At 61.0% G+C, this 57671-nt stretch carries 46 protein-coding genes and 1 tRNA gene (1 of these 47 running past the window's edge); 32 read left to right on the top strand and 15 right to left on the bottom strand.

Annotation, left to right across the window (positions count from 1 at the left end):
* Positions 1-1795, top strand: partial view of a polyphosphate kinase 1 gene (ppk1, locus tag BMZ36_RS11695; RefSeq protein ID WP_091196660.1) — the 3' portion only. 299 nt of this gene lie to the left of the window's left edge; 1795 of the gene's 2094 nt are visible here — the last part of the coding sequence; its start codon lies beyond the left edge, outside the window; its stop codon occupies positions 1793-1795.
* Positions 1792-2256: a SixA phosphatase family protein gene (locus BMZ36_RS11690; protein WP_245747911.1), complete on the top strand. Its 465-nt coding sequence runs from the start codon at positions 1792-1794 to the stop codon at positions 2254-2256. The genes ppk1 and BMZ36_RS11690 overlap by 4 nt, the downstream gene beginning before the upstream one ends.
* 388 nt (positions 2257-2644) lie before the next feature.
* Here the strand turns inward: BMZ36_RS11690 and BMZ36_RS11685 are convergent, their stop codons facing one another.
* From BMZ36_RS11685 to hemC, 4 genes are read right to left on the bottom strand one after another with little or no spacing between them, the layout of a single operon-like run.
* Positions 2645-3838: a heme biosynthesis HemY N-terminal domain-containing protein gene (locus tag BMZ36_RS11685; RefSeq protein WP_091196653.1), complete on the bottom strand. Its 1194-nt coding sequence runs from the start codon at positions 3836-3838 to the stop codon at positions 2645-2647.
* A complete protein-coding gene (locus BMZ36_RS11680; RefSeq protein ID WP_091196649.1) occupies positions 3835-4884 on the bottom strand; it encodes a uroporphyrinogen-III C-methyltransferase in 1050 nt (349 codons plus the stop codon). The genes BMZ36_RS11685 and BMZ36_RS11680 overlap by 4 nt, the downstream gene beginning before the upstream one ends.
* On the bottom strand, positions 4874-5677 hold the full coding sequence (locus tag BMZ36_RS11675) for a uroporphyrinogen-III synthase (protein WP_091196646.1): 804 nt from the start codon (positions 5675-5677) through the stop codon (positions 4874-4876). The genes BMZ36_RS11680 and BMZ36_RS11675 overlap by 11 nt, the downstream gene beginning before the upstream one ends.
* Positions 5674-6603 carry a hydroxymethylbilane synthase gene (gene hemC / locus BMZ36_RS11670; RefSeq protein WP_091196643.1) on the bottom strand — a complete coding sequence of 310 codons (930 nt, stop codon included), beginning with the start codon at positions 6601-6603 and terminating at the stop codon, positions 5674-5676. Before hemC ends, BMZ36_RS11675 begins: the two co-directional genes overlap by 4 nt.
* Before the next feature lie 190 nt (positions 6604-6793).
* On the opposite strand from hemC, the gene BMZ36_RS11665 reads away from it, so the two are divergent.
* Entirely contained in the window at positions 6794-7285 is a 492-nt protein-coding gene (locus tag BMZ36_RS11665) for a hypothetical protein (RefSeq protein ID WP_091196640.1), read from the top strand.
* Positions 7286-7319: 34 nt separating this feature from the next.
* Here BMZ36_RS11665 and BMZ36_RS11660 read toward each other — a convergent pair whose 3' ends face one another.
* Together BMZ36_RS11660 and BMZ36_RS11655 are read right to left on the bottom strand one after the other, a co-directional pair.
* Positions 7320-7934: a trimeric intracellular cation channel family protein gene (locus BMZ36_RS11660; protein WP_091196636.1), complete on the bottom strand. Its 615-nt coding sequence runs from the start codon at positions 7932-7934 to the stop codon at positions 7320-7322.
* 279 nt (positions 7935-8213) lie between these two features.
* Entirely contained in the window at positions 8214-9068 is an 855-nt protein-coding gene (locus BMZ36_RS11655) for an alpha/beta fold hydrolase (protein ID WP_091196633.1), read from the bottom strand.
* Between the two features lie 255 nt (positions 9069-9323).
* On the opposite strand from BMZ36_RS11655, the gene BMZ36_RS11650 reads away from it, so the two are divergent.
* Positions 9324-9797, top strand: coding sequence for a 2TM domain-containing protein (locus tag BMZ36_RS11650; protein ID WP_091196630.1), 474 nt, complete (start codon positions 9324-9326; stop codon positions 9795-9797).
* 162 nt (positions 9798-9959) lie between these two features.
* Here the strand turns inward: BMZ36_RS11650 and polA are convergent, their stop codons facing one another.
* Positions 9960-12722: a DNA polymerase I gene (polA, locus tag BMZ36_RS11645; RefSeq protein ID WP_091196625.1), complete on the bottom strand. Its 2763-nt coding sequence runs from the start codon at positions 12720-12722 to the stop codon at positions 9960-9962.
* Between the two features lie 43 nt (positions 12723-12765).
* On the opposite strand from polA, the gene BMZ36_RS11640 reads away from it, so the two are divergent.
* The 11 genes from BMZ36_RS11640 to pelG all read left to right on the top strand — a co-directional run bounded on the left by BMZ36_RS11640 (position 12766) and on the right by pelG (position 28919).
* Positions 12766-13500, top strand: coding sequence for an LOG family protein (locus BMZ36_RS11640; protein WP_091196621.1), 735 nt, complete (start codon positions 12766-12768; stop codon positions 13498-13500).
* Positions 13501-13526: 26 nt separating this feature from the next.
* A complete protein-coding gene (locus BMZ36_RS11635) occupies positions 13527-13844 on the top strand; it encodes a DUF2782 domain-containing protein (RefSeq protein ID WP_091196618.1) in 318 nt (105 codons plus the stop codon).
* 86 nt (positions 13845-13930) lie between these two features.
* Positions 13931-14854, top strand: coding sequence for a homoserine kinase (locus tag BMZ36_RS11630; protein ID WP_091196614.1), 924 nt, complete (start codon positions 13931-13933; stop codon positions 14852-14854).
* The gene (locus BMZ36_RS11625; RefSeq protein WP_091196611.1) at positions 14851-16248 is read left to right on the top strand and encodes an FAD-binding oxidoreductase; all 1398 of its coding nucleotides are present in this window, start codon (positions 14851-14853) and stop codon (positions 16246-16248) included. Before BMZ36_RS11630 ends, BMZ36_RS11625 begins: the two co-directional genes overlap by 4 nt.
* A 293-nt stretch (positions 16249-16541) precedes the next feature.
* Complete coding sequence (locus tag BMZ36_RS11620; protein WP_143086048.1) at positions 16542-19358, top strand: bifunctional glycoside hydrolase/polysaccharide deacetylase family protein; 2817 nt, start codon at positions 16542-16544, stop codon at positions 19356-19358.
* Positions 19321-23007: a tetratricopeptide repeat protein gene (locus BMZ36_RS11615; RefSeq protein ID WP_177187871.1), complete on the top strand. Its 3687-nt coding sequence runs from the start codon at positions 19321-19323 to the stop codon at positions 23005-23007. Before BMZ36_RS11620 ends, BMZ36_RS11615 begins: the two co-directional genes overlap by 38 nt.
* A 33-nt stretch (positions 23008-23040) precedes the next feature.
* Positions 23041-23598 carry a hypothetical protein gene (locus BMZ36_RS11610; protein ID WP_091196600.1) on the top strand — a complete coding sequence of 186 codons (558 nt, stop codon included), beginning with the start codon at positions 23041-23043 and terminating at the stop codon, positions 23596-23598.
* On the top strand, positions 23582-24907 hold the full coding sequence (locus BMZ36_RS11605) for a PelD GGDEF domain-containing protein (RefSeq protein ID WP_091196597.1): 1326 nt from the start codon (positions 23582-23584) through the stop codon (positions 24905-24907). The genes BMZ36_RS11610 and BMZ36_RS11605 overlap by 17 nt, the downstream gene beginning before the upstream one ends.
* Positions 24908-25034: 127 nt before the next feature.
* A complete protein-coding gene (locus tag BMZ36_RS11600) occupies positions 25035-26042 on the top strand; it encodes a tetratricopeptide repeat protein (RefSeq protein ID WP_143086047.1) in 1008 nt (335 codons plus the stop codon).
* Complete coding sequence (gene pelF / locus BMZ36_RS11595) at positions 26017-27549, top strand: GT4 family glycosyltransferase PelF (protein ID WP_091196588.1); 1533 nt, start codon at positions 26017-26019, stop codon at positions 27547-27549. Before BMZ36_RS11600 ends, pelF begins: the two co-directional genes overlap by 26 nt.
* Entirely contained in the window at positions 27549-28919 is a 1371-nt protein-coding gene (gene pelG, locus BMZ36_RS11590) for an exopolysaccharide Pel transporter PelG (protein ID WP_091196582.1), read from the top strand. Before pelF ends, pelG begins: the two co-directional genes overlap by 1 nt.
* Positions 28920-28977: 58 nt before the next feature.
* On the opposite strand, the gene ubiT is transcribed toward pelG, so the two are convergent.
* The 3 genes from ubiT to ubiU form a co-directional block, all read right to left on the bottom strand.
* Positions 28978-29409: a ubiquinone anaerobic biosynthesis accessory factor UbiT gene (ubiT, locus tag BMZ36_RS11585; RefSeq protein WP_091196579.1), complete on the bottom strand. Its 432-nt coding sequence runs from the start codon at positions 29407-29409 to the stop codon at positions 28978-28980.
* Entirely contained in the window at positions 29406-30284 is an 879-nt protein-coding gene (locus BMZ36_RS11580; RefSeq protein ID WP_091196575.1) for a U32 family peptidase, read from the bottom strand. Before BMZ36_RS11580 ends, ubiT begins: the two co-directional genes overlap by 4 nt.
* 119 nt (positions 30285-30403) lie before the next feature.
* Positions 30404-31405 (bottom strand): ubiquinone anaerobic biosynthesis protein UbiU, encoded by a 1002-nt coding sequence (gene ubiU, locus BMZ36_RS11575; RefSeq protein ID WP_091196570.1) that lies wholly within the window; start codon positions 31403-31405, stop codon positions 30404-30406.
* A gap of 190 nt (positions 31406-31595) precedes the next feature.
* Here ubiU and BMZ36_RS11570 point away from each other — a divergent pair, with 190 nt between their 5' ends.
* Both BMZ36_RS11570 and BMZ36_RS11565 read left to right on the top strand, forming a co-directional pair.
* On the top strand, positions 31596-32867 hold the full coding sequence (locus BMZ36_RS11570; protein ID WP_091196567.1) for an O-acetylhomoserine aminocarboxypropyltransferase/cysteine synthase family protein: 1272 nt from the start codon (positions 31596-31598) through the stop codon (positions 32865-32867).
* A gap of 90 nt (positions 32868-32957) precedes the next feature.
* Positions 32958-33353 (top strand): hypothetical protein, encoded by a 396-nt coding sequence (locus BMZ36_RS11565; protein WP_143086046.1) that lies wholly within the window; start codon positions 32958-32960, stop codon positions 33351-33353.
* Positions 33354-33419: 66 nt separating this feature from the next.
* Here BMZ36_RS11565 and BMZ36_RS11560 read toward each other — a convergent pair whose 3' ends face one another.
* From BMZ36_RS11560 to argS, 3 genes are read right to left on the bottom strand one after another with little or no spacing between them, the layout of a single operon-like run.
* On the bottom strand, positions 33420-34079 hold the full coding sequence (locus tag BMZ36_RS11560) for a thiol:disulfide interchange protein DsbA/DsbL (protein ID WP_091196560.1): 660 nt from the start codon (positions 34077-34079) through the stop codon (positions 33420-33422).
* Between the two features lie 39 nt (positions 34080-34118).
* Positions 34119-34748 carry an SPOR domain-containing protein gene (locus tag BMZ36_RS11555; RefSeq protein WP_091196557.1) on the bottom strand — a complete coding sequence of 210 codons (630 nt, stop codon included), beginning with the start codon at positions 34746-34748 and terminating at the stop codon, positions 34119-34121.
* Between the two features lie 3 nt (positions 34749-34751).
* Positions 34752-36509, bottom strand: a complete 1758-nt coding sequence (argS, locus tag BMZ36_RS11550) for an arginine--tRNA ligase (protein WP_218142720.1) — start codon at positions 36507-36509, stop codon at positions 34752-34754.
* Positions 36510-36661: 152 nt separating this feature from the next.
* Between argS and argH the strand changes: the two genes are divergently transcribed.
* From argH to BMZ36_RS11510, 8 genes are all read left to right on the top strand, one after another.
* Positions 36662-38047 carry an argininosuccinate lyase gene (gene argH, locus BMZ36_RS11545; protein ID WP_091196554.1) on the top strand — a complete coding sequence of 462 codons (1386 nt, stop codon included), beginning with the start codon at positions 36662-36664 and terminating at the stop codon, positions 38045-38047.
* Positions 38048-38297: 250 nt separating this feature from the next.
* The gene (locus BMZ36_RS11540; RefSeq protein ID WP_091196550.1) at positions 38298-39572 is read left to right on the top strand and encodes a hydroxymethylglutaryl-CoA reductase; all 1275 of its coding nucleotides are present in this window, start codon (positions 38298-38300) and stop codon (positions 39570-39572) included.
* Positions 39569-40498 carry a UbiA family prenyltransferase gene (locus BMZ36_RS11535; protein WP_091196546.1) on the top strand — a complete coding sequence of 310 codons (930 nt, stop codon included), beginning with the start codon at positions 39569-39571 and terminating at the stop codon, positions 40496-40498. Before BMZ36_RS11540 ends, BMZ36_RS11535 begins: the two co-directional genes overlap by 4 nt.
* Before the next feature lie 32 nt (positions 40499-40530).
* Positions 40531-43188: a PEP/pyruvate-binding domain-containing protein gene (locus BMZ36_RS11530; protein WP_218142719.1), complete on the top strand. Its 2658-nt coding sequence runs from the start codon at positions 40531-40533 to the stop codon at positions 43186-43188.
* Complete coding sequence (locus BMZ36_RS11525) at positions 43185-44288, top strand: BtaA family protein (RefSeq protein ID WP_091196543.1); 1104 nt, start codon at positions 43185-43187, stop codon at positions 44286-44288. The genes BMZ36_RS11530 and BMZ36_RS11525 overlap by 4 nt, the downstream gene beginning before the upstream one ends.
* Positions 44285-45646: a diacylglycerol/polyprenol kinase family protein gene (locus BMZ36_RS11520; RefSeq protein WP_143086045.1), complete on the top strand. Its 1362-nt coding sequence runs from the start codon at positions 44285-44287 to the stop codon at positions 45644-45646. Before BMZ36_RS11525 ends, BMZ36_RS11520 begins: the two co-directional genes overlap by 4 nt.
* The gene (locus BMZ36_RS11515; protein WP_091196536.1) at positions 45643-46626 is read left to right on the top strand and encodes a GNAT family N-acetyltransferase; all 984 of its coding nucleotides are present in this window, start codon (positions 45643-45645) and stop codon (positions 46624-46626) included. The genes BMZ36_RS11520 and BMZ36_RS11515 overlap by 4 nt, the downstream gene beginning before the upstream one ends.
* A complete protein-coding gene (locus tag BMZ36_RS11510; protein ID WP_091196530.1) occupies positions 46623-48200 on the top strand; it encodes an AMP-binding protein in 1578 nt (525 codons plus the stop codon). The genes BMZ36_RS11515 and BMZ36_RS11510 overlap by 4 nt, the downstream gene beginning before the upstream one ends.
* A 72-nt stretch (positions 48201-48272) precedes the next feature.
* On the opposite strand, the gene BMZ36_RS11505 is transcribed toward BMZ36_RS11510, so the two are convergent.
* Positions 48273-48349 (bottom strand) — tRNA-Pro (locus BMZ36_RS11505).
* 47 nt (positions 48350-48396) lie between these two features.
* Positions 48397-49386, bottom strand: coding sequence for an octaprenyl diphosphate synthase (gene ispB, locus BMZ36_RS11500; RefSeq protein ID WP_091196527.1), 990 nt, complete (start codon positions 49384-49386; stop codon positions 48397-48399).
* A gap of 204 nt (positions 49387-49590) precedes the next feature.
* On the opposite strand from ispB, the gene rplU reads away from it, so the two are divergent.
* The 7 genes from rplU to BMZ36_RS11465 all read left to right on the top strand — a co-directional run bounded on the left by rplU (position 49591) and on the right by BMZ36_RS11465 (position 57643).
* The gene (rplU, locus tag BMZ36_RS11495; RefSeq protein WP_091196524.1) at positions 49591-49902 is read left to right on the top strand and encodes a 50S ribosomal protein L21; all 312 of its coding nucleotides are present in this window, start codon (positions 49591-49593) and stop codon (positions 49900-49902) included.
* Between the two features lie 18 nt (positions 49903-49920).
* Positions 49921-50202 (top strand): 50S ribosomal protein L27, encoded by a 282-nt coding sequence (gene rpmA / locus BMZ36_RS11490; protein WP_091196520.1) that lies wholly within the window; start codon positions 49921-49923, stop codon positions 50200-50202.
* A gap of 199 nt (positions 50203-50401) precedes the next feature.
* Positions 50402-51565, top strand: a complete 1164-nt coding sequence (obgE, locus tag BMZ36_RS11485) for a GTPase ObgE (protein WP_091196515.1) — start codon at positions 50402-50404, stop codon at positions 51563-51565.
* A gap of 74 nt (positions 51566-51639) precedes the next feature.
* Entirely contained in the window at positions 51640-52893 is a 1254-nt protein-coding gene (locus tag BMZ36_RS11480; protein ID WP_091196511.1) for a hypothetical protein, read from the top strand.
* Between the two features lie 14 nt (positions 52894-52907).
* Entirely contained in the window at positions 52908-53570 is a 663-nt protein-coding gene (locus BMZ36_RS11475; protein WP_091196506.1) for a hypothetical protein, read from the top strand.
* Positions 53571-53636: 66 nt separating this feature from the next.
* Positions 53637-56468 (top strand): AAA family ATPase, encoded by a 2832-nt coding sequence (locus BMZ36_RS11470; protein ID WP_091196503.1) that lies wholly within the window; start codon positions 53637-53639, stop codon positions 56466-56468.
* A complete protein-coding gene (locus BMZ36_RS11465; RefSeq protein WP_091196500.1) occupies positions 56465-57643 on the top strand; it encodes a THUMP domain-containing class I SAM-dependent RNA methyltransferase in 1179 nt (392 codons plus the stop codon). The genes BMZ36_RS11470 and BMZ36_RS11465 overlap by 4 nt, the downstream gene beginning before the upstream one ends.
* Positions 57644-57671 lie beyond the last annotated feature (28 nt).

Genomic DNA, 57671 nt, shown 5'->3' with positions numbered 1-57671 from the left:
GCTGCGCGAAGTCATGTTTCCAGCGCTGCAGGCTGCGCGGATCCATTTCTTTCGGCGTTCGACCTGGGATGTCGCCCAGCGTGAATGGGTGCGCGATTACTTCTTCCGCGAGCTGAAGCCGATCCTCACGCCGATCGGGCTCGATCCGGCGCATCCGTTCCCGCGCGTGCTCAACAAATCACTGAATTTCATCGTTGAACTCGAAGGCAAGGATGCCTTCGGCCGCAGTTCCGGAATCGCCATTGTCCAGGCTCCGCGCGTGTTGCCGCGATTCGTCAAGCTGCCAATCGAAGTAAGTGGTGTCGAGAACGGATTTGTCTTCCTGTCCTCGATCCTGCACGCGCATGTCGACGAATTGTTCGCCGGCATGACGGTGCTGGGGTGCTACCAGTTCCGTGTTACACGCGATTCCGATGTTTCGGTGGACGACGAGGAGGTGAAGGATCTGCGTGCGGCGCTGGAAGGCGAACTGTCCCAGCGGCCGTTTGGCGATGCGGTGCGCCTGGAGGTCGCGGACAATTGCCCGGTGCATTTGCAGGAATTCCTGCAGACGCAGTTCGGGCTGTCCGATATGGATGTCTACCGCGTCAACGGCCCCGTGAACCTTGTTCGCCTGATGCAGGCACCGGACCAGATCGACCGCCCCGATCTGAAGTTCGAGCCCTTCCTGCCCGGCTTTCCGTCGGAACTCAAGGACAAATCGAACATCTTCACGGCCATCCGCAAGAGCGACATTCTGCTGCACCATCCCTACCAGTGCTTCACGCCGGTGATCGACCTGCTGCAGCAGGCCGCGGTCGATCCCGATGTCGTGGCGATCAAGATGACGGTCTACCGCACCGGCGCGGAATCGGTGCTGATGGAAGCCCTGCTGGCCGCGGCGCGCAACGGCAAGCAGGTGACGGTGGTTGTCGAACTGATGGCGCGTTTCGACGAAGAGGCGAATATCGGCTGGGCTTCGAAGCTGGAGCGGGCCGGTGCGCACGTGGTTTATGGCGTCTACGGCTACAAGACCCATGCCAAGATGCTGCTGATCGTGCGGCGCGAAAACGGCATCTTGCGGCGCTACGCCCATTTGGGAACCGGCAATTACCACCCGCGCACGGCGCGGCTCTACACTGATTTTGGCCTGATGACCACGGACGAGGACATTACCGACGACGTGAGCGACGTCTTCATGCAACTCACGGGGCTCGGGCAAGCGGGCCAGCATCGCGTTTTGCTGCAATCGCCGTTCACCATGCTTTCCAGTCTGCTGCGCATGGTCGATCGCGAAATCGCCCATGCCCGCGCGGGGCGCAAGGCGGTGATCATCGCCAAGATGAACGCCTTGCTCGAAGAATCCGTCGTTTCCAAGCTGTACGAAGCCTCGCAGGCCGGTGTGACGATCCACCTGATCGTGCGCGGCGTATGCGCGCTGCGTCCCGGCATTCCCGGCATTTCGGACAACATCCAGGTGCGCTCGATCATCGGCCGCTTCCTGGAGCACCACCGCGTTTTCTACTTCTACAACGATGGCGCGGAAGACGTGTATCTGTCCTCTGCCGACTGGATGGAGCGCAACCTGCACCGCCGTATCGAGATTGCCTTTCCGGTCAAGAGCCCGAAGCTCAAGCGCCGCGTGTTGCGCGAAGGCTTGCAGTCCTACCTGATCGACAACGTGCAGGCGTGGGAAATGCTTTCCGACGGACGTTACCGGCGCAAACGCCCGCGCGGCGGCAAGGAACGTTGCGCGCAGGATCTGCTGTTCGCCGATCTTGTCACCAAATCCCGCCGGCAGGATAAAGAAAAATGATGGACCTGATTCTCTGGCGCCATGCCGAAGCCGAATACGATGCCCCTTCCGACCTCAAGCGTCGTCTGACGTCCAGGGGGCACAAGCAGGCAGAGAAAATGGCGCAATGGCTTTCTGCCCGCCTCGACGGCAAGAAGCCGCGGCTTTTTGCCAGCGGTGCTTTGCGGGCGCAGGAAACGCTGGCAGCGCTGTCGCACGATTTTGTCGTCGATCCGCGCCTCAATCCGGGCACGCGCCCGGAGCGCTATCTGGAAGTTTGCGGCTGGCCGGGCGACGGAGAAGGCTCGGTGATCATCGCCGGGCACCAGCCGGAGATCGGTCGGCTCGCGGGCCTGCTACTTTCGGGGCGGGAACAGGACTGGTCGGTCAAGAAAGGCGCGATCTGGTGGTTCCAGCGCCGGGAACGCGCGGGTTACGTTGAATGCAATCTGCGGGTGATGATGACCCCGGACATGCTGTGAACGGCATCATCCACCAATAAAAACCGGCGTTCTGCCGCCATACCATCCACTTATCTTATGCGCCTGCGGCGCAGGGTTTAGGGCCGGTTCCGCCCGGCAGGCGGGAAAGGGATTTGTCTCGCCAAATCCCCTTCAGCCCCAGGTGAGTGCTGCATGCAGCGCTGGTCAAGAAAAATGCCGTTCACTTGGCTGAAGTGAACGGCATTAGCGTTTGTGCCGGTTTTTTTGCTTCCGTTCAGGTTGTTACAGGAAGCTCTGAACAAGCCGGCGAGAAGGCGCAGGGCAAGGAGCCCGGAGCGCAGAAACCGCAATGTATGTGCAAATACATGAGGATTTCGAGCCCCGCGCGACGCCGCCTGCGCCTTCGCAGCAATTGTTCAGAGTTTCCTCAGCGTGCCAGTGCCAGATCCAGACTTGCCCGGTAATGGTGGTTGGCCTCTTCCGTGCGCTCCAGCATCTCGCAGAGTTGGCCCAGTTCGGCATGCGCGGCCGCCGTTGGCTGGACGGCGATGCTGGCCTCCAGATAGTTCTGGGCCTTGCCCCACAGCGATTTGGTGCGGCAGAGACGGCCCAGCGTCAGCAGCAGCCGGTGGTCGTCGCTGTGCAGGGTCAGCCAGTTCTCGGCATGGGCAAGCTGTTCTTTCAGCGACCCGTTGTCGAGTTTCAGCGTGCCATAGCATTCGGCCAGCTCGCTGGACCAGTTCTTTTCCAGCGCGGCTTCGATGGCCTTGCGGGCCAATTCCGGTTCGCCGATGTTGACGTAGCTGTCCACGAGCGCGTGCACGAGCTGCGGTTGGCTGCGGTCTTCTTCGGGCAGGCGGCGCCACCATTCCTTGAGTTCTTCGGCGGAAAGTGTTTGCTGGCGCAGCTTTTGCAGGCATGCATGCAGGTGCAGGCGGTGAAGCTGTTCGTGGTCGAGAGCCTCGGCGCGCGCCAGTTGGTCGAGCAGCTTGAGCACGGCGTCCGGGTTGCCCTCGCGTTGGCGTAGTCGCAATTCCAGACGCAGGGCGGCGGTGAGCTTGGGTGAGATAGCGCGTGCTTCTTCCAGCGCCTTGCCGGCTTCGGGGAAGCGGCGTTCGTCGAGCAGCAGTTCGGCCTTGGTCATGGCCGTGGCGAGGTGTGTCGGGCCGAAACGCTGGAGCAGGGCTTCGAAGCGGCGGTCGCGGCGCTCGAAATCGCGCATCAGGTGGGCTGCGCGCGCGGCCAGGATGGCATTGACCGCGAAGGCGTCATTGTTGTCGCTGGCGGCCATGGCTTCTTCGGCCAGTCGCTCGGCGCGCTGGTAGCGGCCCTCGAAAAAGGCCAGGCGCGCTTCGCGTTCGGCGCGCAGCGCGGTCTCGGCGCGCTTGCGGTTGCGGAAGGCGCTTACGCGCAACGGCAGCGTGGTGATTTCCGCCACGATCCGCAACAGGCCATAGAGCAAAGCCACGAAGACGACCAGCGCGATGATGGCGACGTTGAGCGAGAGCTCGATGCGCCACGGCGGAACGAAAAGCAGCGCATAGCCGGTGTTGACTTGGGCGAACAGGGTCAGGCCGACGGCCAGCGCAAAGAGACCGATGATCCAGAACAGCGTTTTCACGGCTTGACCCTTTCCGCGGTGGCGCGGGCGTTGCGTGCGGCGGCGAGGCTGCCGCCCAGATCCGGCAACTTGAGCGCCAGCGGCGCAGCGATCAGCTCCTGGATTTGCCCGATTTTATTGGCGGTTTGCGGTGCGCGCTTGTCGAAATACTGGTTCAGGTAATCGTTGACCGCGCGCAGATCGGCACGGTAGGTGGTTTCGTCTCGCAGCAGCAGGGCGGTGCGTGCATCCATCAGGCGCAGCTTGATGTTTTCGCGCAGGAAGAATGCCTGTTCCGGTGAAAGCAGCATGGCATCGGGCTTGTCCATTCGGCGAATCTGAATCAGCTGTTTCATGGCGTGCCAGACCTCGGAGCCGAAGCGCGTAAGCCGGTCAGTCTTGACTTGCTGGGCGGGAAGCGGCGCTGCCGGTTCGCGGAAGCCGTCGATGGCGAGCGGCAGCTTGTCGAGCGAGGTAGCGAGCGAATCGAGCTTGACGGTAATGCCAGCGAGATCGGAAGGCGGCAGGGCCTTGAGTGTATCCAGGTCTTTGCTCACAGCCTGACGCACGCTGAGGAGTTCCGGGCGGTTGAGCTGGCCCAGTTTCTGGTCGATGCCGGCCAGGGTGACCAACGCGGAGGCGACGTTGCCGGTCAGTTGCAACTGCTGGCTGGCGAAGGTCAGCGTCTGTTCGATCTCGGCCAGCGTACGGCCGGAATCGCTGCGGGTCAGCGCGTCGTACATCGTGGCGAGCGCGGCCTGCTGGCTGCGGGCATCGGCCTGACGCGCCTCGATGACCGCGAGGCGGGCATCCAGTTGCTGCTGGTGCTGCGTGGCGCTGCCCTGCAGGGATTGCAGTTCCTGCTGCGATTTATTGCCCTGCGACAGGACCTGGCTGACTTCCTGGCGCAGGCTCTCGGCCACGTAATACTGGTAGGCGCCGAAGCCCGAAGCGACCAGCAGGGCCGCCACGGACATGGCCAGAGGCGGCGATATGGTCAGCTTGCGCTTGGGTTGCGGGGCCGGCTTGAGCGCGGCGGAGAGCGAATCTTGCGGGTTATCCGACATTTTGCTGTTCTTCGCGGTGATTGCCCGGCCCGGAGTCCGGAGCGAAATAGTGGGAAACAGAAGCCATTATCCCGGCATCGCCGGCGGCTGTCAGTCGTACCGAGCTTGCGCCCAGTCCGCGCAGCGTTTCGACGATGCGCGTGTGCGGCGCAAAGTACAGTTGTGATTGTAGCTGCTGCCGCGTCTTGTCTCCAGCCAGGCGGAAAAGGTGTTGCGCGGCTTCCGAACTGCTGACGACGATTCCGTCGCACCCCGCTGCGAGCTCGGCGACCAGCCGGGTTTCGTCGAAGATGGGCGGCAGGCGCCGGTAGGCGCCGATGCAATCGACACTGGCGCCTCGTGTCCTGAGCGTTTGCGGCAATTCCTCGCGCCCGCTTTCGCCGCGGAACAGCACGACCCGCTTGCCGGCCAAGTCCTGCAGCGCAGGCTCGGTCAGCAGCCCGGCGCTGTCGAACTGGCCGGTTGGCTGGATGACGGCAGGAATACCCAACTCCCGCGCCCGTGCCGCACTGCCCGGCCCCATGACCGCGACGGGAAGGCCGGCGGGCCAGGGGCAGGGCAAGTGTTCGAAAACCTTTTCCAGCGCCGAGGGGCTGACGAAAACCGCCAGATCGTAGTTGTCCAGGTTCTGCAGCGCCTGTTGCAGGGGGGCCGTATCCAGCGGAGGGGCGATTTCCAGCAAGGGGAGCAGCACGGGAATGGCCCCGACCTGTTCCAGCAGGCTGCGCAAACCAGCCGACTGGTTCCGGGGACGGGTGATCCAGATGCGGTGGCCGGCCAGTGCGGAGCTCATGCGCCGGTCTGTTCGAGGATTGCCGCCGCACCGTCTGCCAGAAGGCGTTCGGCCAGTTGCAGGCCGAGCGGCCCGGATTCGGCGACAGGGCCGCGAACGGCGGCGCGCACCATGCGGCTGCCGTCGGGCAGGGCGACGAAAGCGGTAAGCGCGAGTTGTCCCGCATCCGCCTCGCAGAAGGCGCCCAGCGGCAACTGGCACGAGCCGTTGAGCCGGCGCGAGAGCGCGCGTTCGGCGTTGACGCAGGCGGCAGTCAGCGGATGGTCGAGCGGGGCGAGCAGCGCCATGAGGTCGGCGCGGTCGGCGCGGATCTCCAGCGCCAGCGCGCCTTGCCCCGGCGCGGGCAGGCTCTCGGCCGGGGACAGATATTCGCGGATGCGGTTTTCCAGCCCGAGACGCTTGAGCCCCGCCGCCGCGAGCACGATGCCGTGATACTCGCCTGCATCCAGCTTGCCCAGCCGGGTACCAACATTGCCGCGCAATGGACGGATCACGAGATGCGGAAAACGCGCCCGGATCTGGCTTTCGCGGCGCAGGCTGGAGGTGCCGACGATGCTGCCCGGCGGCAGGTCGGCAAGTTTTTCGAAACGGTTGGAAACGAAGGCGTCACGCGGGTCTTCGCGCTCGCAGACGGCTGCCAGCGTCAGGCCCGAAGCAAGCGCCATCGGTACATCTTTCATGGAATGCACGGCCAGATCGGCGCGGCCATCGAGCAGTGCCTGCTCCAGTTCCTTGACGAACAAACCCTTGCCGCCGATCTTGTTGAGCGTGACATCGAGAATCCGGTCGCCCTGCGTAGTCAGCCCCAGCAACTCGACGCACAGGCCGGGATAGAGCGCCTGCAAGCGTTGCCGGACATGGTGCGCCTGCCAAAGGGCCAGCGGGCTTTCGCGGGTGGCGATCGTGATGCGGTCGGGAAGTTTCAAAAGACGGGCTCCGGTAGAGGGCTGGAGCCTATTTAATCAGCAACGGCAGGGTTTATCAAAGGCAGCATTGGCACCCGTCCGTCTTTTATCCAGCGTAAAGCGGTGAAGGGTTTGTTGCCGCGCATAGACTTGGCTATGGTGATTACACGTATTCGGCCATGGGGCCGCAATCACCTGGCAGGAGAAAATCATGCAGCGAACGAATTGGCGTAATGGGAAATTCCTGGCTCTGCTGGTGGCCGGCCTTTTTGCCGCAGGGGCCGCTCAGGCCGATAAGCCGTCGTGGGCGGGAGAAAAACCGGGTAAGGGCGCAGAAAAGCACAAGGGTAAGGAGGGGGCTCGCGACAAGGAGTATCGCAGCGGTGGTCGCGCCCATTTTGAAGACCGTCACCGTCTGGTCGTCCGTGAATATTATGCGGATCGTTACCGTGCCGGCCGCTGCCCGCCGGGATTGGCCAAGAAGAACAACGGCTGCCTGCCGCCCGGCCAAGCCAAGAAATGGGTTGTGGGCCGCCCGTTGCCGGCGGACGTCGTCTATTACAGCGTTCCGGCCGCGCTGGTCGTGAAGCTGGGGCCGCCGCCGGCGGGCCACCGCTATGTGCGCGTCGCGGCGGATATTCTGCTGATCGCGGTCGGAACCAGCATGGTCGTGGATGCCGTCCAGGACTTGAGCGGCATGTAGTTTTCAATGAAGGGGTGGGCGATCCGCCCCTTTTCTATTCCGATTCCGCTTGAGTCGAAAGCCAGACCGGCATTTCCAGGTGCCGGTAAATGGCCGTCGCGCGCAGGCCGAAAGCGCAAGTCATCGCCAGCAGTCCGCTCAGGAAATTGTTCATGAAGTGCCCGGTGACCACGTAGACCGTGCAGCCCAGCAGGATCGGCGTGGCGTAAAGCTCGCGCGACATCAGCAGCGAAGGCCGCCCGGCCAGCGTATCGCGCATGATGCCGCCGCCGATGCTGGTCAAGAGCCCCATCAGCACCGCGACCGGCTCGCTGAAATGCAGGCTGAGCAATTTTTCCGCCGCCGTGATGCCGAAGAGCGCCGCGCCCAAGCCATCGAGATACAGCAGCCACTGGTAGGTATGCTGCAAGCGCTTGACGAGGAAAAAAGCCAGCAGCGCCGCGCCGATGGCCGACCAGGCGTAGGTGAAATCGCGAACCCAGTAGATCGGAATACCCAGCAGCGTATCGCGGATTGTCCCCCCGCCGATGGCGGTGACCACGCCGAGCACCACCGCGCCGAATACGTCGACGCCCTGCTGGCGCACGGCCAGCACGCCGGTGATGGCAAAAACGGCAATGCCGAGGTTTTCCACGAGATAGAGCGTCATGCTTTGGGCCGGTTGATGCGAATCAGGCTATTTTAGCAGGCGGGGGCGATGGGGCCCCATTGTAGTGCGGGTTAGCCGCAGGCGTAACCCGCAAAAGCCATGGGCTCGATGACGGGGGAAGAAAGGCCGGCAGCGGTTCATGACGCGCCATTCCGCGCGGGTTCCCGCCGGGAACCTCGCCCTACGGAAACCCGAACTACTTGGCTGGGAATTCCGCACACAGCGCCGCGGGCCATGCGAAAAGACACCGCCCAGTTGGTAGAAGCGAACGCGTAGCGTTTAGTACGATGCGCCGCGAATAAAGCGAGCGATGCCCGCTGTCACTTCTGCTTCTTGTTCGAAGAAACCATGCGGCGAGCGCCCCATGCAAGCACTGAGTGTCGGACGGCGACTGGTTGCGCCCGGCCCGCCGGTGACAGTGACGATCTGCAGCCGTTTGCTGCGGGTTCGTGCGGCGACATCGCTCATCAGGCTTGCGGGGGAGCGCAGGCATTGATCGGCGGCGTGCCCCACCATCAGCAGGGGGATTTCGATGGACTCCAGCGGCAGATCAAAAACCGTTTGCGCTACCCAGTCTTTTTGCCCGCGACTGCCCACGGTCAGGACAGACGTCAAAATAACACCATCGGGGGCATTCTTTCCGGACAGTCTTGCCGCGGCATTGGCTGCGGAAATGGAGCCCCGGCTGGTTCCGATTACCCAGACGGGCTTGTTTGTCCGGGCGCGGAGATCGGCAATGATCTTGCCCAAATCCTCGGCATGTTGCGGGGCATTGCGAAACCCGGCCAATCCATCTCCATCGGAGTAATCCGAAGGCGCATCAACCAAGGCGGTGAGCAGGTTTTCGGCATTGAACAGCGGGGCCGAGCGCACCAGCGAGTTACCCTCCAGCGCCTGCGGACAGCCATTCGCATCCAGGTCGAGTACGCCGCCGCCCCCTGCAAGCAACACGACACTGGCCTCGACCTTTTGCGGGGCGGAAAGCGTATAGCGGGTAGTGGAGTTGCCGTGGGTGTTGATCGTCATCACTTCCCCGCATGCTCGCGGAGTGGCGCTGGATTGGGCCATGACGGTTGTGGCGGTGAATACGAGCAAGTGGGCGGCAAGTGCCAAAGAAATGTTTTTGTTGATCACACAATGTACCTCATTCCGATTACCCCCACTTTCGCGAGCAGCCCAATCAACGCCATGCGAGCGATTACGCTACGCGCCTACACCCCTCAGATTTTAGACGCCATTCCGCGCGGATTCCCGTCAGGAACCACGCCCTACGAAATCCGAACTACTTGGCTTTTGCGGCAGCCATGACGTGTTGTTGTCGCCCCTCTGTCGTGGTGAAATGGTCTACTCCCTGTCAAATTGAGTGCTCCGCAGCACAGGAGCTTGAAAATGTCGGTTCAGAAATTGCGTCTCAAACATGGTTGGTCCCAGCAGCAACTTGCAGAAATCAGCGGTCTTAGTGTGCGCACGATTCAGCGCATCGAGGCTGGGCAACCGGCCAGTACAGAATCTCTCAAGTCTCTGGCTGCAGTTTTCCAAGTCGACTTTTTAACCCTTGATCCGGAGCATGCCATGAACACGAACACCAACTCACTTTGTGAGCAGCAGGAAACCGAAGCTTTTGACTTCGTTCGCAGATTGCGCCGCTTTTACATGCATCTTTTTCGCTACATCGTTGTTACGCTGGCTTTACTGGCCATCAACCTGATCCTGACCCCGCACAAAATGTGGGTATTCTGGGTAATGGGAGGCTGGGGGCTCGGCGTTTTGCTGCATGCAAGCCGTGTTTTCAGACCCGACTGGTTTCTTGGCGCGGAGTGGGAACGGCGGCAGGTGGAAAAGCGGCTGGGCCGGCCGCTTTGATGCGGAAGCCCGTAGGGTCGTAGGTGCGTAGCGTAATCGCACACATGGTGTTGATTGCGCACACGTCATTGATCGGGCGAATACGCGAAGCAATCCGCCCCGCGATGGCTCAAGCAGCCAATAATGGCGAAATGTCGCTTCGCTCCGATTCCGCCATACGGCTCAATGCGCCTCATCCCAATTCATTCCCACCCCCACTTCTGCAAGCAACGGTACGGCTAGGTTGGCGATACCGGCCATGCGCTTGGGCAGTTCGGCGCGCACCAGTGCGACTTCGCTGTCCGGTACTTCGAGCACCAGTTCATCGTGCACTTGCAGAACCAGCCTGGATTGCAGCTTTTCGCTTTCCAGCCAGCGTGCGACGTCGATCATCGCCAGCTTGATCAGGTCGGCGGCGGTGCCTTGCATCGGCGCGTTGATCGCGGCACGTTCGGCTCCGGCGCGGCGCATCGGGTTGGGGGAGTTGATTTCCGGCAGCCACAGGCGACGGCCGTAGACGGTTTCGACGTAGCCGTGCGACTTGGCTTCGGCGCGGGTGCGCTCCATGTAGGCGGCGACGCCGGGGAAGCGGCCGAAGTAGCGGTCGATGTAGGTCTGGGCCGCGCTACGCTCGATTTCGAGCTGGCTCGCGAGGCCGAACGCGCTCATGCCGTAGATCAGGCCAAAGTTGATGGTCTTGGCGTAGCGGCGCTGTTCGTGGCTGACTTCGTCCGGCGTGCAGCCGAATACTTCGGCGGCGGTGGCGCGGTGGATGTCGAGGCCTTCGGCAAAGGCTTTAAGCAGTGCGGCATCGCCGGAAAGATGCGCCATGATGCGCAGTTCGATCTGCGAATAGTCGGCAGAGACGATCTTGCAGCCTTCCGGGGCGATGAAGGCTTCGCGGATGCGGCGCCCTTCTTCGGTGCGCGCCGGGATGTTCTGCAGGTTGGGCTCGCTGGAAGCCAGTCGCCCCGTGACCGCTACGGCTTGGCTGAAGCTCGTGTGCACGCGCCCGGTGGCCGGGTTGATCATCAGTGGCAGCTTGTCGGTGTAGGTGGATTTCAGTTTCGACAGCGAGCGGTGTTCGAGCAGCACCTTGGGCAGCGGGAAATCGCGCGCCAGCTCCTGCAACACTTCTTCGTCGGTCGAGGGTGCGCCTTTCGGGGTTTTCTTGATGACCGGCAGCTTGAGCTGGTCGAAGAAGATTTCGCCGATCTGCTTCGGGCTGGCGAGATTGAACGGCTGGCCGGCTAATTCATAGGCTTGGCGTTCCAGTGCGATCAGGCGCAGGCCCAGTTCGTGGCTCTGGCGTGCAAGCTTGTGCGGATCGAGCAGGATGCCGGTGCGCTCCATGCGGAACAGCACTTCGCGCGCGGGCAGTTCGATGTCGCGGTAGAGTTTTTCCAGCGCCGGTTCGGTGGCGAGTTTGGCTCCGAGCGATTGCGCCAGCCGGAAGGTGATGTCGGCATCCTCGGCCGCGTAGGCGGTGGCATCGGGAACGGCGACCTCGTCGAAACCGATGGCCTTGGCGCCCTTGCCGCAGATGTCCTCGTAGTGGATCGTCGTTTCGCCGAGTTCGCGCGCGGCGAGGTCGTCCATGTTGTGCTTTTCGTGGCTCGCGAGCACGTAGGACATCAGCATGGTGTCGTCGACAATGCCGGCGAGCGCGATGCCATGGTTGGCGAACACGTGCTGGTCGTATTTCAGGTTCTGGCCGAGTTTTTTGTGAGTGGCAGATTCCAGCCACGGTTTGAGCTTGGCGAGCGCCCCATCGAACGGGAGTTGCTCCGGCGCATCCGGGCCGCGGTGTGCGAGCGGCAGGTAGGCCGCCACGCCCGGTTCGCACGAGAACGACAGGCCGACGATGCGCGCGGCGAACGGGTCGAGGCTGGTGGTTTCGGTATCGACCGCAACGATGGGTGCGGCGAGCAATTTCACCAGCCAGTCATCGAGCCGGGCTTCGGTCAGGATGCACTCGTAGTGGCGCTCCACCTTGGCAGGCGTTGTGGCTTCTATGGTTGCGGGCACTGGCTGTTCGGCGAACAGGTCGGTAGCGAACAGGTCCGTTGTGGCAGGCTTGCTTTGCAGGTGAGCTTCGGCCTCTTTGGTCCAGGTCTTGAAGGCGTAGCGGTTGAACAGGCTGTGCAGCGTGGCCCAGTCGGTGGCTTGCGGCTTGAGGCTTTCGACGCCGTGCGGCAGCTCGGCTTGCAGGTCGACATCGCATTTGATCGTGACGAGCGTTTTGGCCATCGGCAGCCAGGCGAGCGTATCGCGCAGGTTCTGGCCAACCACCCCCTTGATGCCGTCGGCGTTGGCGACCAACTGATCGAGCGAGCCGTATTCGCCTAACCATTTTGCGGCGGTTTTTGGCCCGCACTTGGGCACGCCGGGCACGTTGTCCGAGGTATCGCCCACGAGCGCCAGATAATCGACGATTTGATCCGGGCGTACGCCGAATTTTTCCAGTACGCCGGCTTCGTCGAGCACTTCGCCGGACATCGAATTTTCGATGCGGACATGGGCGTTGACGAGCTGCGCCATGTCCTTGTCGCCGGTCGACATGATGGTTTCGATGCCGTGTTGCGTGCCCCAAGCGGCGAGCGTGCCGATCACATCGTCGGCTTCCACGCCATCGACCATCAGGATCGGGATGCCGAAGGCGCGCACGGCGGTGTGGATCGGTTCGATCTGCACGCGCAACTCGTCGGGCATCGGCGGGCGCTGCGCCTTGTATTCGGGATAAAGCTCGTCGCGGAAGGTTTTACCTTTGGCGTCGAATACGCAAGCGATATAATCCGCCGGCGTTTTTTCGCGCAGTTTCTTGAGCATGTTGACGAAGCCGTACAGGGCATTGCTCGGCGTGCCGTCGGGTGCCGAAAGCGACTGGATCGCATGGAAGGCGCGGTAGAGGTAGGAAGAACCATCAATCAGCAACAAAGTGGGCACGGAAAGCCTCTATACTAAAAACAGGTCAAAAAACGGATATGTCATGAGCCTCAAGGACAAGCTGCCCGAAAGCATTGAAACCGCCAAGCCCAACGATACGACCGGAATTCTGGCGCGCGAAGCGTGGCGTGTATTCGGCATCATGGCCGAATTCGTCGAAGCAACCGAGCGTTTGCAGTCGATCCGGCCCGCGGTGTCGATTTTCGGCTCTGCGCGAACACCGAAAGACCACGCCTATTATAAGCTCACCGAGGAAATTGCCCGCCTGCTTTCGGATTCCGGTTTCGCGGTGATCTCGGGCGGTGGCCCCGGCATCATGGAAGCGGCGAACAAGGGCGCCTATCACGGCAAGTCGCCGTCGGTGGGTCTGAACATCCAGTTGCCGCACGAACAGCATGGCAACCCGTATCAGGATATCTCGCAGACGTTCCGCCATTTCTTTGCGCGCAAGGTCATGTTCGTGCGCCATGCCAGTGCCTACGTGGTCATGCCGGGCGGGTTCGGCACGCTCGACGAGTTGTCCGAAGCGCTGACGCTGATCCAGACCGGCAAGTCGCGCAAGATTCCGATCATTCTCGTCGGCCAGCCTTTCTGGGGCGGGCTGGTGGACTGGTTCCACCAGACGCTGGTCGGCGAAGGCATGATCAGCCCGGAAGACATGAACCTCTTGCAGGTGATCGACGAGCCCAAACTGATCGTCGATGCGATTTTCAAATTCTACGAACGGCGCGGTTTCGAACCTTCCGCTGCCGAACGCGAAATGCAGTTCAGCCTCTGACCGCCGGGTCAGGAAAGGAAACCATCATGCGCCGCTTCTTGCTGCTTGCCCTTTTTCCCGTCATGGTTCTGGCCGCTCCGGCCCCCGTGCCCGCTCCGGCCGAACCGCCGCTCGTGCCGCAACCCGGTGCGACCGATGAACCGGAAGTCCGGATCGTCGAAAGCAAGGATGGTACCGTCACCGAATACCGCCGCCACGGCAAGCTGTACATGATGAAGGTGACGCCGAAAGGAGGCGTGCCCTATTACCTGATCGACAACGAAGGCAAGGGGCGCTTCGACCGTGCGGATCTGCCGGCCAACGGACGGATTGCCGTTCCGCACTGGGTGCTGTTCGAGTTCTGATTTTTGTTGTTTGACCGCTTCCGTGTGCGGTTTTCCGGCACGGGGGCGGTTTTTGCTTTTTACCTCATCTGAAGCCTGTATCTGCAATGTCTGTTTTTACTGTCGTGACGCCCGACGATCTGGCGCCTTTTCTTCAACTCCGCGCGGTTGGCGATCTCCTCGAACTCAAGGGCATTTCCGCCGGTGTCACCAACACCAATTACTTCGTGACGACGACGCAGGGACGCTATGTGCTGACCCTGTTCGAAACGCTGCGCGCGGATGAATTGCCGTTCTACGTCGATCTCATGAGCCACCTGGCGCATCGTGGTGTAGCCGTTGCGCGACCGATCGGGGCGGTTGAAACCCTGTGCGGCAAACCGGCGCTGCTGGCCGAAAGGCTGAGCGGCACCGTGGTCGAACAGCCTTCGCCGCAGCAATGCCATGCGGTGGGCGTCATGCTGGCGCGCATGCATCTGGCAGCCGCCGATTATCCGGCGCGCATGCCCAACCCCCGCGGCCCTGCGTGGTGGACGCGCACCGTCCGGGCGTTGCTGCCCCAAGTGTCGGCGGAAGAGGCCGAAATGCTGCGTGCGGAGGTGGCGTTGCAGCAGGCACACCGCTTCGACGACCTGCCCGCCGGGGTTGTCCATGCCGACCTGTTCCGCGACAACGTGCTGATGGACGGCGAGCGGGTCGGCGGCTTCATCGATTTCTTCTACGCCTGCAACGATGCGCTGCTCTTCGATCTGGCGATTGCCGTCAACGACTGGTGCCCGCTGCCGGACGGCGATATCGATGCCGGGCGCGTGCGTGCCATGCTGGCTGGCTACCAATCGATCCGCGCACTGACGGCGCAGGAAAAAAACGATTGGCCGGTGATGCTGCGCGCCGCTGCCCTGCGCTTCTGGGTTTCCCGTTTGCTGGATTACCACCGGCCGAGTGAGGGTGAGATGGTGCTGGTCAAGGATCCGGACTGGTTCCGGCTCATCATCGCTCACCATGCCCAACGCGAGGATTTCTGGTTATGACCACTTCGTTCCTGGCCGCCTTGCAGGCATTGCTCGATCCCGCAGGAATCCTGACCGACGAAACCGCGTTGGCCGGATACTGTCTGGATCAGCGGCGCCGCTACCGCGGCCAGGCGTTGGCGGTGGCTCGTCCACGCTCCTGCGAAGAGGTCGCCGCCGTGGTGCGGCTTTGCGCCGAACATGGCGTACCGATCGTGCCGCAGGGTGGCAATACCGGTAATTGCGGTGCGGCCACGCCGGACGAGAGCGGCTCGGCGCTGATCCTGTCGCTGGAGCGCATGAACCGGATTCTGGAAGTCGATGCGGACAACAACACGATCACGGTCGAAACCGGCGTGATTCTGGCGGATGCCCAAGCCGCCGCGCGCGCGGCAGGGCGTCTGCTGGCCGCGGACTGGGCCGCTGCGGCTTCGTGCCAGATCGGCGGCGCGCTGGCGGTCAATGCGGGTGGGGTCAATGTCCTGCGTTACGGCAACATGCGTGAACAAACGCTCGGCCTGGAAGTAGTGCTGGCCAGCGGCGAAATCTGGGGCGGGCTGCGTGCGCTGCGCAAGGACAACACCGGCTATGACCTGAAACAGCTTTTCATCGGCGCGGAAGGTACGCTCGGCATCATCACCCGCGCCGTGCTGCGTCTCTTCCCTTTGCCCACGGCGCAGGCGCTCGCACTCGTGGCATTCCCCGATCCGGATGCGGCGCTGGCCCTGCTGCGCGATCTCCAGGGACGGGTCGGCGACCGGGTGACATCGTTCGAACTGATCGGCCAGCCCTGCCTTGAGTTGCTGGCCAAACATTTCCCGCAACTGCCGCAACCGTTCTCACCCGCGCCGCAATGGCTGGCGCTGATCGAATTGTCCGATTGCGGCGACAGCGCAGAGCTGTCCGACAAGCTGATCGAAGCCTTGGCCGAATCGGAAATCGAAGATGCCGTGCTGGCGCGCAATGCGGCGGAAAGCGAGGCACTGTGGCGGCTGCGCGAGGAGATCGCCGAAGCGCAGCGCCGCGAGGGCGTGAGCATCAAGCACGACATCAGCCTGCCGGTGAGCCGCGTCCCCGCCTTTCTTGCCGAGTGCGGCCCCAAGCTGCAGGCGGAATTCCCCGACGCGCAAATTGTCGCCTTCGGCCATCTGGGCGACGGCAACCTGCACTACAACGTCTTCCGTGCCGACAAGAGCCAGGCCGCCTACCAAGCCGAAGCAGCGATCAATGCCATCGTCTATGGCTGCGTGACGCAACTGGGCGGCAGCATCAGCGCCGAACACGGCATCGGCCAGCTCAAGGTTGATGCGCTGACACAATACCGCAGCAAGCTGGAGCTCGACCTGATGCGCGGCATCAAGCAGCTTCTGGACCCGCAAAACCTGATGAATCCGGGCAAGGTGCTGCGATTTTAAGCAGGACTAATGCTTACATTCCATCCCGGATAAGCTATTATCCCGTTTGATTGACAACCTTTTGATTTATAAGCGATTGCTTATATTGCGTGCGGTTATGTCGAGAGCGGCTTAAATTCCGTGGTTTGCCGATATATGATTTGAACCGGGGGTTGATTTGCAGCAGCGTTGTCTTGCAGTGTGTTAATTGATGACATTGTTGCAAAAATATTCTGACGCTGTTTGTCAATAATTGCTGGTAAAAATAGGTCAATTTGTCTGTCGTTAGTATGAAAATCCGTTAATGCTCACAAGTGAAAATCAGCATTTCATATTCTATGCCTATGCTTAATCAGCAGATTCATGCCGCCATGATTGGCCTGCTTGTCAATGCGGGGAGAATGCTTCTACTGTGGCTTTGCCTGATGGCAAGTCCCTTGTTGCATGCTTCTCCTTCCGTTGCTTTTTACTACGGGAACCCTGTACCTGTGGACCGTTTGCAGGCATACGATTGGGCTGTTGTCGAGCCGGCGCATTTGCCGAGCCCACCCAAGGGGGGCAACACGCAATGGTTCGCTTATCTGAGCCTTGGCGAGATTACAGCTGATCGCCCCTACGCCAAGGATGTTCCTGCTGCCTGGAAGGCTTCCAGAAACATTGCGTGGGGGAGTTGGGTTATCGATCAGACGAGTGATGAATGGCCTGCGTTCGTGGTTAATCGCATGGTTGACCCCTTGTGGAAAGCGGGTTACCGGGGGTTCTTTCTGGATACGCTCGACTCCTGGCAGATGATTGCCAAGACCGATGCAGAGCGGCAGAAACAGATAGCGGGCCTGATGCGAACCATCGCAGCCATCAAGGCGCGCTATCCAGAGGCTCGTCTGATTGCCAACCGGGGTTTCGAGGTCATGGACAAGATCCATCCCTGGCTGTCTGCAGTTGCTTTCGAATCCTATTTCCAGGGATGGAATGCGGAAAAGAGGCGCTATCAGCCGGTGTCCGAAGAAGATCGGCGCTGGCTGGATGGGCAGTTAAAACCGATCCGCGAACAGTATCGCTTGCCTGTCATAGCCATCGACTACGTGCCTCCGGCCGATAAAGCGCTCGCCCTCGCCACTGCCCGCAAGCTGCGGCAGGCCGGTTTTGTTCCCTGGGTGGCCGATCCGCTGCTGGGAAGTATGGGCGCAGGCGCCTTGGAAGAATTGCCCCGGACAGTTCTGCTGCTTTATTCAGGCAATAAAGGGGATACGCCTCTCGACAGCAATATGCAGTATGTGGCTACCATCCTGAATTATCTTGGCTATCGTCACAGGCTGATCGATGTCACGGATTTGTCTTCACTGCCTGAAAACTTGGACGATACAGCCGGTATTATCAGTTCATTTGCCGAAAATAAAGCCGATGTTCCCTTGCAGATATGGTTGAAAAAGCAGATAGATAGAAAAATTCCATGGGTGGTGCTGAACGATTTCGGATTCCCCTTGACGCCAGCTTGGCTCAAGCGGCTCGGCTTGACTTCCAGCAGCAGGGTACTGGGTACAAAACAAGTCACTATTGTGAAACAAAGTGCTGCGCTAGGTTTTGAAACCTCGCTCCAGGCGTCTGGCGATATCAAAAGCAGTTTTTCCGGCTTGACCGCTGCGAATGCTGAAGTCTTGCTGGAACTGCAAAATAACCAGGGGGTTCGCTATCAACCCGTCGCTATCACGGATTGGGGCGGTTATGCCATGGCTCCATTCGTATTTCGAACCTTGCCTGATGAAACCAACCGCTGGGTTATTGATCCGTTCCAGTTTTTGGCGCGGGCATTGCGTTTGCCGGCGCTCCCTGTGCCCGATGTCACCACGGAAAACGGCCGACGCATCCTGATCTCCCATATCGACGGGGACGGTTTCGTGAGTCAGGCCGAAATGCCGGGAAGCCCGCCTGCCGGCGAAGTCATGTTAAAGGAAATCCTGCAGAAATATTCGAATCTACCCATTACCGTTTCCGTGATCGAAGGGGAGATCGGTGCCGAGGGGCTTTATCCGGCCAAGTCGCAGTTGCATGAAAAAATTGCCCGGCAGATTTTTGCGTTGCCGAATGTGGAAATTGCCAGTCACTCCTATTCGCATCCCTTTAAATGGCAGCCTGCAGCCACAGGCGAAACAAGCGAGGACTACCATCTGAGCATTCCCGGCTACAGTTTCGACCTCGATCGGGAAATCGCCGGAACCGCCAAATATATCAATACCCGTCTTGCCCCGACGGGCAAGAAGACTCGTGTGCTGTTGTGGACGGGTGACTGCGACCCTCCGGAAGTGGCTGTGCGCAAAGCCCGACAGGCCCGCCTTCTCAACATGAACGCGGGGGATACGGTTATTTCCAAAACACTGCCAACTTTAACTGCGGTTGCTCCCATTGGCATGTACAAGGGTAATGAGCTGCAAATCTTTGCACCCAACCAGAACGAAAATGTCTACACGAACAACTGGACTGGCCCGTTCTATGGCTACCAGCGAGTCATCGAAACTTTCCAGATGACTGAATCGCCTCGCCGGCTCAAGCCGATCGACATCTATTATCATGTCTACAGCGCCAGCAAGAAGGCATCGCTCAATGCGCTGAAGCGGGTTTACGACTGGGCTGTGGCACAACCGGTCACACCCATGTTCGCCTCCGAATACATTGAGCGCGCCCAAGGCTTCTTTGGCATGAACCTGTCGCGCACTTTCGATGGCCGGTACCTGATCAGCAATACAGGGGCGCTGCGTACGCTCAGGCTGCCGGTTTCCGCAGGCTATCCCGACATGACTGCCAGCCGGAACGTCGCCGGTTTTCACGATTCGCAAGGCGTGCGCTACATCCATCTCAGTACGGACAACGCCGAACTGGCATTGCGCCCGGACAAGCCGTCCAGTCCTTATCTTGCCTATGCCAATGCCAAACTGGATGACTGGACGGTGTTGCCCAAAGGGCTGAAATTCAAGTTGCAAGGATGGGTACCCCTGCGATTTGCGCTTGGGAAGGCTCAGGCTTGCCGCCTTACGGTGGCGGGCAAACCCGTGAATGGCCGTTTCGACGGTGAACTTGTCCACTACCAATTGCCTCAGAATGCCGCGTCCGAGATCAAGCTCGTTTGCCAGCGTTAAGCCGCGCCAGCGCGCCAGCTTGGCCGTTCGCTGGATCGTTCCTCTCATCATTCTGGGAGTGGCGGTAGGAATGCTTTGGCTCTATCCGCGCGAGAGCGTCATGCGCTCAATGGCGCTGGAGCAAAAGCATGACCCGGTAGCGACCGATTATCTGCGTGGCATTCTCAAACAGAACCCCGGCGATGTTGAGGTGCGCTCCGAACTCATCCAGCGCGCCTTGTCGCAGGGCGAAGAAGCCATGGCGCTGACGCTGCTTGAGCCATTGCGCACGGATGGCCCCGAACAGCAGGTTCGGGCCGCGATCCTGATCGCGGACATTCTGGAAAACCGGCTTCGTCAGCCCAAGCTTTCCGAAACAGACCGTAGCAAGACGTTGACCGACCTGCGTGCAACGCTTGAGTTTCTGTTGGCTACGCCTGCCGCATTGCAGCAGTCTCCTGAATGGCTCCTGAACAAGATCGGGCAGTACATGCCTGATCGACAGGCCGGGCTTTTCCGCAACTTTGCGCAAATCGAGCAAGGACGGGCGCCGTACTGGCTGGAACGCGCAGCAGGAACAGCGCTGGCTTCTGGTCGTTACCGCGATGCTGCGGAAGCCTATTTCCAGGCTCAAGCTGCCAGTCGTGATCCGGAGAATCAAAAACGCTATTTCCTGGAAGGGTTGAAAACCCTGCAAAGTGGGCAGCTGCTCAAGGAGGCCCTGGCCGCAGCAAGGAGCATGGAAGCCCCCTGGCTGGCAGACCGGGATGTTCTGCTCTATCTGACACGTTTGTCGCGGGCAGCAGGAGACAACGCCAGTGCCGAGCGTTACGTTCGGTTGCTGTTGCAAATGGCGTTGCTTGAGCAGATGCCGTTTTCGTTGCAGCAGGCCCGCTGGCAATTTGCGCAACCGGCTGCCTTTGGCAGGGTAACGATCCAGCGCGCGGCAAACGTGCCGGCAACACCCTACGACGAAGAAGTGTACAAGCTGGCCTACGAAGTGTTTCTGGGCAACGGCAAGCCGGGCGATGCCATGGCAGTGGCCGCTGCAGCATTACGGCAGGTTCCCGGCCAGACGGACTGGATCAAAAGGCTGGCCCAGGCGGCAGAATGGGCCGGGCACCCGGAGGCCGCGCTGGCAGCGTGGCGGCAACTGGCAACCCGGTTCAACAGCGAAGAAGGCTGGCAGGGGATGGCCAGACTGGCCCCCAGCCTGTTTGCCGACGAGGATCTGCTGCTGCTCTGGCACAGGCAGGCCGCGCGTCGTGCCCTCGAAGACCGCGAATGGCGCGAGATCCAGGCCGTCTATGAACGGCTTGCCCGTCCGCTGGAGGGCGCGGCGTTCTTCGAAAACGCCCATGCCCGCAACCCGCGTCCGCAGTTGCTCGAACAGGCCGCCTATCTGCGCCACAGCATGGGCGATATAGATGGCGCGATTGCCGACTATCGCCAGCTCGCAAGCCAATACGGAGCTTATCCAAAATGGGCGATGGTCGAAGCCTCGCTGTTGTATGGCCGTGACGAGAAGGAAAAAGCCTTTGACGTTCTGAATGCAGCCAAAGCGCATGCTACGGAGCAGGATGCTTCGTTCTGGCGCATCATCGGCGACCTGGCCTGGAATATGGACAAACGCGACGTCGCCCGCGAGGCATATCGCCAGCGCCAGCAGGCTCCCGATTGGCAGCGGTCCGATGCAGATCGGCTGCTGGCGATGCTGGAGCCAGCGCAGACAGAAGAGCGTCTGGCCATTAGTCGGCTGGCCTGGCAAAAATCGGGGGTCTTGAGCTATCTCAACATTGCGTTGGGCCTGATGCTGGATCGAGAACAAACAGTGGCAGCCCAGGCATTGCTGTCCGGCATGAAAGCGGAGAAATTGCAGGAAGCTGTCCGGAATCCTGACTTCCTGATCCTGCGTTCCCGTTACCACCAGATGATCCGCGATATGCCGCGAGCCAGGGCGGATCTGGCAAAAGCGCACGAGTTGTCTCCTTCGCCCGAACTCAAGGCCAGTCTCCTCTGGTTTCTGATCGACAGCCGCGAAGCGGCGACGCTGCAAGGCGCGCTGCCGCAGTGGGAGCAACAGGCTTCGGCCAACAAGCCTCTCGCTGAAGCGGTTGCCGCCGGCTGGCATGCGCTGGGGAATACGCAGCGTGCGCTGTTCTGGTCCAGGCAATTGCTGCCCGCGCATGAGAACGATCCGGCCTGGCTGGTGGATTATGCCGATTTGATCGAACAATCCGGCCAGCCTGACATGGCTTGGCGCATCAGGCGACATGCCTGGCTGGCGCTGAAGAAACAGCCGCCTGCCAACATGGACGTGCTGCAACGCCAGTTGCGTTTGTCCTTGTTGCTCGATCCCGTCGATCAAGCGGAAAAACGCCTGCTTCAGGCTGTAGTGGCCGGGCAGAGCCTGTTGCCGGGATCGGCTGCGCCGGAGCGCGATGCCGCTCTGGTCGATGAGCTTGCCTATGCGTGGCTGATGGGGCAGGAAGACGACAACCGGGCGCGTTTCTGGCATTGGCGGCGTTATGTGAAAAAACTCGCCGATCCAAATTACCTGGCATTGCGCGCCGCTTCGATGAACGAAGACAGTACCACGCAGCAGCGTTTGCTGGAGCGCAATGTTGCAGCGATCCAGCCGTCTGACCATACCGTTGCCGCCGCAGAGACCGGAGATGCCAAGGTCGCCGAAGAGCAGGCGTGGTTCTCGCTGGACGGAGCTCCTGCCAATGACGCATTGCATCTGCAGATGAGCGAGTTGACGCTGGCGAATTCGCCTTCCAGTGTCAGCCTGCGCAGCGATTACACAACCGGCGAGCTGCAGGGGTGGCGGCATACCTTCTCGGACAGATTGATGCTTACCCCTTCGACGAGCCTGACGCTGAATCTTTCTGCTGCGCCTCATCAGAAATATGCCCAGCAATTCCAGGACACGCGCGAAATCGTTCTGACGCTGGAAAACCGCAAGCAGAATGGCGATGCCCTGTCGCTTTCGGCCGGGCACCATCTGGGCAAGGAGCCCTACAACAGCTTGTCGCTGGCAGGTGAGACGCGCAGCGGTCGCTGGCAGTTTGACTGGAAAGCCGGCTGGGATACGCCGGTCAACGACAATGCGCTATTGACGCTGGCAGGCATGCAACGGCAGGGTATGCTTGGTGCCGCCTATTACTTGCGCCAGAACCTGATAGCACGACTGCGCCTGTCGCGGGCATGGCTGCGGGGGCAGGATGGAGAAACGCTGGGAACCCGCAACCAGGCGGATCTCAGCCTGGACTGGACGAGCCAGTACAAGGGCGGATTCTCCGCATCGCTTTACGGACAGCGTGCCAATTACAGCGCCTACAGCAAGACATTGCCCGGCTATGCCCTGCTTGTGCAGGAAGGGCAGACTCCGACGACCGACGAAATGCTGCCCAAGAGCTTCGGCCGGGTCGGTCTGACGCTGGGTTACGGAATGGCCTATCAGGAAGGCTATACCCGGGCATGGCGCCCCTTTATGAGTGGAACGGTGGGGCACCACTCCCTGAACGGGCTGGAGTCCGCGTGGCAGTTGGGGCAGGCGGGCAGCGTGCTGGGCAATGACCACCTTTCGATATACGGCGGACGCTCCTTGCTGAGAAGCGGGGGAAGCAACAGTTTTGGCGGTGTGACCTACCGATGGTATTACTGAAACACAAAAAATCACTCAACACGGAGTTTTCCCATGATTCATCCATTACAACGCCTGTGTGTACTCGTCCTTTGCCTCTGGCTCAGTGCTTGCGCCGTCGTCAATATTTCCGATTCGGGCAAAACCTCCCTCTCGCGCAACGCCCGCTGGGTCATGTTGCCGGTACTCAACCATACCGAGACTCCGCAGGCAGGCTTGCGCGCAGAGACCATCCTCGTGCCGCTTCTGCATCAGCAAGGGCTTGAAAAACTGGCAACCTATCCGGCCAGCATGGGGCGCGAAAGCTTGTTGCTCGGCAATGAACAAGCCTCGCAGGAAGAGGCGCGCCGTTGGGCCAAGGAGCAGGGGTTCCGTTATGCCGTGACTGGCAGTGTGGACGAGTGGCGCTACAAGGTCGGCGTGGATGGCGAACCCGCTGTAGGAATGAACCTTCTGGTGTGGGATCTGAACAGCGACAAGATCGTCTGGAGTGCGGTAGGCGGCAAGTCCGGCTACAGCCGGGAAGCCGTTTCCGCCGTCGCACAGAAATTGGCCAGGGATCTGCTCCGTCGTTTGCCTTTGGTAGACAGTTCCAGTGAAACCAATCAATAAACTCTGGCACCGCCTCGTTTCCGCGCCGGACGTCGACAGCCGCCTCTTCTGGCAATGGTCCGAGGCATTGCTGATCCCCGCTCTGGCGCTGGGTATTGCCAAACTGGTGCAGCCGGCCAACCCGTTCTTCCTGCAGGAAGGGTTCCACTGGCCTTGGCTCGCGCCATTGCTGGTGGCGCTGCGCTATGGAACGCTGGCTGGAATGGCATCGGGGGGCGTATTGATCCTGGGCTGGCCGGTGCTGGGTGGAGCAGAAAAATTTCCGTACGTTTATTTCCTGGGCGGGTTCATCCTGACCATGCTGGCAGGTGAATACGGTAGCCAGTGGCGCACCCGCATCCGTCGTGTCAATGAACTGAACTTCTATCTGGAAGAACGCATCGCACAACTGGCGCGTCACCACCATCTGTTACGGCTTTCCCACGAACGGCTTGAGCAGAGCCTGATCAGCAAGCCCATCACCTTGCGGGATGCCTTGGCCCAACTCAGTACCTTGCTCAAGAACAACAAGGAACACGCACACTTGCCCGTGGCGCAACCGTTCCTCACTTTTCTGGCCCAGATTTGCCAGTTTGAAGAAGCGGTCATTTTTGAGTGCCGGGACGGGAAGCTGCTTGCCAGTCCTGTTGCCAAGGTCGGCAAAGCAGATGGCTACAGCATTGAGGACCCGCTGATAGTTTATGCGCTCAAGCGCCGACGCTTGTGTCATGTCCGGCAGGATTGGGGGGACAACCACGAAAGCAAGCTGTTGTTGGCGTTGCCGCTGACCACCAGTACCGGCGAAGTACGCGGTTTGCTCGCGGTCCGGCAGATGCCGTTTTTTGCGTTCAACGACGACTCGCTGCAAATGCTTGGCGCGCTCGGCATTTACTATGTGGAACGGATCGTGGTCAGGGACGTTGCCGAACCGATCCTGGAAATCATGCCGGATTGTCCGCCCGATTTTGCTTACGAAACCTTCAAGTTGCAGCGTGTCCAGCGCGAAACCGGCATTACCAGCGTCATCGTGGTGCTGGTCTTCAAACCCGGCAATCAGCAGCAGGAAATGTTCGACCTGGTGCGCAAGCAGCAGCGTAGCCAGGACATGATCTGGACGATCCAGCAGGGGCGCACGCGCATTCTGGCCACACTGATGCCGCTGAATTCCCTGGCTGCGGTGGAGGGCTACCTGGCACGGATCGAAAACCTGCTGAATTCCCGGCACGAACTGGATTTCGACGGGGCGGGAATCAAATACTTCCAGGTGGACTTGGCCAACCCCGGCGGATTGTTGCTATTGCAGGATGTACTGAGGCGGCATCGTGACTGAGAACCTGTCCCGGAAAACAGGCGAGTTTCAGAGTGCAGAAACCGGAATGCATGCGGATTCCCGCGAGAATTCCATGCACGGGTTCGCCCGGAATCCGGGACGTGCAGCCATTTTTGATGCAAGCCTCATGTGGCTTGGCCTGGCGCCCATCATTCTTGCTCTGGATGCCGTCTTGATAACCCGGGCGCTTCAGCAGCCTGTCACTTTCACGAACGGCGTGGTGCTGCTGGCCCTGCATGCCCTGTTGAGCCTGGGCTGCGCACAGGCAATCTTCCTGTCCTTGCCTGACGCTTGCCGACACCCCCGCCGCACAATCCTTGGATTGTTGTTTGTGCTGGCGTTTTTCATTCCCCAAGTCGGATGTTTCGGGTTGAGGCTGGTTCTGCTGGCTGTCCAGCTCTGGCCCGAAACAGATGAACAAGGCTGGTTCGGCGAAGTCACTCCCCCGGAGTTCACGCTGCAGGGCGATCATGTCGCCGTGCGTTTCGGCGTCGGCGGAGTCCGGGCCCGTCTTTCCGACCGGGATGCGTCGGCAGAAAACCGCCTGGAAGCGCTGCTGGCCATCAAGTCCATGCCGCAGCGGCTTTCCAGTCCCTTGTTGCGGACGCTCCTGAACGATCCGGAAGAGGATTTGCGATTGCTGGCCTACGGCATGCTGGACAGCGAAGAAAAGAACATCAACGAGCGGATCAATCAGGCGCTTGACGAGTATCGCCGTGCAACCGAGCCCAAGACGGATATCTCCCGCAGATTGGCCTTCCTGTATTGGGAGCTGGTTTACCAGAATCTGGTCCAGGGGGATGTAAAGCTATACGCCTTGCAGGAAGCTGGCCGGTTTGCCCGCGAAGTATTGGATGTGACCCCCTCGGATGCCGGGGTCTGGGTCTTGCTGGGCAAGATCCGGGGCAGCAGCGGGGAGTGGGAGGCAGCGCATGACGCGTTGATGCAAGGGCGGTCGCTGGGGTTCCCGGCAACGCGCCTCATCCCTTATCTCGCCGAGCATGCTTTTCGCCAACGCCGCTTTGACGAGGTCAAAACCCTGCTGCAGTCCATGGAAACCATTGCCGTTGGCGATGTCATGCAGCCCATTTTCGATTTCTGGACCAAAGATGAAAACCGGCACCCCCGTCATTGATATCCTTCTGCTGCTGGAAGGCACTTTCCCCTACGTCAGCGGCGGGGTTTCCAGTTGGGTCAACCAGATTATCCGCGGCTTTCCGGAGTTCTCGTTCGGCATCATTTTCATGGGCAGCCGGCGCGAAGACTACGGCGAGATGAAATACGCGCTGCCGGACAACGTCGTTCATTTCGAGGCACATTACCTCTATGAACCCCAGTCCGAGATTCCCGTCCGCGAATGCAAGATGCCCCCCGAAATCCTGGATGCGGTTAAACAGGCCCATGCCTACTACCAGCACGAATCGACTTGCCCGGCCGGCGACGGTGCGTACCGGAAAATGCTGGAACATCTGACAAAGGGCGAATTGTCGCGGGAAATGCTCCTCTACAGCGAAGAGGCGTGGAGCCAGATTTGCGACCAGTATCGCAGCCGTTCCACCGACCCCTCGTTCGTCGATTATTTCTGGACCATCCGCGCCATGCATTCGCCGATCTGGCTGCTGAACGACATTGCAGCCAAAGCGCCGCCTGCCCGGCTTTATCACACGGTTTCCACGGGCTATGCGGGCTTTCTGGGCGTCCTGCTCAAGCACCGTACGGGAACTCCGCTGCTGTTGTCCGAACACGGGATCTACACCAAGGAGAGGAAAATCGACCTCTACCAGAGCGAATGGATCAAGGATAACCGCACTGTGTTCCAGCGCGAATCAACCCAGATCAGCTATTTTCGCCAGCTCTGGATCCGGTTTTTCGAAATGCTGGGACAATCCTGCTACCTCGCCTCGAACAGGATCGTGGCGCTGTACGAGGCCAACAGGCTGCGCCAGATTCGCGATGGCGCACCGGCGGCCAAGACCTGCAACATCCCCAACGGCATCGATCTGCCGCGCTTTGCCGCGCTGCGCGAATTGCGCCCGGCCTCCCCGCCCCGCGTGCTGTGCCTGATCGGCCGCGTCGTGCCGATCAAGGATGTCAAAACCTATATCCGGGCGATGCGTACGGTCGTGAACCAGATGCCGGATGTGGAGGCGTGGATCGCCGGGCCGGAAGACGAGGCGCCGGAATATGCCGAGGAATGCCGCAACCTGGTTTCGAGCCTGGGGCTTTCCGCGCACGTCAAATTCCTGGGGTTCCAGAAAGTGGACGCGCTGTTGCCCAAGATCGGCCTCGTGGTGCTCAGTTCGATCTCCGAGGCGTTGCCGCTGGTGCTGCTGGAAGGCTTTGCGGCCGGCGTGCCGGCGGTCAGTACCGACGTCGGCTCCTGTAGCCAGTTGATCCATGGGCTGGACGAAGAGGACCGGGCGCTGGGGTCTGCCGGCAGCGTGGTCGGCCTGGCCGATCCGCAGGCGCTGGCTGCTGCGGCGCTGGAGCTGCTCGGCGACGAGGCAAAATGGCATTCCGCGCAGGCCGCTGGCATCGCCCGGGTGCAGCGCTATTACACGCACGGCCACATGTTCGATGCGTACCGCAACGTGTATCGCCAGGCCATGGATGAAACACCGCGACAACAGGAAGCCAGCTAATGGCGGGGATTGGGTTTGAGCTGCGCAAGCTGCTGCGCAAGGAAAGTTATCTGGGGCTTTTGCAGGCTTATGCCTACGCTGGCGTGATCAGCTCCGGCCCCTGGATCCTGTCGATCATCGGCGTGCAGTTGATCGGCTTGTTCAGCCTGTCCGTGGTCGTTCCGCAGGCCAACGTCCAGCAATTCCAGGTTTCCGTGACTTACCTGCTGGCATTCAGCCTCATTTTGACCGGCCCCCTGCAACTGGCCTTCACCCGCTATATCGCCGACCGCCTGTTCGAAGACAAGGATGACCTGATCGTTCCCAACTTCATGGGCGCCCAGTTCCTGACGGCGCTTGTTGCGGGTACGCTGGGAGGGGGGCTTTGCCTTACCCTGTTTCAGGAACTGGAGCTGGCCTATCGGTTGCTGATGCTGGTCTGCTTCGTGCTGCTCTGCCTGATCTGGGTGGCGGCAATCTTTCTGTCCGGCCTGAAACAGTATTCTGCCATCGTCTGGATTTTTGCCATCGGCTACGGGACGACCGTCTGCGCCTCGCTGTCGTGGCGGCCCTGGGGGCTCAACGGGCTCTTGTCGGGGTTCATGCTGGGGCATTTCCTGATGCTTTGCGGGCTGTGGTTCCTGGTCCTGCGCCATTATCCGATCCGCGCTTTCGTCGATTTCGATTTCCTGCGTCGCGGGCGCATGTTTGGCGCCCTGATCGGAACCGGCCTGATGTACAACCTCGCCATCTGGCTGGACAAGCTGCTGTTCTGGTACACGGATGAAACCAGCCAGCAGGTGATCGGGCCGCTGCGGGCTTCCGCGATTTACGACCTGCCCATTTTTCTGGCATACCTTTCCATCATTCCTGGCATGGCCGTCTTCCTGGTGCGCATCGAAACCGATTTTGTCGAGTACTACGAAAAATTCTACGATTCGGTGCGGGACGGCGGCTCGCTGGAGCAGATCGAAAGCCACCGCAACGAAATGGTGTTTGCGATCCGCCAGGGGCTGGGCGAAATCATGAAGATCCAGGGCATCACGATCCTGGTGGTTTTCATGCTGGGGCGAACGCTGCTTGAATGGCTGGGAATCTCCCCGCTGTACCAGCAACTGCTTTATATCGACCTGATCGCAGCCAGTCTGCAGGTGCTTTTCCTGGCCATCCTCAACGTCTTTTTCTATCTGGACAAGCGGCGACTGGTGCTGTTGCTGACCGGGCTTTTTGCCGCCAGCAACGGAATTTTCACGGCCATTTCGATTGCCGCGGGGCCGTCATGGTATGGCTATGGATTCGCTCTGTCCCTGCTGATGGTCGTTTGCGTCGGCATGAACATGCTCAGCGAAAAGCTGGAAAAGCTGGAATACGAGACGTTCATGCTGCAATAAACGCAGTATTCCCGCTTGATGCCGTTCAGCAGGCGCGACCGCCTGCTGAAGAATAGATTCAGAGGCCGAATCGTGCAGCCAGCGGCCTAGGCAGCAACGCAAAAAGCGGCGCGAGATCGGTCGAATCGAGCAGGTTCTTGAGCGCAAGGCCGATTTCGGTATCACCCTCAATGGTGAGGCGGCGCTGGAAGAACAGCGTATCCGGGTCTTCCTGGCGGCGAGCCAGGATCAGGTAGTCCTCAAGGCTGGCGCCGAAGGTCACATCCGCGGGCAGGCTCGCACTGCGGAAACGTTGGCCGTCGAAAGTCAGGTTCACGCCGCGATCCAGATCACTGACCAGGAGGCGCACGGTCTTGCCGGTGAGCCAGGCGAAGTCTTCTTCCGGCCAGAATTTGGGGCGGGCCAGGTTGAGCGCAGTGGCCAGCGCGAAAGACGGCGGCGCTTCCGGCAGGCGGCGGGCGATGAAGGCGAGCGGGGCGGGGAGCTTCATGCGGTTTCCTTTTCCAGTGCGATGCCGGGCTGGCTGCGCCAGTAGCCGTTGACCAGTCCTTCCGGGTTCCAGCGGGCGAAATCGGTTTCAGGCGTGTTTCCGGCCAGCCGCTGCGCGAAAGCAGCAACGATCTCGCCAGTATATTCCGCCTGCGGGCTGATGCGCAGCAGGTCGACTGCCGGCAGTGCGCAGAGGTCGTGCCAGAGCGAATGGCAGGCGCCGGACTGGGTCTGGATGCCGTTGATGCGCAGGAAATCGGCGTCTTCGCGGGTACGCACCATCAGGCCGTCCGGATGCTGCAGGCAGCGGAATTCGCAACTGTCTTTCTTCAGGTTGTAATGCCGCGCCGTAAAGCAGCGCGCGGAAAACGCCAGCGGCAGGCGGCCGTGGGCGAACACTTCGGTTTCGATGGCACAGGTCTTTTCGGTCAGCAATGTGGTCAGCGCGGCAGCTCCCATTTCCAGCGGCGGCAGCCAGCGCACCGCGCCCTGGTCCGCCAGCCAGTCGAGCGTCGCGCCGTTGTAGACATTCAGATGCGGGCCGGCCACGAACGGGATACCCAAATCGCGTGCGACCTTGACCGCGCCCAGATCGTTGGCCTCCACCCGCCCGCCTTTCTCCGCCAGCTTCTTGAGCCCGGCCAGATCGCTCGACGATTCCAGCAGTGCCTGGCTGGAAATCACCACTTCCTTGCCGGCTGAGGCCAGATCGGCGGCCAGCGCCAGCCAGTCCGCATCGCGCAATTCGTGGCGACGTCCGCAGACCACCTCGCCGAGGTAGATGACATCGACCGGCCAGTTTGCGGCAGCAGCGTAGAAATCCAGCGTTTGCTGGCGGGGCCAGTAGTACAGCAAGGGGCCGAGGGAGAGTTTCATCGTTGTCTCAAAATCAAAAACGGTTTACCACGAAGCACACAAAGACCACCAAGAATACAAAACCATGGGTTCTCTTCGAATTTCTTGGTGCTCTTTGTGTACGTCGTGGTGAGATGGCTTTACTTCCACGGACGCGAATAAGCGCCCAGTGTTTGTTGGTGGCCTTCGCTCACTTTATCCAGTGCCGTCGACCATTCCGGCTTGACGGCGTAGCCTTCATCGCCGGCCGTATCGAGCGCGGCGCGCAGCGTCTTGGTGACTTCCGATACATATGCCGGGCTGCGCTGGCGGCCTTCGACCTTGATCGCCGTCACGCCGATGCGGATCAGTTCCGGCAGGATCGACAGCACGTTCAGGCTCACCGGCTCTTCGAGGGCGTAATAGGTTTCGCCCTGTACCGCGAAGCGGCCCTTGCACAGCGTCGGGTAGCCCGCCGGCTCGCCTTCGTCGAAACGGTCGATCAGGATGCCGTTGAGGCGCGCGTTCATGATCTTGCCCTGGTTGTCCCAGCGCACAAACGCAGCCGGGGAGCAAACGCCATGGGTATTGGGCGACTGGCCGGTGGCGTAGGAGGACAGAATGCAGCGGCCTTCCGCCATCACGCACAGACTACCGAAACCGAAGGTCTCGATCTCGACCGGCGTGTTCTTGATCACGTATTCCACCTGCGGCAGCGTTAGTACGCGCGGCAGCACGGCGCGGCGGATGCCGAAGCATTCGTGGGCGAGGTTGATGGCCTCGAAATTGGTCGCCGAGCCCTGCACAGAGAGATGCAGCTTGAGTTGCGGATGCGTCTTGTGCGCGTAGGCGAGCAGGCCCATGTCGGCGAGGATGATCGCATCCGCGCCCAGATCGGCAGCGCGGTCGATGCTGGCGCGCCATTCTGCCAAGCGTCCGGCCTGGGCAAAGGTGTTGATGGCAATCAGCACTTCCCTCCCACGGGACTGGGCGTAGCGGATGCCCTCGGCGAGCTGGGTGTCGGTGAAGTTCAGCCCGGCGAAATTGCGGGCGTTGGTCGCATTCTTGAAGCCGGTGTAGACGGCATCGGCGCCGTTGTCGACGGCGGTTTTCAGCGCCGGCAGGCTGCCGGCGGGGCAGATGAGTTGCGGGAGGCGGGTCATGCAGGCAACCAGAATAGAAAATCCATGCGCGAGCTTAGGGCAGGGGTTGGGCGAGGTCAAGCCGCCGGGCAGGGGCCGCCATGCGTGCATATGCACACCGGTTATAAGCAATGTGCTGTCGGTGCTTTGCGGACGTGAATCGGGAAGGGTACATTAGCTTTTTTGCATCATTGCCAAGAGGTTCACCCCCATGCGCCCGGAAACGCTTGCCATTCACGGCGGTTACAGCCCCGATCCCACGACCAAGGCCGTGGCAGTACCGATTTATCAGACCACGAGCTACGCTTTCGACGACACCCAGCACGGTGCCGACCTGTTCGACCTCAAGGTGAAGGGCAACATCTACACGCGCATCATGAACCCGACCACCGACGTACTCGAGCAGCGCGTTGCCGCGCTCGAAGGCGGCATCGGCGCCCTGGCGCTGGCGTCCGGGCAAGCGGCGATCACCTACGCGATCCTCACGATTGCCGAAGCCGGCGACAACATCGTCGCCACCAGCGCACTCTACGGCGGCACCTACAACCTGTTTGCGCACACCCTGCCGCAATACGGCATCGAAGTACGCTTCTGCGACGCCAACGACCCGGCGGGCGCGGCCAGGCTGATCGACGACCGCACCAAGGCCGTGTACTGCGAATCCATCGGCAACCCGCTCGGCAACGTGGTCGATTTCGCCGCCTTTGCCACGGTCGCGCACTCCTACGGTGTGCCGCTGATCGTCGACAACACCGTGCCCTCGCCCTACCTCACCCGCCCGTTCGAGCACGGCGCGGACATCGTCGTGCATTCGCTGACCAAGTACATGGCCGGCCACGGCACCAGCATCGGCGGCATCATCGTCGACAGCGGCAAGTTCCCGTGGGCCGAGCACAAGGCGCGCTTCAAACGCCTGAACGAACCGGAAGTGAGCTACCACGGCGTGGTCTACACCGAAGCGCTCGGCGCGGCAGCTTTCATCGGCCGTGCGCGTACCGTGCCGCTGCGCAACATGGGCGCGTGCATCTCGCCGTTCAACGCCTTCCTGATCCTGCAGGGGCTGGAAACGTTGCCGCTGCGCATGGACCGCCACTGCGAAAACGCGCTCAAGGTTGCCGAATTTCTCAAGGCGCATCCGAAGGCCGAATGGGTCAACTACGCCGGCCTGCCCGATCACCCGAGCAAACCGCTGGTCGACCAGTACTTCGGCGGCAAGGCCTCGGGCCTGCTGACCTTCGGCGTGAAGGGCGGTCGCGAAGCCGGCGCGCGCTTCCAGGACGCGCTGAAACTCATCACGCGCCTGGTCAATATCGGCGATGCCAAGTCGCTCGCCTGTCACCCGGCCAGCACCACGCACCGCCAGCTGTCGCCGGAAGAGCTCAAGAAAGCCGGCGTATCGGAAGACATGGTGCGCCTCTCCATCGGCATCGAGCATATCGACGACATTCTGGAAGACCTGGATCAGGCATTGAAGGCGGCTTGATGCGGTTTCTCTGAAAACAAACGGGGTGGCATTGGCTACCCCGTTTGTTATGATGGCACGGTCATTACCAAAATGATTCAGGAGCCGTTCATGAATAAAATCCTCACGACAGGGGCTGCGATTCTGGCTCTTGCTCTTTCTTCCCAAGCCTTTGCCAAAGAAAACTGTGCCTTGGTGGGCAAATTCACTCAAGGCGCGACCACGACAAAATTCACCTGGAATGTCGAAGTGACCCGGCATCACGGCGGGTTTGCATTACAAGGCCGGACATCTGACCGCTACGGAGTGGCCAATGTGAACGGACGCTGTGACAAGGAAACCGATATTTGTACCTTCGCCAAGCAATATGTCTCTGGCCAAAGCCAGGGCGTGACGTTCTACTATGCCGGCAAGGCGGGCAATGAGGCGATTGTCGGGAAATGGGGTTACCAGAAGGGCCAATACAATGGCGGGGGCTTCTCGGCTCAGGTGTTGAATTGCAGCTGATCCGCGCTGCAAATTAAAAGCAAAAGGCCGGCAATTCGCCGGCCTTGTTGTATGCAATGCACAGAGTTATTTCTTCTTTTTCTTGCCCGCGGCAGCAGGGCGTTCCTTGGCGATCAACTCGTCCAGCACTCGGGTGAGGGTGGCATCCTCCTTGCCAAGGATGGCTGGAGAAGTCATGTATTTTCCGTTGACGACGAACACCGGCACACCGTCGATGCCGTAGTTCTGGGTGGTCTGCTCCATTTTTTTCAGTGCGATGTTGCCGGTGAAGCTGCCGTAATGGGACTTGAACTGGTTCACGTCCACGCCCTGTTTCTTGAGCCAGTCGAACAGCGTGGATTCACGGCGCAATTCGATCCGGTCCTGCTGAACGGCCTTGAAGATGGCGTTCTGCAAGCGGGCATCCTGGCCCATGGCCTGCAGCGCGGCAAATAGCTTGGCGTGGGCTTCGATGTCGTTGCGCCCCTGCCAGACCACGTGCACGCGGCGGAAATTCACGTCCTTGGGCAGCTTCTTGGCCCAGGTGTCGACGAAAGGCTCGATGGTCTTGCAGTGCGGGCAGCCGTACCAGAAGAATTCGATGACCTCGATCTTGCCCGGCACCTCGACCTGGCGGGCCGGACTGAGCAGTTTGTAATCCTTGCCTTCCTTGACCTCAGCTTGGGTAACGCTGGCAGCCAGCAGGCCCAGTCCGAACACAATGCCTTTCAACCATTTGTAGCGCATGAATTCCTCCAAAAAATCGTTGCCAAAAAGCTCGCGGACTTATTTGACAACGGAACTCTCGATTCCGTTCGCCTGCAATTGCGCGCGCGCCTTGTCGATGTCGGCCGGGGTGTTGTACGGGCCGACGCGAACGCGGTGCCACGTTCCCTTGTCAGCGATCTGCACGGTCTGGATGCGTGCTTCGATGCCGATCAGTGCCAGCTTGGCCTTGAGGTTGTCGGCGTCGCGCTCGCTCTGGAAGGCCCCGACCTGCAACCAGGCAGCCTTGCTTGCCTCGGTTTTGGCCGGCTGGCTGGCTTCGGGTTTCTTGGCTTCCTTGCCGCCCTTTTCGGCGAGACCGGGCAGGACCGTGTAGAAATCGAAACGGTCGGCTTCGCTGGCTTTTCTTGCGACGGTCTGGCTGGCGACGGCGGAGGCCGTTTGTGGCGTTGAGCTGCTGCCTGCGGGGCGCAGAACCTCGGTCTTGGGCGGGGCGTCGGTAGCCTTGCTGCTGGAAGCGGGAACCTTGTCCTGCTTGGATCCGAAGAAGGGCAGTGCCTGGCGGTTGATGTACAGCGCCGCGCCAACGGCGACAACTGCGCCGATCAGAAGGCCGATCACCAGTCCGGTCAGCAGCGAGCTGCCCTTGCCGCCGTTTCCGTTGCGAGTCCTGCCCGTGTTCTTTGCCATGATTTACATTTTCTCCGGGGCGGATACGCCCAGAATGGCCAAGCCGTTGGCCAGGACCTGCTGCACGGAGGAAACCAGTGCCAGGCGGGCGTAGGTCAGTTCCTCGTCGTCGGTCAGGAAACGGCTGACGTTGTAATAGCTGTGGAAATCGGCGGCCAGATCCTTCAGGTAGAAGGCAATAGTGTGCGGCGCATAATCGACCGCAGCCGCGTCGATCGCGGCCGGGAAATCGGCCAGCTTGCGCAGCAGGGCGGCTTCATGCTCGGAGGTCAGTAGGCCGATTTGCGCGCCCGGCAGGTCTTTTTTGCAGCCGCCCCATTCTTCGAGCACGCGGCAGATGCGCGCATGGGCGTACTGGATGTAGTACACCGGGTTGTCGTTGCTTTGCGACTTGGCCAGATCGAGGTCGAAATCCAGATGCTGGTCGGATTTGCGCAGCACGTAGAACAGGCGCGCAGCATCGTTGCCTACGTCGCTGCGCAGATCGCGCAGGGTGACGAACGAGCCGGAGCGCGTGGACATGGCTACCTGCTGGCCGTCGCGGATCAGGTTGGCGAACTGCACCAGCGCGATGTCGAGCTTGGCCGGGTCAAGGCCGAGCGCAGCCAGCGCGCCCTTCACGCGGGCGATGTAACCGTGGTGGTCGGCGCCCCAGATGTTGATCACCTTGTCGAAGCCGCGCTCGAACTTGTTGAGGTGGTAGGCGATGTCGGAGGCGAAATAGGTGTACAGGCCGTTGTCGCGCTGCACGACGCGGTCCTTCTCGTCGCCGAAGGTCGTGGAGCGGAACCACTTGGCGCCGTCCTGCACGTAGATGTGGCCGGCGGTTTCGAGCTTCTCGACCACGCGCGCGACGAGTCCGGTCTCGAACAACGATTTTTCCGAGAACCAGCAGTCGAAAGTCACGCCGAACTCGGTCAGGTCGTCGCGACCGTCGTTGAGCTGTTCGGTCAGCGCATGGTTGTGGATGTAATGCCAGGCATCGCCGAGCAGGGCTTTGGCATTGGCGATCAGCGCATCGAGATGCGCTTCCTTGTCCTCTTCGACATTGGGCGCATTCTTGACCACGTCCGCAGCGGCGCGCACGTAAGCATCGCCGTGCAGCGCCTGGATCTGGATCGCCATGTCGCGCACGTAGTCACCCTGATAGCCGTTGGGCGGGAACGGGATACTGACCTTGTGCAGGTCGAGATAACGCAGCCAGGTCGAGACGGCGAGGATGTCCATCTGGCGGCCGGCATCGTTGACATAGTATTCGCGCTGTACGTTGAAGCCGGCGAAGTCGAGCAGAGTCGAGAGACTGGCGCCGTAGGCCGCGCCGCGACCGTGGCCGACGTGCAGGGGGCCGGTCGGATTGGCGGAAACGAATTCCACCTGGATCTTCTGCCCCTTGCCGTAACGGGTGCGGCCGAAGTTCGCCCCGGCTTGCAGCGCATCGCGCACGATGCGCTGGCGCGCGGCGTGCGTCAGCGTGAAATTGATGAAGCCGGCGCCGGCGATCTCGGCTTTCTCCACCCATTCCGACAGCGGCAGTTCCTTGATGATTTTTTCCGCAAGCGCGCGCGGCGGCTGGCGCAGCGGGCGAGCGAGCTGCATCGCGAGGTTGGTCGCGTAATCGCCGTGGCGGGCATCCTTCGGACGCTCGACCACGAATGCGGTGTCGGTGGAGTCCGGCGCAACGGCCTTGAGCGCGTCGGCGAGAAGATCGGAAAGGTATTGTCTGAAATCGAGTTGCGGCATGTTGCGGCTTGGCTTGCACATTGGATAATCGGCGAATTATACGGTGCTTATGGCTATGTTGCAGCCTGAATGGTCGCCGCTCGGCGCTCAAGCAGTAAGGAACAGCAACACAGGTGTTGGTGCGCTGCGTATAATCGCGCGATTTATTATCTAATTTCCCCGGGTGATTCTCGATGAATTCCGACAACAAAACCTGGTCTGGCCGCTTCAGCGAGCCGGTGAGTGAGCTCGTCAAACGCTATACGGCCTCGGTGACGTTCGATTGCCGCATGGCCGAGGTCGACATTCAGGGCTCGCTGGCTCATGCCGCCATGCTCAACAAGGTGGGCGTGCTGTCCGCCGAAGACTTGGCCGCCATCCAGCGCGGCATGGCGGAGATTCTCGACGACATCCGCAACGGCAGCTTCGAATGGAGTATCGATCTCGAAGACGTGCACATGAACATCGAGCGTCGACTGACCGAAAAGGTTGGCGACGCCGGCAAGCGCCTGCATACCGGGCGCAGCCGCAACGACCAGGTTGCGACCGACATCCGCCTCTATCTGCGCGGCGCCATCGACGTGATTCTGGGCCTCGTGCGCGAACTGCAAGCCAGCCTGTTGCAACTCGCGGAAAAGCACGCCGAAACCGTGATGCCGGGCTTCACCCACCTGCAGGTCGCGCAGCCGATCACCTTCGGCCACCACATGCTGGCCTATGTCGAGATGCTCGGCCGCGATGCCGAGCGTCTGGCCGATGCCCGCAAGCGCGTCAACCGCCTGCCGCTGGGTGCCGCTGCGCTGGCCGGGACCACCTACCCGATCGACCGTCATTTGACCGCCGAATTGCTGGGCTTCGACGGCGTCTGCGAAAACTCGCTCGATGCCGTGTCCGACCGCGATTTTGCCATCGAATTCACCGCCGCCAGCGCGCTGGCCATGACGCACCTCTCGCGCCTGTCTGAAGAGCTGGTGTTGTGGATGAGTCCGCGCTTCGGCTTCATCGACATTGCCGACCGCTTCTGCACCGGCTCGTCGATCATGCCGCAAAAGAAGAACCCGGACGTACCCGAGTTGGTGCGCGGCAAGACCGGCCGCGTCAATGGTGCGCTGATCAGTTTGCTCACACTGATGAAGAGCCAGCCGCTGGCCTACAACAAGGACAACCAGGAAGACAAGGAGCCGCTGTTCGACACCGTCGACACGCTCACCGACACCCTGCGCATCTACGCCGACATGATGCGTGGCGTGACGGTCAAGCCCGATGCCATGGCCCGCGCCGTGCGCCAGGGCTTCGCCACAGCCACCGATCTCGCCGATTATCTGGTGAAGAAGGGCCTGCCGTTCCGCGACGCCCACGAAATCGTCGCCCGCGCCGTGCGCTATGCCGAGGAAGAAAAGAAGGACTTGGCCGAGCTGCAACTCGTGGAGCTGGCCACCTTCTCGCCTTTGATCGAAGCCGATGTATTGCCCGTGCTGACGCCGCAAGGCTCGCTGGCCAGCCGTGACCATGTCGGTGGCACGGCTCCGCGCCAAGTGAAGCTGCAGATCGCGCGCTGGAAGGAAAAGCTGGGGATTTAAGAACCTTTCGCGCTCTTGCTGCGAAACCGTGATCGGGGCTCATGCGCTGCTCAAAATCCTCATGTACTGCTTGTACACTCCGGTTTTTGCGCAGCGCTTCACCCCGCTGACGGCTTCTCGCAACAGAGCGAGAACTGGTTCCAAGGCACCTGCCCAGGTTGCCAAACGGTCGGCATGATCTAGCCTGAAAGGACGGGTTAACCCCCGAGATTGGGAGCCTAAACCCAATCAATCCGGAAAGGGAGTCGCCATGACCGTTGGCAGCCGTCACGCTTCCGAGCGGTTTGCCGCCCTGCTGACAGAAGGCGGGATGGAGAAATGGGCGCAACGCCTGAAGCCCAAGCCTGACGGCCTGCCACCCCACATCCCCGGCGGAACCCTCATTTCCCAAGAAGTACTGGAGCGCCGCTGGCAAGTGCTTGGCCTGCCGGAGGCTACGTGCGCCGAACTGCTCGATTCGCACACCAGGCAGCAGATCGGGCGCTATCTCCAGCACATCGAAAATTTCATCGGTACCGTCAAACTGCCGGTGGGCATTGCCGGCCCGCTGCGCGTCAATGGCCTGTATGCGCAGGGCGATTTTTACGTGCCGCTGGCAACGAGCGAGGCGGCATTGGTCGCCTCCTACAATCGCGGCTCGATACTGATTTCCAGGGCTGGCGGTGCTACGGCAGCCTTGCTCAACGAAGGCGTTTCGCGCGCCCCCGCATTCACGTTCACCAGCTTTGAAGAACTGGGGCAATTTCTGGGCTGGGTGCTTTCCCGTCAGGATGACATCAAGCGCATCGCAGAAAGCACCACCCGTTTCGGCAAATTGATCGACTTGCAGGTCAGTGTCGAAGGCAATCACCTCTACCTTATCCTGAGCTATTCCACCGGCGATGCTTCCGGGCAAAACATGGCCACCATCGCGACGGATGCGGCCATGCGCTGGGTGCTGGAACAGGCACCGGTCAAACCTCTCTCGGCCTTTATCGAGGCCAACTTCTCAGGTGACAAAAAAGCGAGCGCCCAATCGCTGCAAGGGGTGCGCGGCAAGAAAGTCACGGCCGAAGTGGTTTTGCCGGCCGAACTGGTGCGCGAGGGCTTGCACACCTCGGTCGAGCGCATGGTCGAGTACGGGCGGCTTGCCACAATGGGCGGGATCATGTCGGGAACTGTGGGTATTCAGGGGCACTTTGCCAATGGTCTGGCGGGGCTGTTCATCGCCTGCGGCCAGGATGCGGCCTGCGTGGCAGAGGCCGCGATTGGCACGACCCGGATGGAAGCGACCCCGGAAGGGGCCCTGTATGTGGCGGTCACGCTGCCGAACCTGATCGTCGGTAGCGTGGGGGGCGGCACCAGCCTGCCCAGCCAGCGGGCCTGTCTGGAAATACTCGGTTTGGCGGGGCCAAGTCATGCCCAGGCGCTGGCAGAAGTCGCCGCGAGTTTGTGTCTGGCAGGCGAGATCTCGATCATCGGCGCTATCTGTGCCGGTGAATTCACGCGCGCCCATGCCAAGCTTGCCCGGGGCAAGCAGCCATGAAGCCTGCCACGACACCCGCCAATCCGGATGGTTTTTTCTGGCGCTGGCACACGTATTTCTCCGAGCGTTTTCCGCCGCTGCAGCATGGCCTCTTGATCGCAGCCTTTTGTTTCGGAGTCTTGAGCTATGCCGCTAGGGTGGCGATGCCTGCCCAAAAGCCGGGCGCAATGGTTTTTGTCGTCGCCTTCGTTACCGCCTTTCTGATGATCTTGCAGTTGCGCATTCTCGACGAATTCAAGGATTTCGAAGAAGACGCCCGCTGGCGCCCCTACCGCCCCGTTCCGCGCGGGCTGATCTCGCTGGCTTCGTTGCGCCGCCTGTGGTTCATGGCGGCTGCCGTACAGGTGGGCGTAGCCCTGCTGCTGGATGCGCGCTTGTTGGCGGGGTTGCTGGCCGTTTGGCTTTATTCCGGGCTGATGGGGGTGGAATTTTTTATCCGCGACTGGCTCAAGGCCCATCCGCTGGTCTACATGCTGAGTCACATCCTCATCGTGCCGATGATTGCCACCTATGTTGCCGCTTGCCACTGGCTGCCTCAGGGGATGAAGATGCCAGATCTGGCCGGCCTGCTGGCCGCGAGCTATTTCGCGTTCTGTGTGATCGAGGTGGGGCGCAAGATCCGTGCGCCGGTTGACGAAGAAGAAGGCGTAGAAACCTACACGGCCCTCTGGGGCGCGCACCGGGCGCTGGCCGCATGGCTGGGCTTCATGATCACGGGCAGCGCGTTTGCCGTGCTCGCTGCTTTGCGCATCCAGTCGGCAACATTCGTCGCCACCTTGTTGGGAGCGGTGCTGCTGTTTGCCATGTTGGGCGCAGTCGCATTTTTGCGCAGTTCGGGGCAGGGGGGCGGCACACGTTTCAATCGCCTCTCCGGGCTGTGGACGCTGATCCTGTTTCTGGGCCTGGGCTTGGGGTCTTTCTACTGAAAGGGCGGTACGTGACAACCGGCAAAACATGTGTGCTGTGGCCTGTACAAGTGCAGGTCGATACCCCGCTCGGCGGCAAGGGGCGCGCACTGGCCGAGCTGATGCGGGCCGGGTTGCCGATTCCGGACTGGTTCGCAGTATTGCCGCACAGCTTCAAATCCTGCCTCTCTGTCGAACAGGCCGAAACCCTGGCGAGCGTCCCCACTGCAGAAACAATGCGGACGGTTTTGGCTGCATTCACATTTTCGGACGAAGTACGCGATGCGATCGATCAGGCATGCGCCCTGCTGGGGGGCGCGAATGCCCGGTTCGCGGTACGTTCCTCCGCGCAGGAAGAAGACAGCGCGGCGCATTCCTTTGCAGGACAACTGGAAAGCTTCATCAATGTTGACGCCGAATCCGTTGCCGAACAGGTTGTCGCCGTGTGGCGCTCGGGGTTCAGCGAGCGCATCGTTGCCTACCGCCGGCAAGCCGGATTGACGGCCTTGCCCGATGTGCCGGCCGTGCTGGTGCAGCGCATGGTGACGGGAGAGGTTTCCGGCGTGGCGTTCAGTGCCGACCCGGTCAGCGGCCGACGCGGTGTGGTCGTGGTCGGGGCCCTGCCAGGCTTGGGCAATGCGCTGGTTTCCGGTGAGGCCACGGGCGACACGTGGCGGGTAGGCGCTGGCGATACCATTATTGAGCGCGCAATCGCAGCCAAGGACATCATCCAGCAAGCCGATGCAAGCGATCCGGCCGGCTTCCGCCGCGTGTCGTTACCTGCCAGCCAGGCGCGCGAGCCTTGTCTTGAGGATGCGGGGATCTTGCAGGTCGCCCGCCTCGCCATGGCTGCCGAACGCCACTTCGGCCGGCCACAGGATATCGAGTGGACCATGGACGGCGAACGGCTATACCTGCTGCAGAGCCGGCCGATTACCGGGCTGGAGCAGCTTCCCGATCCGGACGGCCGACGCGCGATCTGGGACAACTCGAACATCATCGAGAGTTATAGCGGCATGACCACGCCGCTGACCTTTTCTTTTGCTCGCCGCGCTTACGAATACGTCTACCGTGAATTCTGTCGCCTGATGGGGGTGCCGCAATCCCGGATCGAGGAACGCAGCGACATGTTCGGTTGCATGCTGGGGCTGATCCGCGGGCGGGTGTACTACAACCTGTTCAACTGGTACCGCCTGGTCGCCATCCTGCCCGGTTACCGCTTCAATCGCCGTTTCATGGAACAGATGATGGGCGTGCGCGAAAGTCTGGGCGATGAATTGGCTGCCGAGGTAGCCAAGGCCGAGCAGGGTAACCGCCTGGTCGATGCCTTGCGCTTGGCCGGGGCTTTATTGAACTTGCTGTTGGCCTATGCCGGGCTCGGGGGTCGCATCCAGCGGTTTTATCTGCGACTGGAGTCGGCGCTGGGTCATGAGCGGCCCGATCTCTCGCGCCTGCGCCCGGACGAGCTGGTCGCCTATTGCCGGCGTCTGGAGCAGCAACTTCTGACGCACTGGGACGCCCCGATCATCAACGACTTTGCCACGATGATTTTTTACGGCGTGTTGCGTCGTCTGGTCAGCAGCTGGGTGGGCGATACGACTGGCACATTGCAGAACAACCTGCTCTGCGCAGATCAGGCCATGATCAGCGCCGAGCCCGCGCGGCTGGTTCGGCGCATGGCGGAAATGGCTGCAACAGAGCCTGGACTGGTCGAAACCCTGAGCGAGGCTAGTGGTGCTTTGCCTTCAGTGGTCGCGAAATACCCGGAATTCGCGCGTGAATTGGATGGTTACCTGGCGCGCTTTGGCGAGCGCTGCATGGAAGAACTCAAGCTTGAAAGCCCGACCCTGCATGACGATCCCTCGCCGCTGCTGCGCTCAATTGGCCAGTATGCTCTCGGCATTCAGGCGGGGCGGCCGACAGCCGCGCCAGACGTCGAAACAGGCTTGCGCCAACAGGCCGAAGCGCAGGTCAATGCCGCCTTGGCCGGACATCCGTTGCGCCGTCTGGTTTTCAATTGGGTGCTTGCCCATACCCGCTTGCGGGTGCGAACACGGGAAAACCTGCGTTTCGAGCGCACGCGGGTATTCGGCCGGGCGCGCATGATTACCGTGGAGCTCGGCAAGCGGTTGGCTGCGCTTGGCTGTCTCGCGCAAGCCCGGGATGTGTTCTACCTGGAATGGGACGAATTGCTCGGCTTTGTCGAAGGGCGCGCCACCACCGCCGATCTGGCCGGATTGGTGGCCGTGCGGCAGCGCGAATTCGATGCCCATGCGCAAGCGGCCGCCCCGTCCGAGCGCTTCGAAACCCGCGGCATTCTCTATCGTGGTCACAGCTTCAGTCCGGAACAGCAGGCGGCCGTCTTGCCGGAAGGTGATCGTTGCAGCGGAACCGGTTGCTGTCCGGGGATCGTGCGCGGCCCGGTGCGCGTGATTCGCGATCCGCGCCAGTCCACGGTCAAGCTTGGCGAGATCATCGTTGCCGAACGAACCGATCCGGGCTGGGTGATGGTCTTCCCCTCCGCGTCCGGCCTGCTCGTGGAGCGGGGCAGCCTGCTTTCCCATTCCGCCATTGTCGCCCGCGAGCTCGGGCTGCCTACCATTGTTGCCATTCCCGGCGTGACCCGCTGGTTGCGGGATGGCGACTGGGTCGAGATGGATGGCAGCCGGGGTACGGTGGTGCGCATTCCCGCTCCGGAGGGTGGGCCATGAGTACGGTGCGCAGCGAAACCGAAAGAGTGGACTTGTCCATCATCCGCTACGCGATGTGCTGGGAAGATGCGGATGTGTTGCTGGCCGCGCTCGACGTGCAACCGGGTGATGTCTGTCTGTCGATTGCCTCGGGTGGTGAAAACAGCCTGTCGCTGCTCACGTGCCGGCCTGCGCGGGTCGTTGCGGTTGATCTTTCCCCGGCACAGATTGCCTGCGTGGAGCTCAAGTGCGCTGCGTTTCGCCAGCTCGATCATCCGGAGTTACTGGAATTGATTGGCGCGCTCCCAAGCGAGCGCCGTCTGCGGCTCTATCAGGCCCTGCGCCCGCAGCTCGGGCCGCAAACTTGCGAGTTCTGGGATCGGCGTCCAGCCGTTATCGCAGCGGGGATCGGCTCGGCGGGCAAGTTCGAACGCTATTTCGCCCTGTTTCGTCGCTACGTGCTGCCGTTGATCCACAGCCCCAGCGAAATCGCCGCCCTGTTTCAGCCCAGGAGCCAAGCCGCGCGGGAGCAGTTTTATCGCGACGTGTGGGCCAACCGGCGGTGGCGCTGGCTGTTGCGCGTCTTTCTCTCCCGCCCGGTCATGGGCCGGCTGGGGCGGGATCCGGAATTTTTCCGCTACGCGCAGGGCGATCTCGCCGGGGAAACGATGGAGCGGATCAGGCATGCCCTGACCGACCTCGACCCGGTGCAGAATCCCTACTTTCAATGGGTCGTGTTCGGCCGCTACACCGATGCGCTGCCGCATGCCTTGCGACCGGAGAATTTCGAACTGATCCGCAGCCAGCTCGACAAACTGGAATGGCGCGTGGCCTCGCTGGAATCCACGGTTGCCGAGCTAGGAGAAGCCAGCATCGATCGCTTCAATCTCTCGGACATTTTCGAATACTTGTCTTCGTCTGCAACTGAAGCCGCTTTCGCACAAATCGCACGCGCCGGGCGAAGCGGAGGGCGTCTGGCCTACTGGAACATGATGGTGCCGCGCACCGCGCCGGAATGCCTGCGCCAGCGGTTTCGTCCGCTTGACGGCCTTGCCGCGGAATTGCTCGCGCAAAACCGGGCTGCGTTCTATCGCACACTGCATGTCGAGGCCTTGTCATGACGGCCGTTAACCTTGATCCATGGTTTGCGATTCCCGCCATGCTGGCCGGCGTCCTGTTGATGTTCGCTGCCTTGCGTACCTGGCAGGTGCGGTTCAATCCGCATCCGGAACTGGTTCGCAAGATGTTTCACCTGGGTGGAGGCTTGCTTGCCCTTCCGCTTCCCTGGCTGTTTTCCGATCTGGTTCCGGTCATGATTCTGGGAGGCGCCAATATTGTTTTGTTCTCCCTGTTGCGGACCGTGCCCATTCTGAGGGACGGCCCCGGGCAGGTGCTGGCCGCGGTGCAGCGCAATACGGTCGGTGAATTCTGCTTCATCCTGAGTTTGTTGCTGCTGTTCTTTCTGGCCCGCCATACCCCCTTGCTCTACGGCGTGCCGTTGCTGGTTCTGGCGGTTGCCGATGCCTTTGCCGCGTTGATTGGCAAGGAATATGGCAAGTTGTTCTACAGCGTGAGCGGGGGGCGCAAGAGCATAGAGGGCTCGCTGGCGTTTTTTGTGGCAGCCTTTTTCTGCGTGCATGTGCCGGTGCTGCTGTTTACCGATACGCCTCGCCTGGCGTGCCTGCTGATCGGCGTCAATATCGGGCTCATGGTCATGATGGCCGAAGCGGCGGCTTGGTGGGGGCTGGATAACCTGATCATCCCGTTGTTCAGCTACGTTCTGCTGCGTTCGTTCCGGAATCTGGATGCGCCGGAGTTGCTCCTGCATCTGGGGTTTCTGATCGGTTTGTCGCTGTTCATCCGCTTCTGGCGCAAACGAACTACCTTGGCCGACGACGGCCTGTTCGGCGTTTCCCTGTGGGGCTATGTCGCCTGGGCCATTGCCGGGTGGCAATGGGTGGTGCCCGCGCTCATCCTGATCACCGTCTATACCAGCGTCACGCGCTATACGCCGGTGAATCTCGTGCGGCGCTTGAATTTTCCGGTAGCGCTGGCGAATCTGTTTGGCAGCATCATCTGGCTGCTGCTGTTCTGGCATTACCAGAACCCCATGATTTTCGCCGCCTATGCCGCCATTTACGGCTCGGATTTGGCCATCATTGCGCTGGTGCGCCAGCGCAATGCGCGGCCGCAATCCCCGATGCAGGCCAGCATGGCCTGGAGTTGCCTCAAGGGCGCTTTGCTTCTGGTGCCGTCCATTTTGCTGTTTCAGGGGGTGACCTTGGCGGCATTGGGCAGCCTTGCTGCTGCGACGCTGGCGGTGGTGGCTTCCACGATCCTGTTCGCGCTTCTTCAGCCGAATATTGAGCTGTATCCGGTGGACGGTGTCCGCTGGCTGCGTCAGGCCCTCATCACCACACTGTGTTCATTGCTGGCTTTTGCGCCGGCCCTCATCCCGATAACAGGAGGGGCATCATGATGGCTATTTTTTCTCCTGAGCAGGCCGATCTCGAACTGTTTTGCAGTCTGAAGGGGCTGTCGGAACTGACTCCTGCCAGCGTGCGGCTGCATGCGCCGGACCGCCTGTTGATGTGCCAGGAACAAGGCGGATTGCGAGCGCGAGCCTCGGTATGGTGGTGCCAAGTGCCCGAACACGGTTCCGAGCGCTTGGGGCTGGTCGGGCATTATGCCGCGCAAGACAGTATTGCCGGATCGGCGCTTCTGGAAGAAGCCTGCCGCGTGCTGGCGGAATGCGGTTGCAGCCTTGCTGTCGGCCCCATGGATGGCAGCACTTGGCGCCGCTATCGGCTGCTGACTGAGCGTGGCGATGAGCCGCCTTTCCTGCTTGAGCCGGATAACCCGGATGACTGGCCGCAGTATTTCGAGTCCGCAGGTTTTCAGCCGCTGGCCCATTATTACTCCTCGATCAGCGAAGACAACGCCCGTTGCCAGGATTGCAGCGCCTTGCAGATGCGGCTTGAGCAGGAAGGGTATGTTTTCCGCGCATTTGCAAATGGCGAAATCGATGCTGAACTGGATCGGCTTTGGCAGCTTTCCTGTGAAAGCTTCAAGGACAATTTTCTTTACAGCCCGATTGGCAAAGCGGAATTTCTGGGAATGTATGCCCCGCTTTTATCCCGGATCCGCCCGGAATTGATCCAGATCGCCGAATGGCAAGGCACACCGGTGGGCTTCTGCATGGCGCTGCCCAATCTGTTGCAGGCGCAACGTGGCCAGCCCGTGGATACGGTCATCATCAAAAGCCTGGCGACGCTGGAGGCGCATCGTGGCAAGGGCTTGGCCGCGGTGATGCTGGCGCGGATCAATCGCATCGCGCAGAGCCAGGGTATGCGGCGCACCATCCATGCCCTGATGCATGAGGACAACCCGTCGCGCCAGATCAATCGTGGCCTGATGCGCGATTTTCGCCGCTATGCGCTGTATGCGAGGCACCTGTGAATCTTGTCTCGCTGCTCGATGAGGCCGCCCAACGCACTCCCGACGCAGCCGCGATCATCGACGGACGTTTGGGCGCTGAACACATCACCTCGTTTGCCGATTTGTGCGGCCACTCCGCGCAAATCGCCACCTTGTTTGCCCAAGCCGGGATCGGGCGTGGCGATGGTGTCGTGATTCTCATCCCCATGTCGGCAGAATTGTATGCCGTTATCGCTGCCGCGCTCCGGTTGGGAGCCGTTCCGGTTTTTATTGATCCGGAACAGGCGGCCGCGCAACTCGAACGTTGCCGCGGGGTATTGCCGCTGAAAGCATTGGTGGGCACCCCAAAAGCCTGCCTGTTCCGCTGGCTGCAGCCAACGCTGCGCACCATCAAGACCGTGTTTGTCGCGCAGGGCTGGTTTCCTGGAGCGATTTCTCTTGAGCATGCCGGCAGTTTGCCGCCCATCGCCCACGCCGAGAGCGGGCTGGAAGATGAACCGGCGATGCTCACGTTCACCAGCGGCAGCACCGGCGCCCCCAAGGGGCTGTTGCGCAGCCACCGCCTGCTGCTGGAAACCCAGCAAATCCTGATCCGCCATTTGGCGCTGCGCCCCGGCAACATCAATCTGGCGACCATGCCCGCGTTGGTCATGGCCAACCTGGCTCATGGCGTCACCAGCCTGATCCCGGAAGGCGACCTGCGCCATCCGGCCGCGCTGGACCCGGCGCACATTGCCTCCGTCATCCGCCACTGGAAGGCGGAAAGCCTGCTGGCTTCGCCGGCATTGGTCGAAAGACTGGCCGAGCATTGCTTGTCTGGCCACCAGACACTGGATTCCTTGCAGGTCATCTTCATGGGTGGTGCGCCAGTATTCCTGCCTGTCATGCAGAAAGCGGCGCAAATTGCCCCGCAGGCCCGCGTGGCCGCGCTCTATGGCTCGACCGAGGCAGAACCCATTGCGTTGATCCATCTCGACGAAATTTGCGAAACAGACCGTCGAGCGATTGCCCAAGGCGCAGGACTGCCAGCCGGCCAGCCACTTCAGGAGATTGGACTGGCGATCCTGCAAGACAGGTGGGGACAACCGTTGGGGCCGTTTTCCGAAACAGACATGGCCACACTTGTTTTGCCCGCGGGGAAGATCGGCGAAGTTGTCGTGAGCGGCCCACACGTTTCGCAAGGCTATCTGGGGGGGCTGGGCGATATGGAAACCAAATTCCGGATCGGGAACAAGATTTGGCACCGCACCGGTGATTCCGGCTGGCTCGACGAGGCCGGGCGCTTGTGGCTGACGGGGCGTTGTAGTGCCCGCCTCGGTGAGGGCGAACAGACCCTCTATCCGCTCAGTGTCGAGGCGGCATTGGCCAATGATCCCGATATCGCCCGCGCGGCATTCGTCAGCCATCGAGGCAAACGGCTTTTGGTGCTGGAGCTGAAGCAGGGGGTGGAGCCGGGGCCGTTGGAGAAAACCCTGTCATGGGCCGGCATTGACCGGATTGTGATCCTGTCACGTATTCCGGTAGACCGGCGCCACAATGCCAAAACGGATTATCCCGCGCTCCGGCGTGAACTCGACCTTCTGGCGGGGCCGTAAAGCGGAGAATCAAGGTTGTCCCGGACGGAAATGAAAAAAGCCAAGAGCAACGCTCTTGGCTTTTCGTAATCCTGGTCGGGGTGAGAGGATTCGAACCTCCGGCCTCTACGTCCCGAACGTAGCGCTCTACCAGGCTAAGCTACACCCCGTCGAAGTGAAGCGCGGATTATCCACACTGTTGTATGGCCTGTCAAGTCTAACCGGTGCGCTTGATTGCCAGTTCTGGCAAGGCGCGCAGCGCTTGGCTGAACGGGGAGTCGGGCAGGCTCTCCAGGCTGCGGATGGCCAGCGCCGCCTCGCCGCGGGCAACCCCTCGCGCGTAGTCCAAGGCCCCCGATTGGCCGACAGCAGCAAGAACCTGAGGCAGAAGCGAGCGGTCGGCCTGCTCCAGTGCGGCGCGAACCACGGCGGCCTGTTCCGGCGTTCCTTCGCGCATGACGTGAATCAGCGGCAGGGTGGCTTTGCCTTCCGCCAGGTCGTCGCCGACGTTTTTTCCTGTTTCGTCGATGTTGCCGTTGTAGTCGAGAACATCGTCGATGATCTGGAAGGCAGCGCCAAGGTGCAAGCCGTAATTGGCCAGGCCGGTTTCCGTTTCCTGTGGCGCATCGCACAGGATGGCGCCCAGGCGGGCAGCGGCTTCGAACAGCTTGGCGGTTTTGTAGCGGATGACCTTGAGGTAGCCCGCTTCATCGATGTCGGTATTGCCGATGTTCATCAGCTGCAGGACTTCGCCCTCGGCGATGACGTTGGTGGCGTCGGCCAGCGCCTGCATGACGCGCATCGAGTTGCAGGCGGCCATCATCTGGAAGGCGCGGCTGTAGAGGAAGTCGCCGACCAGCACGCTTGCGGCGTTGCCGAACAGGGCGTTGGCAGTTTTGCGGCCGCGGCGCAATTCCGATTCGTCGACGACGTCGTCGTGCAGCAGTGTGGCGGTATGGATGAATTCGATCACGGCTGCCAGCTCACGGTGCTGGTTGCCGCGGTAGCCCAGCGCGAGAGCGGAAAGCAGGACCACTTGCGGGCGCAGGCGTTTGCCGCCGGCGCTGATGATGTACTCGGCGATCTGATCGACCAGCGGTACGGTGGAGTGCAGGCTGCTGCGGATCAGGCCGTCCACAGCCTGCATTTCTGTTGCGAGAAGCGTTCTGACAAACTCGGCCGACACGGGTTTTTGCCCCAGATTCATTATTCAGTTAACCATCCGATGTTGCGGCATATTAGCAGAAAATCTCATTCCGTCGCCCGGATGGCGGGCGTTGACGGATAAGTGCTTGACTCGACTGGGTGTTGGGCGTAGCATCGCGGGCTCTCCGCATTTTTTGCGGGGTTTGAGCGTTTGCGCTGCGTGCGCAGGCGCATCGGGTGACTCTGAATTTAATTGGAGCTTGTTATGTATGCAGTCGTAAAAACCGGTGGCAAGCAGTACAAAGTTGTCGTCGGCGAAAAACTTAAAGTAGAACAGATTACTGCAGACGTCGACAGCCAGATCGTACTGAATGAAGTATTGATGGTGGCAGATGGTGACGCTGTGGCAATTGGTGCCCCTTTGGTGGCTGGCGCCTCCATCAAGGCAACCGTGGTTTCCCACGGTCGTGGCGAAAAGGTTCGCATCTTCAAGATGCGTCGTCGCAAGCACTATCAAAAGCGTCAAGGCCATCGCCAGAACTACACCGAAATCCGTATTGACGAAATCGTCAAGTAATCACGAGGAGCTTTTGACATGGCACACAAAAAAGCTGGTGGTAGTTCCCGTAACGGTCGCGACTCCCACTCGAAACGTCTTGGTATCAAGGTTTACGGCGGCGAACTGATCAACGCCGGTTCCATCATCGTGCGTCAGCGCGGCACCGAATTCCATCCGGGCAACAACGTCGGCATGGGCAAGGACCACACCCTGTTCGCGCTGGTCGATGGCTACGTGCAATACACAGTGAAGGGCGCGCAAAAGCGTCGTACCGTGGTGGTTCTGCCGTACGAAGGCGAAGTGATCGTTCCGGCGTAAGCTGAGCGAAGCTTTGTTCAAGCCCTGTCCTTGCGGATGGGGCTTTTTTTCTTGTTGAATTCAAATCAAAGAAGTTCACAAAGAAAAACCAAAGAGCATATTTCGGGAAGATATTCCTGGAATCGGGAATACTGTCGGAATCTTCCGTTTTTCTTTGTGTCCTTGGTGTTCTTCGTGGTGAAAAAAGGTCTTAACGCTCATGAAATTTATCGACGAAGCCCGGATTGAAGTGATCGCCGGCAAGGGCGGCAACGGCTCGGCCAGCATGCGCCGGGAAAAATATATCCCCAAAGGCGGGCCGGATGGCGGCGACGGCGGCCGGGGCGGCAGCGTCTGGGTGGTGGCCGACCAGAATGTGAACACGCTGGTCGAATACCGTTTCGTGCGCAAATACAAGGCGCAGGATGGCGAAGGCGGCCAGGGGCGTGATCGTTACGGACACGGCGGTGACGATATCGAGCTGCGCATGCCGGTCGGCACGGTGCTGGTCGATGCCGAAACCGAAGAAATCGTCGCCGATCTGGTGGCCGACGGCCAGCGCGAGCTTGTGGCCAAGGGCGGCAAGGGGGGCTTGGGCAACCTGCATTTCAAATCATCGGTCAACCGCGCGCCGCGCCAGACCACGCCGGGCGAAGAAGGCGAACGCCGCGAGCTGCGGCTCGAACTCAAGGTGCTGGCCGATGTCGGTCTCTTGGGCATGCCCAATGCCGGCAAATCGACTTTCATCCGCGCCGTTTCGGCCGCAAAGCCAAAGGTCGCGGATTATCCGTTCACCACGCTGCATCCGAATCTTGGTGTGGTGCGCATCGATTCCAATCGCAGCTTCGTGATCGCCGATATTCCGGGCTTGATCGAAGGCGCCGCTGAAGGCGCGGGCTTGGGCCATCGCTTCCTCAAGCACTTGCAGCGTACCGGCATCCTGCTGCATCTGGTCGACCTCGCGCCGTTCGATCCGGAAACCGATCCGGTGCGTGAGGCGCGTGCCATCGTCGAAGAGCTGCGCAAGTACGACGAAGAGCTTTACAACAAACCGCGCTGGCTGGTGCTCAACAAACTCGACCTGATCCCCGAAGAAGAGCGCGCCGACCGCGTTGAAGCCTTCCTCAAAGCCTACGGCTGGGAAGGCGTGAAAGAACACGATCCGTATGCGCCGTTCGATCCGGCTGCGCCGCGCTGGTTCGCCATCGCCGGCCTGACCGGCGAGGGGTGCCAGAAGCTGACTTACGCAATCCAGGACTATCTGGATACGATGCGTGCCCGGCTGCGCGAAGAAGCCGAGCTGGCCAAGCAGGCGGCTGAGGCTGAATTGGCGCAGGCACGTGCCGAATTGCTTGACGACTCCGCCCCGGAGGCCGCTGACTAAGCAGTCAGTCCGGCTTTCCTGTGACATGCCAAGTCCTGCGATAATCCGGGCTTGGCTTTTTTCTTTTTGAACCGATGCAAAACGACTCGTTTCTTGACGATTTTTTCCGGCCCGGTTTCAACCCGCTTGAACTTGGCGGCGTAGCCAGTCTGCTGCGCGCCCGGCCGTTCCTCGACGCCTTTATCACGCTGTTCCGCGGCGGCGAGGACGAGGTACTGGTTCGCCTCCTGATCCTGCGGGAAATCGGCGCACGCGCCGAAGCGCCGCGCTGGTCGCCGCAGGAATTGCAGACACACTTTGCTTACATCAATCCGGTCAAGCTCGACACGGTATTGAAGCGCCTTCGCGACAATGGTTTGCTGGTTTGGGACAGCGACGAACAGCTCTACGATCTGGCCGAAAGCGGGCGCGTGGCGCTGGCCGCGCTCTCGACCCTGATCCAGTTCGCCGAGGGCGATGCCGAGCTTGGCTACCTGACCGCGCAGGTGGCTGCCGGACAGGCAATGGGGCGCGTTTCGGCCGAAACGCTGCAACACCTGTTGGCGCGGCTGAACGAACTGCACCGCACGTTCGAGGATGCTCTCGAATCGCAGTCCGAATTCCAGATTCGCGGTGCGCAGCAAAAGCTCGAAAGTGTCTGGCTGTGGGTGCAAAAAGGTACCGATGTCATGCGCATGATCCTGGAGGACGATTCGCTCGATCTGGTTACGCTGAATCAGGCACAAGCGATTGCCTATGCCCAGAGCCGGATGTTGCGCCTGACGGGCGTATTCCAGCGCCGTCTGTCCGAGCTGGCTGCGCAGCGCGTGCACCTCGGGCAGTCCGGGCTGACCTCCACCAATGTCGCTGACTGGTTGCGCGGGCTGACGCAGGAGGCCTTGTCCGATCTCGGCCGCGACCTGCTGAGCTTCCACCCCGAGCCGCTGTTCGTGACTTCTGATGAAATGCTCGATGTCGCCGAATTCGAGCTGGTCGAGCGCGACCGGCCAGAGCAGCATGCTTCGACCTTGCCGGCGAGCGATGCCGCGCCTGTGACGAGCGAACTTGAGGTCGAGCGCTTGCTTGAGGCCGAAGCGCTGCATGAAGAGCTTGCGCAACTCGTCGGCGAAACGGCGCTGACCGATGTGGTACTGGCCGATACCTATAACCAGACCGCCTACCGATTGTCGCTGCTGGCGCTGCTCGGCGATGCCGATGCGGCCACCGAAACCAGTGTCGTTGCCGATCTGGTGCGCTTGCCGCTGCGCCTGGAAACCGAGGATGCGCTCGATTATCCCGATCACCCGGAAGTCGCCGCGATCACCCGTGGCCGATTGCAAAAGAACTGAACGAAGAGGTTGGCATGAATCAATCCCAACAAATCCTGCTGGCGCGCCTGCTGGCGCATCGCTTTATCCCGCGCAGCGACCCGCTCGCCCGGCGCGCGCTGGTCGATGAATCGTTCCGTGAAACGCTCGAAACCAAGCTCGACGAAATGGGGCTGGTGCTGCTCGAGAACCCTTACGCCGAATACATTGCCATCGGCCTGCAGCCCGAGCTGAACGACTGGGTGTTCGGCGAAGGCGAGAACTGGCTGTCGAACAATATGGGCTTGCCGCGCGATGCCATCGCGTTGCTGGTCGTGCTGTGGGCGCTCATCATCCTGCCCAAGCGTGAACGCCAGATTGCGCGTTCGGAAACGGTCGGCGATTCGCAAGGCGACATGTTCGGCGCCGCCAAGCCGATCGCGCATGGCGAGGAAGTTGCGCCTGGCGTACCGGAGGATGCGGTTTACGCCGATTTCGGCAAGAAGCTGGGCGGCAAGATGCGCTTCGGTGCGAATCTGGGGCAGCTCGCCCGGCTTGGCTTTGTCGTGCGCAAAAACAAGATGATTCATGAGGGCCCGCTGCTGGATCTGATGCTCGACTACGGCAAACTCGCGCCGCGCATCATCGACGGCGCGTTGGCCGAAGTGTTGAAGCTGAATGTCGAGGTGGTGCAGGATGAGGAGGCCGACAATGAATAACTGTGGCCTTTCCGTTTTTACTCTGTGCCTCTGTGCCTCTGTGTCTCTGTGGTAAAGGGTTAGTGAATGTTCCAAATCCGTGAACTGGAAATGATCCACTGGGATTTCTGGCAGGCGATCAAGACGCCGCTTGATGCCCAGATCGTCACCATTGTCGGGCCGAACGGCTCGGGCAAAACCACGCTGCTTGACGCGTTGCGTACGCTGCTGGCACTCAAGTGTTCCGGCCGACGCGATTACAAGCGCTATGTGCGCAACAACCGCGAGAACTTCGCCTGGCTGCGCGGTGTGGTCAGCAACCCGAAGCGGCCGGGCGGCGGGCTGTTCCCTTACCTGTTCTTCCCGGCGACCACGCCGGAAATCACGCTGTTCTGCCGCATTCGCCGCCAGGGCGGCGATTGGATGCGCCAGTATGCGATTGCTGAAGGCAATGTGGCGCTGACCGAGGAAACCGAAAACGCCGTGCAGTGGCTTGGCGTGAACGAATACAAGCGCCGGCTGGAGCAGGCCGGGCTGACGCCGGCGATTGCCGAAGTGCTGGCGCTGGAGCAGGGCGATACCGACAAGCTGTGCGAATACAGTCCGAAAGCGCTGCTCGATCTGGTGTTTCAGGTCTTCGGCGACAAACAGGTGCTCGACAACTACGCCGAAGCCAAGCTTCGGCTGAAAGAAGCCGAAGGCGAACTGGAGCGCATGACCGCGCAGCTGTCGCAGCTCGGTCACGATGTCGAGGCATTGCGCGCACGCGCCAACCGCTATCTGGAATGGCAGGCGCTGAAGGCGGATACCGATCGGCTCGCGAACGAGATCGTTCCGGCACTGAAATACGTCGATCAGTGGGGCAGTCTCGCGGGCTATATCAACCAGTTTCGCGGCGCACGCAAATCGTTGCGCCTGAAACAGGATGAACTTGATGCGCTCGATGCGCGTTACCGCGCACAGGAAGCTGCCCAGCAGGCTGCGCGCCAGAACGAGGAACAGACGCGGATCGATTGCGACGCCGCTTATCGGCTGTTTGTCGATGCCAATCGTGCTGCGGGCGATACCGAGAAAACCCTCAAGGACGCCGAGCGCTTGCGCGAACTCGCTGCGAGCGAACACGGCGCCGATGCCGTGGCCTTGTCCGACCGCATGGGCGCGCTGCGCGGCAAGGAAACCGCGCTGCGCGAAGCCATCAAGGCCGACAAGGACGAGCGTCAGCAACTGGCCGAAGCGCAATTTGTACTGCAATCCGGCCAGCAACCCAACCCGGTTTTCGTCAGCCAGATGCGTGCCGCGCTCGACGAAGCCGGCATCCCGCATCAACTGTTGACCGAAATCGTAGAAGTACGTGATCCGGCTTGGCAGGAGGCGGTCGAAGCGCTGCTCGCGCCGTTCCGTCATATCGTTTTGCTGGCGCGCGTGACCGACAAGCGCCGTGCCTGGGAAATCGGCCAGCGCTTGAAATATCGCCACTTCATCGTTCCGGATCGTGAACCGGTGGAAAAGGCCGCAAAAGGAAGCGTACTGGAAGTTGTCGACTTCAAGGGCGATGCGCCGGGATGGCTGATTGCGCTGCTCAACCGCACGCAGCGGGTTAAGTCGATCGAAGCCGGGTCGAAACTCGATTCGGACTGGATTACGCCGGAAGGTTTCCACAAGGAGCGGCGCGGCGGGCGCGATATTTCGGTCAAGGCCGGAGACTTTGCGTTCGGCGAAGCCGCGCGCAAATCGCGCCTGAACGAGATTGCCCGTCGCTTGCGCGAGTTGAACTCGGATATCCTGGAGCGCGAGACCGAGCAGCAAAATCTGATGCGCGAAATCGCAGGCATCCAGCAGCAACTGATGGGCATGCAGGCGGTGGTGCAGCTTGCCTCGCGCCAGGAAGAATTCACCGCGGCCGCAGAACGTTTCCCGGAAGAGAAACGGCTGGCGCAGGAAACCGGCGCGGCACTGGCCGCGGCGCAAACCGCGCGCGACGAAGCCAGCCGCGCATACATGCAGGCGCGCGAAGCGTTCGTGCTGGTCGAAGCCGAACGCCGCCGCCTCGATCAGGAAGTCTCCGGGCTGATCGCACAGTTGACCGAGCAGCGCGCCGAGCAGAGTCGCCGCATCCGCGAACTGCGCGATATGAAGCGCAGCCTGCCTGCCGCGCAAGCCGATCCGGCCGGGTTGCGCGCGCTGCGCGAGCAATATGGTACGGTGCGAGAAGTGCAGCACATGATCGAGCGCCAGAGCGCGACGCTGGAGAGCGGTGATTGGGAAACCGACTCGACGATCATCCTGCGGCGCGACAAATTGATCGCCGATTACGCAGGGCTGGAGCGCGATGTGCAGAGTCACCGCATCGAGGTCGAGCGCACCGCCGAGCTGACCGATGATGCGCGCTCCGCCTACATCAACAAACTCAAGGCGACCGTGCGCGCCTACGGCAAGAACCTCAAGCATCTCGGGGAGCTTGCCGGCATCGGTGTCGAAACCGACATGCCGCATCTGGAAAACGACGACACGACGCTGGCGCAGGCTGGTTTGGTCGCGCGCTTCGACTTCGACCAGAAGGGCATGATGGGCATGAACGACGGCGAAGCCTCCGGCGGCCAGCAGGTCATGAAGTCGCTGATCCTGCTGATCGGATTGATGATGGATGAAAGCAATCCGTCCGGCTTCGTCTTCATCGACGAACCGTTCGCGCATCTGGACATTTTCAATATCGACCGTGTCGGCGCGTTCCTGAAAGCCACGCAGGCGCAGTACCTGATCACGACGCCGCTGACGCACAATACCAACGTCTACGCGCCGTCCGAACTGACGCTCACCACGCGCAAGAAGCGTCCCGGCGAAACCTGGGCGCCGTTGATCCTGCAAACCCGTCGGCGCTGCGATGCCCCGGCCCCACAACCCATAAGCGAGCCCGTATGAAACAACTCTTCCATTTCTTCGCCCCTTGCCCGCGCGGTTTGGAAAACGTGCTTGCGCAGGAACTGACCGAACTCAAGGCCGAGAATGTCCAGCCCACCGATGGGGGCGTCGGATTTTCTGGCGGCATGCGGACGATGATGCGCGCCAACCTGCATTCACGCATCGCTAGCCGTATCCTGTGGAAACTCGCAGAAAAACCGTACCGCAGCGAGGAAGACATCTATCGCTTGGCGCGCGATATCGAGTGGCCCGATCTCTTTGCGGTCGAGAACACCATCAAGGTCAATGTCACGGCGGTGAAGTCGCCGCTGCGCAGTCCGGAATTCGCCGGCCTCAAGACCAAGGACGGCATTTGCGACCGCTTCCGCCTGAAGACCGGGTCTCGCCCCAGTGTCGATACGCGCGAGCCGGATATGCGTATTCATCTGTTCCTGACGGATCGTATGGCGGCGATGTATCTGGATACATCGGGCGAAGCGCTGTTCAAGCGCGGTTACCGGCTGGATGCTGGCGAAGCGCCGCTGCGCGAAAACTTGGCCGCCGGTATTCTGGCGCTGACGGGCTGGCAACCGGGGCAGTCCTTGTATGACCCGATGTGTGGATCGGGCACTTTCCTGATCGAGGCTGCACTCAAGGCGCGCGGCATTGCACCGGGAATGCGCCGCTCGTTTGCTTTCCAGCAATTCCGCATGCACAACGCGGCGGAGTGGGACAAGCTGCGCACCGACGCGCGCGCGCAGGAAAACAAGGAGTGCTTCGCCATTCACGGCAGTGATGTATCGAGCACGGTGCTCAAGCATGCCGAAGCGAATCTGGAGGCGGCGGGAGTAATTGATACGGTATTGCTCAAGCAGCTAAACGTACTCGACGCCAAGCCAGTGGCGGAATCCGGCATCTGGCTGTGCAACCCGCCGTATGGCGTGCGTCTGGATGAAAAAGAAAAACTGGCTGCTTTCTATCCGCAATGGGGTGATGTGCTGAAGCAGCGTTTCGCAGGATGGCGTGCCTATTTCTTTACCGGCGATCTCGATCTGGCCAAAAAAATTGGCCTCAAAGCCAGTAAACGTACTGTTCTGTTCAATGGTGCGCTGGAATGCCGGCTGTTTGAATATGTGATGCAAGCAGGCAGTATGCGGGAGCGCGAAAAACCAGTTACTGATAATTCAAAGGCTTAGCGGGTTTGTTTCGAAAATATTGCAGGAA

It is taken from the genome of Formivibrio citricus, assembly GCF_900115065.1.
Classification (GTDB): Bacteria; Pseudomonadota; Gammaproteobacteria; order Burkholderiales; family Chitinibacteraceae; genus Formivibrio; species Formivibrio citricus.
Note: the sequence above shows the minus strand (reverse complement) of the source record. Positions and strands in the feature narration are given on the sequence as shown.

Excerpts from the sequence above, each read along its gene's own strand:
- BMZ36_RS11680 (WP_091196649.1), bottom strand. The coding sequence starts at position 4,884 with ATGTCGGATAACCCGCAAGATTCGCTCTCCGCCGCGCTCAAGCCGGCC.
- BMZ36_RS11650 (WP_091196630.1), top strand. The coding sequence starts at position 9,324 with ATGTCGGTTCAGAAATTGCGTCTCAAACATGGTTGGTCCCAGCAGCAA.
- rpmA (WP_091196520.1), top strand. The coding sequence starts at position 49,921 with ATGGCACACAAAAAAGCTGGTGGTAGTTCCCGTAACGGTCGCGACTCC.
- BMZ36_RS11690 (WP_245747911.1), top strand. The coding sequence starts at position 1,792 with ATGATGGACCTGATTCTCTGGCGCCATGCCGAAGCCGAATACGATGCC.
- BMZ36_RS11565 (WP_143086046.1), top strand. The coding sequence starts at position 32,958 with ATGAATAAAATCCTCACGACAGGGGCTGCGATTCTGGCTCTTGCTCTT.
- pelF (WP_091196588.1), top strand. The coding sequence starts at position 26,017 with ATGAAAACCGGCACCCCCGTCATTGATATCCTTCTGCTGCTGGAAGGC.
- BMZ36_RS11465 (WP_091196500.1), top strand. The coding sequence starts at position 56,465 with ATGAAACAACTCTTCCATTTCTTCGCCCCTTGCCCGCGCGGTTTGGAA.
- argS (WP_218142720.1), bottom strand. The coding sequence starts at position 36,509 with ATGTGCAAGCCAAGCCGCAACATGCCGCAACTCGATTTCAGACAATAC.
- BMZ36_RS11660 (WP_091196636.1), bottom strand. The coding sequence starts at position 7,934 with ATGACGCTCTATCTCGTGGAAAACCTCGGCATTGCCGTTTTTGCCATC.
- BMZ36_RS11630 (WP_091196614.1), top strand. The coding sequence starts at position 13,931 with ATGTCTGTTTTTACTGTCGTGACGCCCGACGATCTGGCGCCTTTTCTT.
- BMZ36_RS11570 (WP_091196567.1), top strand. The coding sequence starts at position 31,596 with ATGCGCCCGGAAACGCTTGCCATTCACGGCGGTTACAGCCCCGATCCC.
- BMZ36_RS11610 (WP_091196600.1), top strand. The coding sequence starts at position 23,041 with ATGATTCATCCATTACAACGCCTGTGTGTACTCGTCCTTTGCCTCTGG.
- BMZ36_RS11635 (WP_091196618.1), top strand. The coding sequence starts at position 13,527 with ATGCGCCGCTTCTTGCTGCTTGCCCTTTTTCCCGTCATGGTTCTGGCC.
- BMZ36_RS11475 (WP_091196506.1), top strand. The coding sequence starts at position 52,908 with ATGAATCAATCCCAACAAATCCTGCTGGCGCGCCTGCTGGCGCATCGC.
- BMZ36_RS11665 (WP_091196640.1), top strand. The coding sequence starts at position 6,794 with ATGCAGCGAACGAATTGGCGTAATGGGAAATTCCTGGCTCTGCTGGTG.
- BMZ36_RS11525 (WP_091196543.1), top strand. The coding sequence starts at position 43,185 with ATGAGTACGGTGCGCAGCGAAACCGAAAGAGTGGACTTGTCCATCATC.
- BMZ36_RS11560 (WP_091196560.1), bottom strand. The coding sequence starts at position 34,079 with ATGCGCTACAAATGGTTGAAAGGCATTGTGTTCGGACTGGGCCTGCTG.
- BMZ36_RS11515 (WP_091196536.1), top strand. The coding sequence starts at position 45,643 with ATGATGGCTATTTTTTCTCCTGAGCAGGCCGATCTCGAACTGTTTTGC.
- BMZ36_RS11535 (WP_091196546.1), top strand. The coding sequence starts at position 39,569 with ATGAAGCCTGCCACGACACCCGCCAATCCGGATGGTTTTTTCTGGCGC.
- obgE (WP_091196515.1), top strand. The coding sequence starts at position 50,402 with ATGAAATTTATCGACGAAGCCCGGATTGAAGTGATCGCCGGCAAGGGC.
- ispB (WP_091196527.1), bottom strand. The coding sequence starts at position 49,386 with ATGAATCTGGGGCAAAAACCCGTGTCGGCCGAGTTTGTCAGAACGCTT.
- argH (WP_091196554.1), top strand. The coding sequence starts at position 36,662 with ATGAATTCCGACAACAAAACCTGGTCTGGCCGCTTCAGCGAGCCGGTG.
- BMZ36_RS11640 (WP_091196621.1), top strand. The coding sequence starts at position 12,766 with ATGAGCCTCAAGGACAAGCTGCCCGAAAGCATTGAAACCGCCAAGCCC.
- rplU (WP_091196524.1), top strand. The coding sequence starts at position 49,591 with ATGTATGCAGTCGTAAAAACCGGTGGCAAGCAGTACAAAGTTGTCGTC.
- BMZ36_RS11480 (WP_091196511.1), top strand. The coding sequence starts at position 51,640 with ATGCAAAACGACTCGTTTCTTGACGATTTTTTCCGGCCCGGTTTCAAC.
- BMZ36_RS11580 (WP_091196575.1), bottom strand. The coding sequence starts at position 30,284 with ATGAAACTCTCCCTCGGCCCCTTGCTGTACTACTGGCCCCGCCAGCAA.
- BMZ36_RS11600 (WP_143086047.1), top strand. The coding sequence starts at position 25,035 with ATGTGGCTTGGCCTGGCGCCCATCATTCTTGCTCTGGATGCCGTCTTG.
- BMZ36_RS11470 (WP_091196503.1), top strand. The coding sequence starts at position 53,637 with ATGTTCCAAATCCGTGAACTGGAAATGATCCACTGGGATTTCTGGCAG.
- BMZ36_RS11615 (WP_177187871.1), top strand. The coding sequence starts at position 19,321 with ATGCCGCGTCCGAGATCAAGCTCGTTTGCCAGCGTTAAGCCGCGCCAG.
- ubiU (WP_091196570.1), bottom strand. The coding sequence starts at position 31,405 with ATGACCCGCCTCCCGCAACTCATCTGCCCCGCCGGCAGCCTGCCGGCG.
- ubiT (WP_091196579.1), bottom strand. The coding sequence starts at position 29,409 with ATGAAGCTCCCCGCCCCGCTCGCCTTCATCGCCCGCCGCCTGCCGGAA.
- BMZ36_RS11540 (WP_091196550.1), top strand. The coding sequence starts at position 38,298 with ATGACCGTTGGCAGCCGTCACGCTTCCGAGCGGTTTGCCGCCCTGCTG.
- BMZ36_RS11555 (WP_091196557.1), bottom strand. The coding sequence starts at position 34,748 with ATGGCAAAGAACACGGGCAGGACTCGCAACGGAAACGGCGGCAAGGGC.
- BMZ36_RS11675 (WP_091196646.1), bottom strand. The coding sequence starts at position 5,677 with ATGAGCTCCGCACTGGCCGGCCACCGCATCTGGATCACCCGTCCCCGG.
- BMZ36_RS11625 (WP_091196611.1), top strand. The coding sequence starts at position 14,851 with ATGACCACTTCGTTCCTGGCCGCCTTGCAGGCATTGCTCGATCCCGCA.
- pelG (WP_091196582.1), top strand. The coding sequence starts at position 27,549 with ATGGCGGGGATTGGGTTTGAGCTGCGCAAGCTGCTGCGCAAGGAAAGT.
- BMZ36_RS11520 (WP_143086045.1), top strand. The coding sequence starts at position 44,285 with ATGACGGCCGTTAACCTTGATCCATGGTTTGCGATTCCCGCCATGCTG.